Origin of the sequence: Aromatoleum toluvorans (genome assembly GCF_012910905.1) — a bacterium.
Taxonomy (GTDB): domain Bacteria; phylum Pseudomonadota; class Gammaproteobacteria; order Burkholderiales; family Rhodocyclaceae; genus Aromatoleum; species Aromatoleum toluvorans.
The window spans coordinates 113,046-164,115 of sequence record NZ_WTVN01000005.1; the positions used below are offsets into that span (position 1 = coordinate 113,046).

Genomic DNA, 51,070 nt, shown 5'->3' on the forward strand with positions numbered 1-51,070 from the left:
CCGACACCGAGCGGCTCCAGCCACGCGGCGAGCTTCTTCCAGTGCTGCTCGGCGAGGATCTCGGTCGGCGCCATCAGCACCGACTGGAAGCCGTTTTCGGCCGCCTGCAGCATCGCGAGCGCGGCGACGATGGTCTTGCCGCTGCCGACGTCGCCCTGCAGCAGGCGCTGCATCGGGTGCGGCGCCGCGAGGTCGCCGCCGATCTGCGCGACCGCGCGCGCCTGCGCGCCGGTGAGGTCGAACGGCAGTTGCGCGCGCAGCGCGCCGGTGAGCGTGCCGTCATCGCGCAGGAGGGGTGCGCGGCGCGTGCGGCGGGCGTTGTAGGCGCGGCGCAGCGACAGCTGCTGGACCAGCAGCTCCTCGAACTTGATGCGCTGCCACGCGGGATGCGCGCGGTCTTCCAGCGCGTACGGATCGATGTCGGGCGGCGGCTGATGCAGCGTGCGCAGCGCGTCGGCGAAAGGGGGCAGTTGCAGACCGCCGGGCAGGGGCGCGGGCAGCAGTTCGGCCGGCGGCGGGCGCTGCAGTTCGCGCCCGATGAGCTTGCGCAGCGCCGACTGCGCGAGCCCCGCGGTGGTCGGGTAGACGGGCGTGAGCGCCTGCGGCAGCGGCTCGCCAGCCTCGATCGGGTGCACGCGCGGGTGCACCATCTCGTTGCCGAAGAAGCCGCCGCGCACTTCGCCGAACACGCGTACGCGGCGGCCCGGCGCGAGCTGTTTCTGCTGCGACGGGTAGAAATTGAGCCAGCGCGCGGTGAGTGTGCCGCTCGCGTCGCGGATCTGCGCGACCAGCTGGCGGCGCGGGCGCAGCACGACTTCGCAGGACACGATGTCGCCTTCGACCTGAACCGGCGCGCCGGCCCGCGCCGCGGCGATCGGCGTCAGGCGGGTTTCGTCCTCGTAGCGCAGCGGCAGGTGCAGGACGAGGTCCTGCGGCCGGCGGATGTCGAGCTTCGCCAGCCGGCCTGCGAGTTGCGGGCCGATCCCGGCCCAGCCTGGCGTGTCCTTAGCCAAGCACCAGGATGGCGTCGGCCTCGACCACGCCGCCCTTGGGCAGTTCCTTCACGCCGACGGCGGCGCGCGCCGGGAAGGGCTCGGCGAAGTAACGCGCCATCACTTCATTCACCTTCGCGAAGTTCGCGAGATCGGTGAGGTAGATCGTCACGCGCACGGCGTCGGCGAGCGAGCCGCCGGCCGCTTCGGCAACCGCCTTGAGGTTCTCGAACACGCGCACGGTCTGCGCCTCGAAGCCTTCGACCATCTGCATCGTCGCGGGGTCGAGGCCGATCTGGCCGGAGATGTAGACGGTGTCGCCGACCTTAACGGCCTGCGAGTAGGTGCCGATGGCGGCGGGAGCGTTGGGGGTCGAGATGATGCTTCGGCTCATTGTGAAACTCCTTTTCTTTTGATTACGGAAAGGCCCGGGCCGCAGGCCGAATGAAACGGGGCGCCGACAGAACGGGCGGGTTCAGCCTTCCGCGCGCAGCGTGACGTCGCAGCCCAGGCGGGTGATGATCTTCTGCAGGCCGCGGCGCTCGGCAACGTTGATCACCAGCGGCGCCATGAAGTTCGCGCGCATGCCCGCGGTCACGGGACTGCCGGCCGCACCTTCCTCCTTGCGCACGATCACGGCGACGAAGGCATCGGCGGGGTTGGCGAGCTTGAGTTGCGCGGTTTCCGCGTCGCTGAGGCTGAACTCGTAGCTGACGCCCAGGCTGTCCGGCGCGGTGATCGAGAACACCGCTTCAGGGTTGTCCAGGCTCTGCAGCAGGAACAGCGACGAAGTCGAGTCCTGTTCGTGCACCAGCGCGAAGTTCTTGCACGCTTCGAAGCCGGGCAGGCCGGCCGGGAACTCGATCACCTTCTCATCGGGGATATCGATGCTGCCGAACACCTGACTTTCGATCTTCATGGAGCTCTCCTGTGATTGATCGGCCTGCGCGCCCGGCGGGTCGCGCGCGAGGCCGGCCGGCCGCGGTTCAGCCATTCGTCCACCGCAAGGGCTACTTGCGCGGAGGCAAGATCATGCCATCCAGCTTGCGTTCGCGGCGAACTTTTTCCTGTGCGGCGATTGCCGACTGCCGGTCCGGATAGGGGCCGAGCACCACGCGCGCCTGCAGGTGGGCAGGATAGCCCTTGCGTTCGAGTTCGCGACGCATGCCCTCGGCGTTGCCGGTGTCGAGGAACACGCCGAGCTGGATCAGGTAGCCGGGCCCGGGTGGCGGTTCGGTGTGCAGATGCGGGGCGGGCGCGGCGGTAGGCGGTGGGGCTTCTGCTCTGTGGGCCGGCTGCGTCTCGGCTGCGGGCGGGCCGGCCTGCGCCTCGACGGGCGGAGCCGGTGCGACGGCGGGTGATGCGGCTGCCGGAGCGGGCGCAGGCGCCGCGGCGGCTTCGGCGCTGCCGGGCGCGGGCTCCACCGGGGCGGCCGGCGCCGTGTCTACAGGTGATCCTTGCCCCGCTGTGCCGGATGCGGATTCCGCCGGCGCTGCGGCGACGTCCACCGGTGGCTCGGCGGTGCGCGTCTCCGTCACGGCGGGGAGGGCAACCGGAGCCGGCGGAGCGGCGGGCGGCTCGGGCACGGCATCGTCCTCGTCGACGAGCGCCAGCGACGCGGTCAGCACGAGGGCGGCAACGGCGGCGAGCAAGGCCCGCTGCAGCCTCGCCTTGCGCGGGGCATCGACGCCGGGCGCCGCCCGGTCGCCTGCTGCGAGCGACGCGCTCACGCTGCCGTCCCGGCGTCGCCGGCCTGGCTGCGAGCGAGCGACTGGACGAGTTCGGCCTCGGCGACGGTGATGCCGCAACGCTCGGCGATGGTTTCCGCATCCAGCCCGCGGCGTGCGAACACGAGCGCCTCGTCGTATTCGGGCGAAGCGCCGCGCGGCGCGACACTGGCATCGGCCTGTTCCTCAGGCGCCCGGATCTGCTCGCGCAACTCGTCGAGCGCGCGGCGCAGGTCCGCCAGCTCGGTGCGTTGCTGCTCGAGTTCGCGCCGCAACTGGCGGACTTCGAGCTCGTGCTGGAAGGCATCGGGCACGGGGCTCGCGCTTGCCACGGCGGGCGGCGGAAGGTCGAAGCGGTACAGCTCGCCCGCCTCGCCGGCCTCGTCTTCGTCGACCTTGCCCTCGGCGGTCCCAGGCTCGGCAATCGTCTCGCCCGGCTCCCCGCTCGCTGCGGATGCCGGAGCCCGCGGCACGCGCGAGACGCGGTAGAGCTGGTAGCCGATGTAGACCGCAAGCAGTGCGATTGCGGCGAGGATGATTTCACGCAGTCCCATTCGGCCTCGCGCGCGGGACAGGACAAGGATGATCGTGCATGACGGAAAGCAGCCCCGGACGGGCGCGGCGACGGAATAGTCGGGGATAATACTGGCGCCCCACTATCCCGACAATGCACATGGCCTTCGACTCCACCCTCGCCCTGTTCTGGCTCAAAAAGGCGATCTCCATCGCCGTGCAGCCGCCGGTCGCTCCCCTGCTGCTGATCGCCGCCGGCCTTGTCCTGGCGGCGCAGCGGCGCCGCGTCGGTTTCGCGCTGGCATGGGCGGGCGTCGCGGCCACGCTGCTGCTGTCGACACCGATGAGCGTCGGCTGGCTGCTGGCCGGCCTGGAGACGGCGCCGGTCGTCGACGTGGCCGGACTGCACCAGGCACAGGCCATCGTCGTGCTCGGGGCCGGCAAGCGGCGCAACGCGCCGGAATACGGCGGCGAGACGGTCAATCGCCTGGCGCTGGAGCGCTTGCGCTACGCGGCCCGCCTGGCGCGCACGACCGGGCTGCCGGTGCTCGTCAGCGGCGGTGCGCCGACCGGCAACGTGCCGGAGGCGATGCTCATGCAGGCTTCGCTGGAAGAGGATTTCCGCGTGCCGGTGCGCTGGGTCGAGAAGGCCTCGCTCGATACGCAGCAGAATGCCCAGTTCTCGGCCGTGCTGCTGGGTGCCGCAGGCGTGCATCGCATCGTGCTCGTGACCCACGCGGCGCACATGCCGCGGGCGCAGGCGGCGTTCGAGGACTCGGGACTGCAGGTCATCCCGGCGCCGACCGCCTGGCTGGGCGGCACGGGGGCGGGCGACCAGGCGCTGGGCGAGTTGCCCGGCCCGACCTCCGCCTACGCCGGCTGGTACGCGGTGCACGAATGGCTGGGGCTGCTGGCTTACCGCCTGACGCGGTGAGCGGGAACTGGCCGCCGGGAGCGGGATCACATCTTTCACGTTTGCGTTTCGATACCCGCCTGCCTATAGAAAGAAACTCAGGCGCCAAAAAAAGCGCGGCGGGCCTCACCGGAGGATGCAATGACGACCGACCGCATGTCCGCAGCACTGCCCACAGTCGAAACGATTGTCGTTCCGCGCGCGAGTGACCTCGGCGGCGGTTTCAAGGTCCTGCGCGCGCTCCCCTCCGCACAGCAGCGCATGGTCGGCCCCTTCGTGTTCCTCGACCAGATGGGGCCGGTGCAGCTCGATGCCGGCAGCGGTCTCGACGTGCGCCCGCACCCGCACATCGGGCTCGCGACCGTGACCTACCTGTTCGACGGCGAGATCCTGCACCGCGACAGCCTCGGCAGCGTGCAGCCGATCCGCCCCGGCGAGCTCAACTGGATGACGGCGGGCAGCGGCATCGTGCATTCCGAGCGCACGCCGCCCGCACTGCGCGCGGCCGGTCCCCGCATCTTCGGCCTGCAGGCATGGGTCGGACTGCCGGAGCGCGACGAGGGGATGGCCCCCGCGTTCGCGCACCACGGCGCGGCCGAGCTACCCGTCATCGCCGAACCGGGCATGCGCATCCGCGTGATCGCCGGCGAGATCTTCGGCGTGCGCTCGCCGGCCGAAACCCGCTCGCCGCTGTTCTACGCCGACGTCACGCTGGTGGCGCAGCAGCGCCTGCACGTCCCGCCTGAACATGAGGAACGGGCAGCCTACGTCGTCGAGGGCGCGGTGCGCATCGACGGGCAGGCCTACCCGCCCGGCCAGCTGCTGGTGTTCGCCCGCGGCGCCGACGTGACGCTTTCTGCGCTGGGGCCGACGCGCCTGATGCTGCTCGGCGGCGAGCCGCTCGACGGCCCGCGCTTCGTCTGGTGGAATTTCGTCGCCAGCACGCGCGAACGCATCGAAGAGGCCAAGGAGGACTGGCGCGCCGAACGCTTCACGCCGGTGCCGGGCGAAACCGAACGCATCCCGCTGCCCTGACAATCACAGCCCCACTCACGAGGAAACCACGATGAGCTCGATCCTGAACGAAGAAGGCCGCGACCTGCTGTTCCGCAATGCCCGCACCCACAACGCCTGGCTCGACAAGCCCGTCAGCGACGCGACGCTGCGCGAACTGTACGACCTGCTGAAATGGGGCCCGACCAGCGTCAATTGCTGCCCCGCGCGCATCGTCTTCCTGCGCACCCCCGAAGCGAAGGCGAGGCTGCTGCCCGCGATGGCGCCGGGCAACCTCGAGAAGACGCGCAGCGCGCCGGTCACCGCGATCATCGGCTACGACGGGCGCTTCTACGACATGCTGCCGAAGCTCTTCCCGCATACCGACGCCCGCGCGTGGTTCGTCGATACGCCCGAGCTCGCCGAAGTCACGGCGCGGCGCAACAGCTCGCTGCAGGGCGCCTACTTCATCATGGCCGCGCGTGCGGTCGGCCTGGATTGCGGTCCGATGTCCGGCTTCGACCAGGCGAAGGTCGACCACGAGTTCTTCCCCGCCGCGCCGAAGGACGGCAGCGAATTCAACCAGGAGTACTTCCCGGACAGCCACGTGAAGACCAACTTCATCTGCAACCTCGGCTACGGCGACGCGACGAAGCTCTACCCGCGCAGCCCGCGGCTCGACTTCGACGAGGCCTGCAAGCTGCTCTGAGGACGCCCGCGCTCGTCAGGCGCCGCGGAATCCCGGTTTGCGCTTCTCCAGGAAGGCCGTGATGCCTTCGACGAAATCGCCGGTCGCGCTGCAGCGCGCGAAGGCTTCGGCCTCGTTCTGCAGCTGCGATTCGAGCTTGTCGTCGAGCGAGCCGGCGAGCAGGCGCTTGATTTCGGTGTAGGCGTAGCGCGGGCCGTTTTGCAGGCGCGCGACGAGGGCGGTGGTTTCGTCATCGAGTTCGGCGGCCGGCACGACGCGATTGACCAGGCCGAGGCGCTGCGCCTCGGCCGCGTCGAAGCGCTCGCCCAGCAGCAGCAGCTCGGCCGCCTTGCGGCGTCCCACGATGCGCGGCAGGAAGTAGGACATGCCGCCATCGGCGGGCAGGCCGATCGAGGAATAGGCGGTCGTGAACTTCACGTTGTCGGCGCAGATCGCAAGGTCGCAGCCCAGCATCAGCGACAGCCCGAAGCCGGCGCAGGCACCGCGCACCTTGGCGATCACCGGCTGGCGCAGCGATTGCAGGATCTCCACGGACGGATTCACGTGCTTCTCGACGATCGCGCGGAAGGCCACCTTGCGGGCTTCCGGCCCCAGGTGGAATTGCGTCGCGAAGTCCTTCAAGTCGCCGCCGGCCATGAAATGGTCGCCAGCGCCGGTGATCACGACGAGATCGACATCCTGCAGATCACGCAGCTTGCGCACCGTGGCGAACAGGTCTTCCATCATCTCCACCGACAGCGCGTTGAGCTGCGCCGGACGGTTCAGCGTGAGCGTGGCGACGCGGTTGTCTACGTCGAGCAGTACGGTGTTGGCCATTCCATATCCCCCTGGTTCTGATTATTCGCCGGGCCGGTGGGACGCACACGGCGCAGCGGCCTTCGATGTTGGCTTTACTTTTTTAGTATGCCTGCGTGGCGACGGGGATGTGACATCTGCGTTCGCTGTGATCCGGCCGGAGCGGGGGCAGAGTGCAGGCCTGAAGGTCGTGGCCTGCGGCTGCCCTCGGTCGGCGTGCCCGCCGGGGCGGCGACGCAAACTCGGCCGCTGCGCGGCCTCAAACAGGCATCGCCTTGTTTCCCCGTCGGGCACTCCGCCCTCGGCACGACCCGACAGGCCCGCACTCCGCCCCCGCTCCGGCCTCGCGTCGGGGTTTTTCGAGGGCCGTAAATTCCCGGGTCAGAATCTTTACACGCGCTCGAACACTCCCGCCGCCCCCATGCCGGTGCCGATGCACATCGAGATCATGCCGTAGCGCAGGTTCGCGTCACGGCGCATCGCGCTCATCAACGTCGCGGTGCGGATCGCGCCGGTGGCGCCGAGCGGATGGCCCAGCGCGATCGCGCCGCCGAGCGGGTTGACCTTCGCGGGGTCGAGCCCGAGCTGCCCGATCACCGCGAGCGCCTGTGCGGCGAAGGCTTCGTTGAGCTCGATCCAGTCGAGCTCGTCCTGCGCGACACCGCCCGCAGCGAGCGCGCGCGGGATGGCCTCGACCGGGCCGATGCCCATCACCTGTGGCGGCACGCCGGCGACCGCGTAGCTGACGAAGCGCGCGATCGGCGTCACGCCGTGACGCTTGACTGCCGCCTCGCTCATCAGCAGCACCGCACCGGCGCCGTCCGACATCTGCGAGCTGTTGCCGGCGGTGACCGAGCCGCGCGCGGCGAACACCGGCTTGAGCTTCGCGAGCGCTTCCAGCGAGGCGTCCGCGCGCGGCCCCTCGTCGGTGTCGGCGACGTGCTCGATGACGCGCACCACACCGCCCTCGCCGGGCACATGGGTGCGCACGTGGTACGGCGTGATCTCGTCGCGGAAGAGGCCCGCCGCGATCGCGGCGCTGGCACGCTGGTTCGAGTGCAGCGCGAAGAGGTCCTGATCCTCGCGTCCCACCTTCCACTGCTGCGCGACCATCTCGGCGGTGAGGCCCATGCCGTAGGCGATGCCGATGTTCTCGTGCCTGGCGAACACGGCCGGGTTGAGGCTCACCTTGTTGCCCATGATCTGCGGCATCGCGCTCATCGACTCGGTGCCCGCCGCGATCATCACGTCGGCCTCGCCGAGCCGGATGCGCGCCGCGGCGTCCGCGACCGCCTGCAGGCCGGAGGCGCAGAAGCGGTTGATCGTGATCCCCGGCACGGTGTCCGGCAGGCCCGCCAGCAGCAGGCCGATGCGCGCGACGTTCATGCCCTGCTCGGCTTCCGGCATCGCGCAGCCGACGATGACGTCGCCGATCTCCCTCGCGTCGAGCCCCGGCACCTTCGCGACCACCGCCGCCAGCACGTGCGCGAGCATGTCGTCCGGGCGCACGCTGCGGAACATGCCGTTCCTCTTGGCGACCGGCGTGCGCGTCGCGGCGACGATGTAGGCTTCCTGAATCTGTCTGCTCATGTCGTTTTCCCCATCCGTTTCCGAGGGTTAGTTCCTGAGGGGCTTGCCGGTTTCGAGCGTGTGCGCGATGCGCTGCTGCGTCTTCTCCTGCTTCAACAGGTCGACGAAGAGCGCGCGCTCGACGTCGAGGATCCACTGCTCGGAGACGCGCGCATTGGTCTCGACCTCGCCACCGCACAAGGCGGTCGCCGCGGCCTTCGCGACCTTGTAGTCGTAGGGCGAGATGAAGCCGCCTTCGGCCATGTTCACGAGCATCAGCTCGCAGGTCGCGATGCCATTGCGGCCCGCGACGGTCACAGCGCGCTGCACCTGCGGCGGCCGGTAGCCGGATTCCGCCAGCGCGCGCGCGCGGCGGATGCCGACGTAGAGCAGCTCCTGCGGGTGGAAGACGACATCGTCCGTCGGCTTCGCGAAGCCGAGCTGCACCGCCTCCAGCGCACTCTTCGCGACGGTCGCCATCGCGATCGTCTGGAAGCTGTTCTGGATGTACGGGAAGACGTCGCCGCCCGCGGCCTTCTGCGCTGCGTAGTGAGCCTGCAGCGCGAACTCCTTGCTGCCGCCGCCCGCCGGGATCAGGCCGACGCCCGCCTCGACGAGGCCGACGTAGCTCTCCAGCGCCAGCACGCGGTGCGCCGAATGCATCGCGAACTCGCAGCCGCCGCCCAGCGCCATGCCCTGGATCGCCGCGACCACGGGCACCTGCGCGTGCTTGAGCGTCATCGACGCGCGCAGGAACTTCGCGACGGTGCGCTCCAGCGCGTCGAAGTGCCCGGCCTTGCAGGCCGCGACGACCTGATGCAGGTTCGCGCCGACCGCGAACGGCGCGGGATGCCACAGCACCACGCCGTCGAGATCGCGTTCGGCACGCGCCATCGCCTCGAGCAGGCCGTCCAGCACCTCGTCGCCGATCGCATGCTGCTTCGACCTGAAGGACAGGATGCCGATGCGCGCGTCCTGATCCGGGCGCGTCCATAGGCGCACGCCCTCGTTCTCCCATACGGTCTCGCCGCGCTCGGCAGGCGCCTCGCCCAGCACCTGCTCGGGGTAGAGCTGGCGCCGGTACACCGCCAGCGTCGAGCGCGGCTTCAGCGCCTTCGTCGTCGCCGAATACGAACCGCCCGCCTCGTGCACGCCCTTGCGCTCGAACACCCACGCCGGCAGCGGCACTTTCGCCATCGCCCGGCCGTGATCGATGTCGAGCTGGATCGCCTTGGCGATCTCGCCCCAGTCCGCCGCCTGCCAGGTCTCGAACGGCCCCTGCGACCAGCCGAAGCCCCAGCGCATCGCGAGGTCGATGTCGCGCGCGTTGTCCGCGATGTCCCCGAGATGCACGGCGCAGTAGTGGAACACGTCGCGGAACACGGCCCACAGGAATTGCGCCTCCAGCAGCTCGCTCGCCGCCAGCAGCGCGAAGCGCTCGACCGGGTCCTTCGTCTTCAGCATCGTCTCGACCGCGGGGATCACGTCGCCCGCGCTCGGGCGGTAACCCTGCGTCTTCAGGTCCAGCACCTGGATCTGCTTGCCTTCCTTGCGATAGATGCCGGCGCGCGTCTTCTGCCCCAGCGCGCCCTGCGCGATCAACGCCTGCAGCCACTCCGGCGACTTGAAGTGCGCATGCCACGGGTCGTCGGGCAGCGTCGCCTGCATCGTGCCGATCACGTGGGCGAGCGTGTCGAGGCCGACGACGTCGGCGGTGCGGTAGGTCGCGCTCTTGGGCCGGCCGATCAGCGGCCCGGTGAGGCCGTCGACCTCGTCGAAGCCCAGCCCGAGGCGCGCCGTGTGGTGCATCACCGCGAGGATCGAGAACACGCCGACACGGTTGGCGACGAAGTTGGGCGTGTCCTTCGCGCGCACGATGGATTTCCCGAGCCGCGTCGTCAGCCAGCTCTCGAGCGCATCGAGCATCGCCGCGTCGGTGTCGCGCGTCGCGATCAGTTCGACGAGCGACATGTAACGCGGCGGGTTGAAGAAGTGGATGCCGCAGAAGCGCCCGCGCAGGGCCGCCGGCATGCCTTCGGCGAGCGCGTTGATCGACAGGCCGGAAGTGTTCGACGCGAAGATCGCATCGGGACGGATGAAAGGCGCGACCTTCGCGTAAAGGTCCACCTTCCACTCCATCTTCTCGGCGATTGCCTCGATGATGAGGTCGCACTCGCGCAGTTTTTCGAGGTCGGCGCCGTAGTTCGCGGCGTCGATGAAGGCCGCGCGGTCCTTCGTCGCGAGCGGCGCCGGGTCCAGCTTTTTCAGCCCGGCGAGCGCCTTGTCGACGATCGCGTTCGGCTTGCCGTCCTTCGCCGGCAGGTCGAACAGCAGCACCGGCACGTCGGCGTTCGCGCAGTGGGCGGCGATCTGCGCCCCCATCACGCCCGCGCCGAGCACCGCGACCTTGCGGATGATGAAATTGCTCATGCCAAATCTCCGGTCAATGCCCATGACATACCGCCGGCGCGATCGCGGCCGACGGCGAATGCTGCCTTCTTCTTTTTAGCGGATGATTGCGGCGGATGCCGCGCGAAACGGGCGGCGACCGCATGCCGCCGCCGTCCGCCGGTCAGGCGCTCAGAACGCCATCGAATACTGCGCGCCGAGGAGCCACACGCTGGAGTCGTATTCGCCGGTCACGCGGCCGCGGCCGTCCGCGGTCTGGTCGTTGTCGATCCTGGTCTTGGGCACGATCAGATAGGCCACGCCGAGGTCGAGCGCGTTGGTCTTGCTGAGCTTCCACTGCGCGCCGGCGCTCAGCCAGGTGCGGTTGTTGTCCGGCAGCGACACGAGGCGGCGCTCCTTGTCCTTCACCGGTGACTGGTCGTAGGCGACGCCGAACTTCAGCTTCCACGCGTCGTTGAGCAGGTAGTTCGCCCCGAGCGCGACGCGCCACGTGTCCTTGAACTCGGTGTGCAGGGTCTGGGCGGTCGAACCGCTCAGCACGCCGGAAGTCCGCACGATGTCGACCTGCTTGACGCTGCTCCAGCCGGTCCACGACAGGTCGCCGAGCATTTCCCAGCGGTTGTCGAGCTTCTGCGCGACGCTGACGATGAAGGTGTCGGGCAGTTCGACATCCGCTTCGGCCTTGACCGAACGCAGGGTCGGCGCAAGTCCCGCCGCCGGCCCCGCGATCTTGAGGTCGCCTTTCAGCGTGTGATCGATCTTCGAGCGGTACGACATGCCGACCTTCATCGACGGCGACAGGGTGAACAGCGCGCCGACGTTCCAGCCCCACGCGTCCGAATCGGCCTCCAGGGTCGCGGTTGTCGCGTTCAGGCCGGGCACGCGCGAGATGCTAGTCGGCAACACGGTGGCGACGCGCTTGTATTCGGCCTCGAAGCGCTGCCAGTTCAGGCCGGCGCCGATCGACACCTTGTCGTTCACGCGCCAGGCAACGGACGGGTTGATGTTGATCGACTTCAGATCGAACTTGACCGCCTGCGCGCGACCGACCCAGTCGTCGTCATACTCGGTGACGAGGCCGAAGGGGGCGCCGATCCCCACGCCGAGATACAGATCCTTGTTCAGCGCCCATGACAGGTAGGCGTTGGGAATCGCCGCCCACGAGCCCGCGTCACCTCCGCCACCGGAAGTCGGAATGCGCGGCGCGTTCAGGACGACGGAGCCCTTGTTCTCGAAGTCGAAACTCGGCCGCACCGCCGCGACACCCACCGACACTTCGCGCGCCTGCAACTGCGTCATGCCGGCCGGATTGAAGAAGATCGTGCTCGCGTTCTCGGCGACCGCAGCCGAGCCCGCATAGGCGTTGCCGATGCCGCTAGCGTTCTGTTCGAGCAGCTGGAAGCCGCCCGCCGACGCGGCGCCGGAGCCGAGCGCGAGCAGCGCGGCGGGAAGCAGGCGGGCAATCGTCGTTTTCTGCATATGTCTCATCTCCTCGGATATTGTCTGTGCAACTTCGGCGCTGCCATTTCCGGACCCGCAGCGCGGTCTTCCCGGCCATCTGCGCGGGCCCCGGCGCCGACGGGGTCGCGCGAAAATCGATCGAATGCCGCTCAGGCGGGTGGAACCGGCCGCTTGTGTCCCTGCTCGTCGAGCGCGACGTAGGTCAGCGTCGCCTCGGTGACCTTCACGACCACCGGGTTCACGACGTCGCGCTCGGCATACACCTCGACATCCACGGTGATCGAGGTGCGGCCGACGCCGACGACCTCGGCATAGAAACTCACCAGGTCACCGACCGATACGGGCTGCCTGAAGGCGAAGGAATTCACCGCAACCGTCGCGACCCGGCTGCGCGCGCGACGGTGGGCGGGGATTGCGCCGGCGATGTCGACCATCGACATGATCCAGCCGCCGAACACCTCGCCGGCGGGATTGAGATCGGCCGGCATCGGCATCACGCGCAGGGCCGGCTGCTTGTGCCCGGGCAGACGCACCGGCTCGGCTACGGCTTCGCTCATCGGAGTTTCCTCATGCTCATCCTGCGTGGACAACAGCGCCAGGCCGCCCGGCCGGAACCTCGCCGGACGACGTTCCCCCCACTTCCGGGGCATGATACAGCGGCCCGCCGGTGAAGGGGGCGAAGCCGGTCCCGAATATCACACCGGCATCGGCGAGATCCGCATCCGCGACCACGCTGGCGTCCACGCAGCGCCGCGCCGCCGCGACGAGCGGGGCGACGATGCGTCCGGCGAGCTCCGGCGGGACGGCCCCGGCCGCGCCCTTCTGAACCTTGCCGTCCGCCCAGCGGTAGTAGCCCTGCCCGCTCTTCCTGCCCAGATGGCCGGCCGCGACCAGCTCCAGCAACCTGCGCGGCGGCTCCGCGCCCTCGTCGGCGAGCGCCTTGCCGGCGGCGACGGCGATGTCGAGGCCGACCGTGTCGACGAGCTCGACCGGCCCCATCGGCATGCCGAACGCGACGAGCGCCGCATCGACCGTCTCCGGCGCGACGCCTTCCTCGACGCAGCGCAGCGCCTCCAGCATGTAGGGACCGAGCACCGCATTCACGAGGAAGCCCGGCGCGCTCTTCACCGGCAGCGGCAGCTTGTCGAGGCGCCGCACGAAGGCCGCGGCGCGGCGCAGCGCCTCGTCGTCCGATTGTTCGCCGCGCACCACTTCCACGAGCGGCATCAGCGCGACCGGGTTGAAGAAGTGGATGCCGACGAGCCGGCGCGGGTCCGTCAGTGCGCTGGCGATGTCCTCGATGCGCAGGCTCGACGTGTTCGTCGCAAGCACCGCGTCGGGTTTGGCGCGCCGCTCGATGTCGGCGAACAGCGCGCGCTTCGCGCCGAGGTTCTCGAAGATCGCCTCGATCACGAGGTCCGCACGCGCGGCGCCATGCCCTTGCGGATCGGGAATCAGGCGGTCGAGCGCAAAGCGCACCTGGCGCTTGTCGCCGCGGAACTTGCGCTCGAAGAACTTCGCCGCACGCGCGATGGCCGGCGCGATGCGCTCGACCGACTGATCCTGCAGCGTCACCGTCATGCCGGCGAAGGCGCACAGCGCGGCGATGTCGCCGCCCATCACGCCCGCGCCGACGACATGCACGTGGCGCGGCAAGAAGTCGCCGCCTTTGCCATCTTGCTTGCCGAAACCCTTCAGGCGCTCCTGCAGGAAGAACACGCGGATGAGGTTCCTCGCGGTCGGCGAGCGGAAGATCGCCTCCAGCGAGGCCGGGTCGTCCGCGGGCACCGCGAGCGCGTTGCCGCCATGTTTCTGCCAGATGTCGAGGATCGCGTACGGCGCCGGGTAATGTTCGCGCGGCGCCTTCGCGGCGACCTGCGCGCGCGCCTTGTTCGCGACGACGGCCTTCAGCGGGCCGTTGAGGAGCTTCTGCACGAGCGGCAGCGTGCGTGCGGGCTGGCCCGACAGCACCAGCAGGCGCGCGGCGTTCTCCATCACGCGCGGCGGCACGCATTCGTCCGCGAGGCCCAGCGTCTTCGCGCGGCGCGCGTCGACGCTCTTGCCGGTGAGCATCAGGTCGAGGGCCGCCGCCGGGCCGACGACTTCGGGCAGGCGCTTCATGCCGCCCCAGCCGGGCACGATGCCGAGCATCACTTCGGGCAGCGCCAGCTTCGTCGCGGGCTCGTCGACGACGACGCGGTAGCGGCACGCGAGCGCGAGCTCCAGCCCACCGCCGAGGCAGTGGCCGCGGACCAGCGCGAGCGTCGGGAACTTCAGGCGCGCGAGCCAGTTGAAGAGCTCCCAGCCGCGCTGCACCAAGTCGCGCGCGCCCTGCGCCGAGTCGATGTGCGTGAATTCCTCGATGTCGGCGCCGGCGACAAAACCGGCCGGCTTGGCCGATGCGATGACGAGGCCCTTGGGCGGATCGGCTTCGAGTTGCGCGAAAGCGGCGGCCAACTCGTCGAGCAGTTCGCGCGACAAGGTGTTCGTGCTCGCCCCGGCGCGGTCGAGATACAGCCACACGAGGCCATCTTCATCGCCCTTGCGGGCGAGGACGAGGTGCTTGAAATCGCTCATCACAGCGCCTCCACCAGCATCGCGCCGCCCTGCCCGCCGCCGATGCAGATGCTGGCGACGCCGCGTTTCAGCCCTTGGCGGCGCAACACATTCAGCAGATGCAGCACGATGCGCGCACCGCTCGCGCCGACCGGGTGCCCCTGCGCGATCGCGCCGCCATCGATGTTGAGCTTCGCTTCGTCGAGGCGCCCGAAGGCATCCGGCAGCCCCAGTTCGTCGCGACAGTAGTCGGCGTCGTCCCACGCGCGCAGGCAGGCGATCACCTGCGCGGCGAAGGCCTCGTTGATCTCCCACGCGTCGATGTCGGCCAGCCCCAGGCTGTGGCGCTGCAGGATGGGAGTGACCGCATGCACGGGGCCGAGGCCCATCTGCGCCGGATCGAGGCCCGCCCACTGGCTGTCGGCGATGCGCCCGAGCGGCACGAGACCATGACGCGCGACTGCGGCTGCCGACGCCAGCACCAGCCACGCGGCGCCGTCGGTTATCTGCGAGCTGTTGCCGGCGGTCACGCGGCCGTACTTGCGGTCGAAGAAGGGTTTCAGCTTCGCGAGGTTCTCGGGCGTCGAATCCGCGCGCACGCCGTCGTCGTCCGCATACACGGCGCCGTTGCGACCGATCAGCGGCACGAGCTCCCCCGCGCCGAAATGCCCGGCCTCGCGCGCCGCCAGCACGCGGGCGTGGCTGCGCGCGGCGAAGGCGTCCATCTCGGCGCGCGAGATGCCGAAGCGGTGGGCGAGGTTTTCCGCGGTCTGGCCCATCAGCAGGCCGACCACGGGGTCGGTGAGGCCCTTCATGATGCCGATCACCGGCGCGAGATAGCCCGGCCGGAAGCGGCGCAGCGCGGCGACCTTGTCGGCGACGGTCCTGGTCGCATACCAGTCCGACAGCCAGCGCACCATTGCGTCCGAGAGCAGCAACGGCGCACGCGACAGCGCATCGACGCCGCCCGCGAGCACCAGCTCCGAGCGCCCCGCGCGGATGTTCATGATCGCCGAATCCAGCGCCTGCATGCCGGAAGCGCAGTTCCTCATCACGGTCCAGCCCGGCACCTTCTGCCCGCAGCCCATGCGCAGCGCGACGACGCGGCCGATGTTGACTTCGTCGGGCGACGGGCTCGCGCAGCCGAGGATCACCTCGTCGAGCGCGTCCGGCGCGAAGCGCTGGCGCACGAGCAGCGCCGCACCCGCGGCGGTCGCGAGGTCGGCGGCCGCGAACGGCCCCGGCGTGTTGCGCGACTTGAGGAAGGGCGTGCGCGCGCCGTCGATGATGTAGACGTCTCTCGTCATGCCACTGCCTTGACCGCTGCGGCCGCCTGCGGCTCGATCTGCGCGAGCGCAGCGCGCAGGCCGAAGTCGTAGGGGAAGTCGTCGACGCGGATCACCTTGTCGCGCAGTTCGCCGCGGCGCCGGAGCACGGCGAACTCGTCCGCGGTGATCACGCCGGCCTCCAGCGCGCGCTGCCAGACCGCATCGACGCCGCCGCCGACCAGCAGGCCCGGGTCGAAACGGCCTTCCTTCTGCGCACGGCGCACCTTGGCCTCGACCGGCTCGGCCGCGAGCGTCGCCGCCAGGGCGGCTTCGAGCGCACCGGCCGGTTCCTCGAGATCCGTCGGCAGATACACGTCCGAGGTGAGCCGGTCGCGCGTCGCCGACGGTTCGATCAGCAGCTTCGCGACCTCGTGCCCGAGCTGGTCGGACGGCACGACATAGGGCCGGCCGAGCGGGAACACGACGATGCGGCGCAGGAGCGTCGCGAAGAGCTTGTTCGGGAAGTTCGCGATCACGCCCTCGAACGCGTTCTGCGCCTTGAACATGCAGTCCCAGATCGCCCAGTGCATCAGCGGCGCATCCGCGGCCTGCCGCCCTTCGGCCTCGTAGCGGCGCAGCACCGCCGAGGCGAGATACATCAGCGACAGGATGTCGCCGAGGCGGGCGGAGAGCTTTTCCTTGCGCTTCAAGGCCCCGCCCATCGTGCCCATCGAGATGTCCGCGAGGAAGGCGAAGGCGGCCGAGAAGCGCGTGAGCTGCTGGTAGTAGCGCCGCGTTTCCGGCGCGACGTTCGCGGGCACGCCGACGAAATGCGAGCCGGTGATGCCCATCACCAGCGCACGCGCGGCGTTCGACACCGTGTAGCCGATGTGGCCCCAGAACGCCTTGTCGAAGGCACCGAGCACGTTGGCCTGCGCCGCGTGCATCTCGTCGAGCACGTAGGGATGGCAGCGGATCGCGCCCTGTCCGAACAGGATCAGGCTGCGCGTGAGGATGTTCGCGCCCTCGACCGTGATGCCCACCGGGATCTGCTGGTAGGCGCGCCCGAGCATGTTCTGCGGGCCGAGGCAGATGCCCTTGCCGCCGATCACGTCCATGCCGTCATTGACGGTCTGGCGCGCGCGCTCGGTGACGTGGTACTTGACGATTGCCGACACGACCGACGGTTTCTCGCCGAGGTCGATCGCGCCGGCCGTCATCACGCGCGCCGCGTCACTGAGATAGGTGTTCGCGCCGATGCGCGTGAGCGCCTCCTCGACGCCCTCGAAACGGCCGATCGCGGTCTTGAACTGGTAACGCACGCGGGCATAGGCGCCGACCGCGCGCGCGGTCATCTTCTGCATGCCGGTGTTGGAGCCCGGCAGCGAGATCGAGCGGCCCGCCGCGAGGCTCTCCATCAGCATGCGCCAGCCCTGCCCGGCCATCTTCGGCCCGCCGATGATGAAATCGAGCGGCATGAAGACATCCGTTCCGCGCACCGGTCCGTTCATCCAGATGCCGCTGAGCGGGGAGTGGCGGCGGCCGGTGTCGACGCCAGGATGCGCGGCCGGCACCAGCGCGCAGGTGATACCCAGGTCCGGCTCGGTGCCGAGCAGGCCGTCCGGGTCGTACAGGCGGAACGCCAGCCCGAACACCGTGCACACCGGCGCGAGCGTGATGTAGCGCTTGTCGAAGGACACGCGCATGCCCAGCACCTCGCGCCCCTGCCACTGCCCCTTGCACACCACGCCCGCGTCGGGGATCGACGCCGCGTCCGATCCTGCCCACGGACTGGTCAGCGCGAAGGCCGGGATCTCCTGCCCCTTCGCGAGGCGCGGCAGGTAGTGCGACTTCTGCTCCGGCGTGCCGTAGTGCAGCAGCAGTTCCGCCGGCCCGAGCGAATTCGGCACCATCACCGTGATCGCCGGGGCGGAGGCGCGCGTCGACAGCTTGGTCACGACCTGCGAGTGCGCGTAGGCGGAGAAGCCCTTCCCGCCATACTCCTTCGGGATGATCATGCCGAGGAAGCCCTTGTCCTTGATGTACTGCCACACCTCGGGCGACAGGTCCTGGCGCAGGTTGTCCTGCCAGTCGTTCGTCAGACGGCACAGCTCGCTCGTCTCGTTGTCGAGGAAGGCGCGCTCCTCGGCCGTGAGTTTCGGCCACGGATAGGCGAGCAGCTTCGACCACGCCGGCGCGCCGCGAAAGAGCTCGCCTTCCCACCACACGGTGCCGGCTTCCAGCGCGTCGCGCTCGGTCTGCGACATCGACGGCAGCGCCGCGCGGAAGGCGCGGAAGATGGGCGCCGTGACGAGCCCACGGCGCACCGGCTGCAGCAGGAAGATCGCCATCACGCCCGCATACACCGCCAGCACGGCCGCGACCGCCATCAGCCCCCAGCCGCCCGCCCAGCCGGCCGCCGCCAGCCACGCGAAGCCGGCGCCCGCCCAGGCAAAAAGAGGCGCTCGCCCGTAGGCGAGTGCGATTGCCAAGGGAGGGAGCAAAGCGATGAACCACCAGATCATTGTCGTCTCCTCGATCGTCTTGCCGATCTTCATCCAGGCCCGGCCGCCTCCGCTGGCGTCGCCGCGCTCTGCGGCGCGCTCGTCCGCCGGGCCGGACCGATCAATCCTTGCGCGCCGCCGTCCTCGCGCCGCGCTTCGCCGGCCCCGCCGGCTCCTCGCCGTTGTTCTCCGCCCCCGGCAGCGGCGCGCGCAAGCCGCCGAGCAGGAAGGACATCAGCCGCGGCATCAGGCGCTCCGGGTCCGCGTCGTCGAACTGGCCGGCAAAGAGCTGCAGCGCGTCCGTGCCGGCGATCGCGTACGACATCGCCCCCATCATGAAGTGGAAGCGCCACAGGATCTCGTCCCGCGGCACGTCCGGCAGCGCGCGGTACAGCGCCGCGAGGAAGCGCTCGACCGCCTCCGCGTACTCCTCGGCGAGGAACTGGCGCACGAAGCCGTTCGGCTCGGTATAGGTTCGACCGAGCAGGCGCATGAAAGTGTGCCCGCCGTTCGTCGTGTCGGCCGCCATCTCCAGCGCCGTGCCGAAGAAGGCCTGCACGATGCGGCTCGGCTTCAGCGGCGCACCGCCCGCTTCGGCCTCCAGCCGGTCGAGCGCCGCCAGCCGCCGGCGGTTGAGCTCGGTCAGCCGTCGCCGGAACACCTCCTGGATCAGCGCGTCCTTCGTGCCGAAGTGGTAATTCACCGCGGCGATGTTGGCGCCGGCCTGCCCGGTGATCATGCGCATCGAGGTCGCCTCGAAACCGTGCTCGACGAACAGCGCCTCGGCCGCATCGAGGATGCGGTCACGGGTTTCGGGGGCAGGTTGGCGATCGGTGGGTGCTCGCATGACAGACCATGAATCAAACGATTGTTTTAATCATACGTTTCATTGATGGGAAGTCAAGAAATTCTGATCCGGCCTTGTGGCACGCCTCACCCGTGTCAGGAGCGCGAATCGGGCGCCCGTGCCGCAATTGCCGTTCAGCCCGATTGCGAGGGCATGCCACGGCGCTCGCTCCATTCGCGGGCGGTGCGTTCGAGGTGCTGCAGGAAGACCGCCGCGACCGGCGAGAGGCGCTTGCCGCGCGGATGCAGCGTGAACCAGCTCGACTGGAGCGGGAAACCGGCGACGTCGAGGATCGACAGCTGGTCGTCCGCGGGCCGGGCCGCCAGGGCGTGACGCGAGATCACGGCGAGGCCGAGACCGCCGGCGACCGCCTGCTTGATCGCCTCGTTGCTGCCGAGTTCGAGGCGCAGCGCAGGGGCGAAGGCGTTGCGCGCGAAGTGCGCGTCGCACGCGAGGCGCGTGCCGGAGCCGCGTTCGCGCAGGATGAAGCGCTCGGCGGCGAGGTCGCCGAGTTCGAGCGGCCGGCCCGCCAGCCGGTGCTCCTCCGGGGCGATCACGACGAGCGGGTTGGGCAGGAAGGCATGCCGTTCGAGGTCGAGGTTCTCGGGCGGCATCGACATGATGTACAGGTCGTCGCGGTTTTCGCGCAGGCGGGCGGCAACGCCGTCGCGGTTGAGCACTTCGAGCGAGATGTCGATGTTCGGATGGTCCGCGCAGAATCTGCCCAGCAGGCGCGGCACGAAGTACTTCGCCGTGCTCACGAGCGCCACCCGCAGCCGCCCCCGCTCCAGCCCCTTCATCGCGTCGATCGTCTGCTCGAGCGCGAGCCACTCGTCGAGCATCGCCCGCGCGGTTTCGGCGAGCGCCTCGCCGGCCGCCGTCAGATGGAGGCGCTTGCCAACCTGTTCGTAGAGCGGCAGGCCGACGGCCTCGGCGAGCTCGCGCAACTGCATCGACACGGTGGGCTGCGTGACGTGGCAGGCCGCGGCGGCGGCGGTGACGCTGCCGTGCTCGGCGAGCGCCAGGAAGAGGCGCAGCTGGCGGAAGGTGGCATTCATAGAGTTTTATCTATGCACATCATCACGAGTATCGATTATTTATTATTTTTACCTCTCGGTAACATCACGGCTAACGTCAATTGTCAGCAGCCGAGCTGCGCCCCTCCATGAAAACCCATACGTCCGAAACCCAGGCCACCGTCACCCCCGCGCTTGCGCTGCAGTTCCTCAGGGAGGGCAACGCACGCTTCGTGAACAACCTGCGCATGAGCCGCGACCTGTTGCAGCAAGCCAACGCGACACGCGACGGCCAGTGGCCGTTCGCCACCATCGTCAGCTGCATCGACAGCCGCACTTCGGCCGAGCTCATCTTCGACCAGGGCCTGGGCGACATCTTCTCCGTGCGCATCGCCGGCAACGTGATCAACACCGACATCATCGGCAGCCTCGAATTCGCGTGCCACGTGGCCGGGTCGAAGCTCATCGTGGTGCTCGGCCACACCTCGTGCGGCGCCATCAAGGGCGCGTGCGACCACGTGGAGCTGGGCAGCCTGACCGAGCTGCTGTCGAAGATCCAGCCGGCCGTGTACGAGGAGAGCCGGACCCCGGATCCGGCGCAGCGCAACTCGAAGAACATCGCGTTCGTCGAGAACGTGGCCGACCTGAACGTGCGCCGCTCGGTGCGCTCGATCGTGAACCGCAGCTACATCCTCGAGCACATGATCGGCGCCGGCAAGGTGGGCATCATCGGCGGCAAACACGACCTGGCCAGTGGCGAGGTGACGTTCTTCGACGACACCTGGTTGCACGACAACACGTCGCTGCAGTTCATCGCCGGCTAGCGCCGCCGCCGGGCTGGCCGAACGCGAGCCGTGCCGTGACCGGAAAGTGGTCGGAGGGATAAAGCCGGCCCGCGCACCACGTGTCGGCACCGGCCGCATCGGTGCGAAAGTGCGGCGAGGCAAGGATCCAGTCGACGGCCTCGCGCACCGGGGCGCGGCCGTAGTCGTGATAGGTGCCGACGGCCGTTCCCGCCTCCTCCAGCACTTCCCGCAGCGCGCCGGCGGCGGTCAGCTCGCGGAACGGGACCGAATCGCGTTCGGCGTTGAAGTCACCGGTGACGATCAGGCCCTCGTCCGGCGGCAGCGCCTGTGCCCAGTCGCGCAGCTGCCGCGCCGACTCCTCGCGCGCCGTGCCCTGGTAGTCGAAGTGCGTGTTGAGGAAGGTGAAGGGACACCCGCTGCCGTCGCGCGGTGCGAGCCGCACCCAGCTCGCGGTGCGCGGATAGGCCGCCCCCCAGGATTGGCGTCCCGGCGTTTCGGGCTCGTCGGCAAGCCAGAAGTGGCCGCGCGCGCGTTCCGCGAAGGCGGAGCGACGGTACAGCAACGGCGCCATTTCGATCGCGGAATCGCCGTCGCCCTGCCGCTGCACGCCGACGAACTCATAGTCCGGCAGCGCCGCGCGCACGTAGGCAGCCTGCTCGTCGTCGCGGCACTCCTGCAGGCCCAGCAGATCAGGGTCGAAGGCGCGGATGCGCTCGATCACGAGCGCCTTGCGCCGCGCCCACGCGTGCTCTCCGTCCGGCGCCGAGGCGCAGCGGATATTGAAGGACATCACCCTGAGTTGCATGGCCACCTCCGCGACGGTCCCGCGATGCGCATCCGGCCGGGGCCGCTTCGGGCACCTGCTGCCTGGATCACGCCTCATCGGGGTCCGATTGCGATAGTCTAGGCGCTGTCACACCACTTTCACGCGATCGAGGCGGCCAGATGATCGATGCAGCGATGCTTGCCGGCGAGGCGGCCGGGCAGCGCCCGCGCGCGGCCCCCTGTCCGCACGGCGGCGGCACGCCGATCCCGCCCGGCGCGGACCCGGCGGAAGACGACTGATGCTGCCCGCCGAACTGCCGCCGGAATCCCGGCCCGCGTCGCCGAGCCACGCGGTGCGGCAGTTCGCCCGCCTTGCGCTGCCTTACTGGAAGTCCGAGCGGCGCTGGCGCATCGGGGGCATGACCTTGCTGTTCCTGCTGCTCACGATCGGGCAGGTCGTGCTGGTGATGTGGACGAGCTACTGGAACCGCGCCTTCTTCGACGCGCTCGAAGCCCGCTCGCTCGACGCGCTGCTGCAGCAGATCCTCACCTTCACGCTGATCCTCGCGCTGACGATGGCCGTCACCGCGTGGCACATGCACGTGAAGCGCTGGCTGCAGCTCGACTGGCGGCGCTGGCTCACCGCAAACCTCGTCGACCAGTGGATGACACGCTCGCACCACTATCGCCTGCAGTTCATCAAGGGCGAACACGACAACCCCGACCAGCGCATCGCCGAGGACATCCGCATCGCCACCGAGGCGGCGGTCAGCCTTGCGCATTCGCTGACCTACTCGCTGCTCGTCGGCTGGGGCTTCATCGCGATCCTCGCGGAAGTCTCGGGCAGCGCACCGATCCCCGGCAGCGAGCTGGAGGTTCCCGGCTACATGGTGTTGCTGGCCTTCGCCTACGCGGGCGGCGGCGCGACGATCGGCTACCTGCTGGGGCGCCCGCTGGTGCGCGCGACGAACCGGCTGCAGAGCCTGGAGGCGAACCTGCGCTTCAGCCTCGCGCGGGCGCGCGAGAACGCCGAGGCGATCGCGCTGACGCACGGCGAGCGCATGGAACGGCGCGGCGCCGTGCAGCGCTTCGGCGACGTCGCACGCGGCTGGAACCGCCAGACGCTGGCCTACCTCGGCATCGTCTCGTTCTCGACCGCCTACGGCAACCTGATGCCGATCTTCCCCATCCTCGTCGCCGCACCGCAGTTCATCGCCGGCGCGCTGACGCTGGGCGGCCTGATGCAGTCGGCGCAGGCCTTCGAGCGGCTGGCCTCGGCGCTGTCGTGGCCGATCGACAAGCTGGGCGAGATCGCGATGTGGCGCACGTCCGCGGGCCGCGTCGTGAACCTGCACGAAGACATGCTGCGCCTGGACGTCATCGACGGCGCGAGCGAAACGGCGCAGGTCAGGATCGGGTATACGACGCGGCCGGAACTGCACCTGCAGGGCCTGACGCTGGTCACGCCGGGCGGCGAGCCGCTGATCCGCAACCTGGACCTGCGCGTGCGGCGCGGCGAGCGCATCCTGATCGTGGGCGACGCGCACGTGACGCTCGCGCTGTTCAAGGCGGTGGCGGGACTGTGGCCATGGGGCAGCGGCAAAATCAACCTGCCCGAAGGCCAGGAGGTGGCATTCCTGCCGCAGCGCCCCTTCCTGCCGGCCAGCACGCTGCGCACGGTGCTGTGCTACCCGCACCCGCCCGAACGCTATGCGACGCCGGATCTGTACCGCGCGCTCGAATGCGCGGGCATCGACTGGCTCGCCCCCCGGCTCGACGAGGCCGACGACTGGAACCACGTGCTGCCACTGCGCGCGCAGCAACGCCTGAGCACCGCCCGACTGTTCCTGCAGCGTCCCGCCTGGGTATTCCTCGAAGACACGACCGACGCCTTCGACCCCAAGGGCGAAGCGCGCATCATGGAAATGCTGCACCACGAGATGCCCGACATGAGCCTGCTGTCGGTGATGCGGCACAGCGGGCTGGCACATTTCTTCCACCGGCGCATCGAGCTGCACCGCGGCAGCACGGATGGCGCGGCAGAAGCGTCCCCGGTGCTCGCCCCGGCCGCCCCCTCAGCCGAACTCGGACGCTAGCCAGCCGTACTGCGACGGCAGCCAGCCGCGTTCGACACAATCGCGGAAGCACCACGCCGGCGTGGTCTCCGTCTTGTAGCTCCAGAAAAACCAGCCGAGGTACTTCTCGAAGGTCAGCAGCTGCGCCGCCGCGTAGCCGCGGTTCGCGACGTCCTGCTCGAACGCGTCCATGTGCTCCAGGGCGTGATTGAACGGCCCCTCGGCCCACAGCGACACGACGCGCAGGTCCAGCCCCAGGCTCCATTCGCCGCAGATCGCCGGCAGGCCCAGCCCGGTGATGATCGCATCGGCCTCGTCGCGCCATTCGCCGCCGGCCTTCGCCATGTGGGCGAAGATGTCCGAATCGATGTCCCGGCGGTCGAAGCACTGGTAGCGGTGCAGGTCGAACATCACGTTGCGGAACACCGGCGCCTGCAGGAAGCCGACGTACTCGCGGAAGGAGCGGAAGCCGTCGTGAACCACCACGGCGACGCGCTCGGCCGGGCAGTGCCGGCGGATGCGCGCGTAGGCCTCCGTGTAGAAGTCCTTGAGGTAATCGGTCGGCACGTCCCAGCGCGGCTCGTTGAGGCATTCGATCGCGTACAGCGCGGGATGATCGCGGTAGCGCCGCGCCATGCGTTCGAGCACCGACAGCGTGTGCTCGCGGTATTCCGCCTGCGTGTGCCACTCGCACACGTTGAGGATGCCGCCGTTGTCGAAGCCGTTCTGGCAGCCGGGCGCCGCGTGCAGGTCCAGCATCACGCGCAGCCCGAACTCGGCGGCCCAGTCCATCGCGCGGTCGAGCACGTCGATGCCGCCGTCGACGAACGGATGCGGGTTCGCGCCGTAAGCGCGGTGGTAGGGGTAATCCGGGCCGAAGATCCAGTGCCCGAACGGAATGCGCACCGCGTTGAGGCCGCGCTCGGCGATCCACGCGAAGTCCTCGCGCGTGATCCAGCGCTCCCAGTGCGCGCGCAGCCGTTCGGCGGCGGCCGGCCCCAGTTCTGCGCAGAAGCTCGTCTCGTCGGTCGCGGCCAGCCCCTCGAAGAGGCTGGGCACCATCCACCGCTCCAGCAACAACCAGCTGCCGAGATTGACGCCACGCAGTTCCGGACTCACCAGATCCATGTCTTCGCCTCCCTTCCCGGTTGTCGCGCCCCATCGCGCTGGACGTGGCGCGGGACGAGATCCCACCCTGAAACTCTAGCGCGGCCGCCCCACACCGTCCCTGCAGGATCGCACGCACTGGCGCCAACCGGCAGGTCTGGCGCACACTCCCATCATCCCATGCAGCATGGATGCCGGGGGAGCCGCGCGATGGACAGCAGGTGGTGGCAGCACGCAGTCGTCTACCAAATCTATCCGCGCAGCTTCATGGACGCGGACGGCGACGGCATCGGCGACCTGCCGGGCATCCTCGCGCGCCTCGACTACCTCGCATGGCTGGGCGTGGACGTGCTGTGGCTGTGCCCGATCTACCGCTCGCCCAACGACGACAACGGCTACGACATCTCGGACTACTGCGCGATCATGGACGAGTTCGGCACGATGGCCGACTTCGACCGCCTGCTCGCCGCAGCCCACCACCGCGGTATGCGCGTGATCCTCGACCTCGTCATCAACCATACCAGCGACGAACATCCCTGGTTCGCCGAATCGCGCAGCTCGCGCGACAACCCGAAGCGCGACTGGTACCTCTGGCGCGACGGCCGCAACGGCGGGCCGCCCAACAACTGGGAAAGCATCTTCCGCGGTCCGGCGTGGGAACACGACGCCGCGACGGAGCAGTGGTACCTGCACCTCTTCACCCGCCGCCAGCCCGACCTCGACTGGGACAACCCCGCCGTGCGTGCGGCAATCCACGCGATGATGCGCTGGTGGCTGGACAAGGGCGTCGACGGCTTCCGCATCGACGCGATCACGCACATTCGCAAGGCCCCGGGGCTGCCCGACATGCCCAACCCGCAGGGCCTCGCGCAGGTCGCCGCCTACCCGTACCACATGAACGTCGCCGGCATCCTCGACCACCTCGACGAGCTGTGCCGCGAAACGCTCGCCGGCCGCGACGCGATGACCGTCGGCGAGGCCAACGGCATCGGCCCCTTTGAGGCCGAGGAATGGGTCGGCGCGACGCGCGGCCGGCTGTCGATGATCCTGCAGTTCGAGCACTGGCACCTGTGGTCCGACGCCCCGCGCGCCGCGCTCGACGTGCGCGCCCTGAAACGCATCCTCGGCCGCTGGCAGACCGCGCTGCACGGGCGCGGCTGGAACGCGCTGTACCTCGAGAACCACGACCTGCCGCGCGTCGTCTCGCGCTGGGGCGACCCGCAGCAGCACGCGCGCGAGAGCGCGACCGCGCTCGCGACGATGTACTTCCTGATGGAAGGCACGCCCTTCCTCTACCAGGGCCAGGAACTGGGCCTCGCGAACGCCTCGTTCGCCCATCTCGACGACTTCCGCGACCGCTTCGCACACAACCGCATCGCCGAGATGCGCACCGCGGGCATCGACGACGACGCGATCCTCGACGAGCTGCGCCGCACCGGCCGCGACACCTCGCGCACGCCGATGCCCTGGGACGACGGCCCGCAGGGCGGCTTCACGACGGGCACGCCGTGGCTCGCCGTGCACCAGGACTACGCACAACTGAACGTCGCCCGCCAGCAGTCCGACCCGCATTCGGTGCTGCACCACTACCGCGCCCTGATCGCGCTGCGCCGCCGCGAGCCGGCGCTGCTCGAGGGCCGCTACGCCGCGCTCGCGCCGCGCAGCACGCGCCTCTACGCCTACACCCGCGGCGAGGGCAATGAACGCATCGCCGTGATCTGCAACCTCAGCGGCCGCCCCGCGACCTTCCGCCACGTGGGCTTCGCGCTCGACTCGCGCGGCCTGCTGCTCGCGAACCGCCCGGTCGCGCCGCACGGCCCGCGCCACACGCTGCGCCTCGCGCCGTGGGAGGCGCGCGTCTACCGCGTGGCAAACGCGCAGAGCGGCCAGGTGACGCGTCGCTGAAAACCCGAGTCGACGACATGTCCTCGAATCGTGTCGCCGCCGGCGACACGTCGCAAAAACGTGTCGCCAAAATGCGAAAACAGCGACACGTTCTCACGACGTGTTTACACTGACGACACGAGAAGGCGCACCCTAAACGGTCCACCTTCTCGTGCCAACGCGCACCGCAACAGGACCGCCTTCATGACCACACCCCTTCCCCGCTGGCAGGCGGACGTCCCGTACAACGCCCTTCCGCCGATCCCGCCGGGGGTCGAACTCGAAACGAAGGCCGTGCTCAAGCGCTGCATCGACGCACGCAGCGCGCTTGCCGAACTCAAGCAGGCAGCCGAGTTGATCCCGAACCAGACCGTGCTCATCAACACCATCCCGCTGCTCGAAGCCAAGGACAGCTCCGAGATCGAAAGCATCGTCACCACCACCGACCTGCTTTTCCGGCACGCCCAGGATGGCGACAACCAGGCCGACCCTGCGACGAAGGAGGCTTTGCGCTACCGCACGGCCCTCCATCGCGGTTTTCACTCCCTGAGCGAACGCCCCTTGTGCACCGGCACGGCAGTCGAAATCTGCCGAACGCTCAAAGGCGTCGACATGGACATTCGCCGCACCCCGGGCACCCAACTCGCAAACGACCGAAGCGGCGAGGTCATCTACACCCCGCCGGAAGGCGAAACCTGCCTGCGCGAACTCCTCGCCAACTGGGAGCGCTTCCTGCACAACGAAACCGGCCTCGACCCCCTCGTCCGCATGGCTGTCGGACACTACCAGTTCGAAGCGATCCACCCGTTTTCCGACGGCAACGGCCGCACCGGACGCGTGATCAACATCCTCTACCTGATCCACGAAGGTCTGCTCACGCTTCCCATCCTGTATCTCAGCCGCTACATCATCGCCCACAAAGCCGATTACTACCGCCTCCTGCTGGACGTGACGCGCAAACAGGCGTGGGAGCCCTGGCTGCTGTACATGCTGACAGCCGTCGAAGAGACGGCCCGCTGGACGGGTGGGAAAATCGCCGCCATCCGCGCGCTCGCCGAACACACCACGGGATTCGTGCGCGAGCGACTGCCCAAGACCTACTCGCGCGAACTGGTGGATGTGATCTTCGAGCAACCCTATTGCCGCATCGCCAACGTCGTCGACAAGCAGATCGCCCAGCGCCAGGCGGCCTCACGCTATCTCAAGGAACTCGTCGCCGTCGGCGTACTGCGCGAAGTCCAGGTCGGCAAGGAAAAACTTTTCATCCACCCCAAGCTGATGCAGTTGCTCGTCCGTGACAGCAACGATTTCAAGCCCTACGCCTGAACACCCACGGCTTGGGGCCGTTCGTCCCCTGCCGCCTCCACGATCCCCGCCGGCAACTCCTTCGCCGGCTTCACGCCCAGCTGCTTCAGCATCTCCGCCTGCCGGATGACGTTGCCGCGTCCGCTCGCGAGCTTGTTGTGCGCGGTGTGATAGGCCTTCTGCGCCTGCTCGAGGCGATTGCCGAGCGACTCCAGGTCCTCGACGAAACCGACCAGCTTGTCGTACAGCTCGGCGCCGCGCTTCGCGATGTCCTGAGCGTTGCGGTTCTGCGCCTCCTGGCGCCACAGGTGCGCGACCGTGCGCACGACGAAGAGCAGCGTCGACGGGCTCACGAGCAGCACGTTCTTCTGCCACGCATCCATGAAGAGCTCGCGGTCGTGCGTCACCGCGAGCATGAAGGCGGGCTCCACCGGCACGAACATCAGCACGAAGTCGAGCGACTTCAGGCCGTACAGGTGCTGGTAGTTGCGCTCCGACAGGCCCTTGATGTGTGCGCGCACCGAATCGAGGTGGCGCTTCGCCGCCGCGTTGCGCTCGCCTTCGTCCTCGGTGCTCACGTAGTCCTCGTAGGCCGTCAGCGACACCTTCGCGTCGACGACGAGATGGCGGTCTTCCGGCAGATGGATCACGACGTCCGGCTGCGCGCGCGAGCCGTCGTCGCGCGTGTGGCTCTCCTGCACGTCGTATTCCTCGCCCTTGCGCAGCCCCGAGGCCTCCAGCACGCGCTCGAGGATCAGCTCGCCCCAGTTGCCCTGCGCCTTGCTCGACCCCTTCAGCGCGCGCGTGAGGTTCTTCGCGTCCTGGCTCAGCGAGTGGTTGAGCTCCATCAGCTGGCGCACCTGCTCGGCGAGCGCGCTGCGGTCCTTGCCTTCCTGCACGTAGACCTGCTCGACCTTGCCCTGGAACTCCTGCAGCTTCACGCGCAGCGGATCGAGGAGCTGGCCGAGGTTGGTCTGATTCTGCTCGGTAAAACGCTTCGCCTTCTCCTCGAGAATATCGTTGGCGAGGCTCTTGAACTGGTCCGTGAGGCTCTCGCGCGCCGCCATCAGCAGCGCGAGCTTGTCGTCGGCGGCGCGCCGCTCGGCCTCGAAGCGCGTGTTCAGTTCCGCGAGTTCCGCGGTGAGGCGGTTCGCCAGCGTCTCCGCCTGCTCGCGCAACGTCCGCTCGGCCTGCAGGTCGCCGCGCAGCGCCGCGAGCACCTCGCGCTCGGCCTTCAGCTCGGCGCCCTGCTGCGAGTTGAGGCGCCCGGCGCTTTCGCGCAGGTCGGCGAACTGGCTGCGCGCCTCGCTCAGATGCCCGGCGGTCTCGGCGAGCTTCTGCTCCAGCCCGGCGACGCGCGACGCGCGCTCGGCAAGCTGCGCCCGTTCGTCGCGCGCGGCATCGAGCGCGTCGCGCCACGCGCCGGCCTCGCGCCGCAACGCCTCGAACTGCGCCAGCGTCTGCGAGCGCTCCTGCTCCAGCGCCCGCGCCCGCTCGAGCGCCGCCGCGAGCTCGACGCGCACCTCCGCGCGCCCCTGCTCGATCGCCGCCCCCGCGGCCTCGCCCGCGCGCCCGCGCAGCAGCAGCCACACCAGCAGCGCCCCGGCGAGCACCCCGCCCAGCACTGCGACCACCCACAACAACATGCCTGCCGATCCGCTTCCCATCGATTCCTGACCTTGTGGTGACGTCCGCGTCGACGACGGCGGAACGAAAGGCGAAATGGTACCGCCCGCACGTTAGAATTGCCTGATGAGACGCGCACCCGCCACCGCCCTGCCCGGCCCCGAACCCACCGAACGCCACGACTGGCAGACGATCAAGAGCCTGTTCCCCTACATCTGGGCCTACAAGGTGCGCGTGCTGTTCGCGCTGTCCTGCCTCGTCGCCGCGAAGGGCGCGAACGTCACGGTGCCGCTCGTCTTCAAGCAGCTCATCGACCGGCTGTCGCTGACGACCGAGCAGGCCTTCATCGTCGTCCCCGCCGCGCTGCTGCTCGCCTATGGCGTGCTGCGCTTCTCCACGTCCCTCTTCACCGAGCTGCGCGAGATCGTCTTCGCGCGCGTCACGCAGCAGGCCGTGCGCGAGATCGCGCTGCGCCTGTTCCGCCACCTGCACGCGCTGTCGCTGCGCTTCCACCTCGAACGCCAGACCGGCGGACTCACGCGCGACATCGAACGCGGCACACGCTCGATCGGCTCGCTGATCAGCTACACGCTGTACTCGATCCTGCCGACGCTGATCGAGATCGGGCTGGTGATCGGCATCCTGCTGGCGAAGTACGACGCGGTGTTCGCGCTGATCACGCTCGCGACGCTCACGCTCTACATCTTCTTCACGATCCGCGTCACCAACTGGCGCACGGTCCTGCGCCGCCAGGCCAACGAGCTCGACTCGGCCGCGAACGCGCGCGCGATCGACAGCCTGCTCAACTTCGAGACGGTGAAGTATTTCAACAACGAGGAGTACGAGGCCCGCCGCTACGACGAGCAGATGCGCAAATGGACCGACGCGCAGGTCACCAACCAGATGTCGCTGTCGGCGCTCAACACCGGCCAGGCGGCGATCATCGCCGTCGGCGTCACCGCGATGATGTGGCAGGCCGCGAGCCGCGTCGCCGCCGGCGCGATGACGATCGGCGACATCGTGCTGGTCAACGCCTTCCTGATCCAGCTCTACATCCCGCTCAACTTCCTCGGCGTGCTGTACCGCGAACTGCGCCAGGCGCTCACCGACATCGAGCGCATGTTCGGCCTGATGGAGGAGCATCGCGAAGTCGCCGACGCCCCCGGCGCGCTCGCGCTGCCTGCCGGGCCCGCGAACCTGCGCTTCGAGCATGTCGGCTTCGCCTACGACCCGAAGCGCGTGATCCTGCACGACGTCGACTTCGAGATCCCCGCCGGCCGCACCGTCGCCGTGGTCGGCCACTCGGGCTCGGGCAAGTCGACCCTCGCGCGCCTGCTGTTCCGCTTCTACGACGTGCAGGGCGGCGCGATCCGCGTGAACGGCCACGACCTGCGCGCGCTCACGCAGGCGAGCCTGCGCCAGGCGATCGGCATCGTGCCGCAGGATACCGTGCTCTTCAACGACACGCTCTACTACAACATCCAGTACGGCCGCCCCGACGCGGGCCGCGCGGAAGTCGAGGCCGCCGCGCGCGCCGCGCAGCTCACCGACTTCATCGCGCGCCTGCCCGAAGGCTGGGAGACGCGCGTCGGCGAGCGCGGGCTGAAGCTCTCGGGCGGCGAGAAGCAGCGCGTCGCGATCGCGCGGGCGCTGCTCAAGAACCCCGCGATCCTGATCTTCGACGAGGCCACCTCGGCGCTCGACTCCAAGACCGAGAAGGCGATCCAGGCCCAGCTCGACCTGGCCGCCGAAGGACGTACCGCGCTCGTGATCGCACACCGGCTGTCGACGATCATGAACGCCGACGAGATCATCGTGCTCGACCAGGGCCACATCGTCGAGCGCGGCACGCATGCCGAACTGCTCGCGCGCGACGGCGACTACGCACGCATGTGGGCGCTGCAGCAGCAGGAAGGCGAGGAAGCGCAGCTGGCCGACTGAAACCGGACCGGACTTCCGCCGCGGCGCGACCGGGCGCCGCGCGATCCGGTACACTGACGGCATACGCCAAACAAGATCCCTCGATGGACGCGCACGACGCTCCCGCCTTCCTCCACGAAGTCATCCTCTTCCTCGCACTCGCCGGCGTGCTGATCCCGCTGCTGCAGCGGCGCAGCATCAACCCGGTGCTCGGCTTTCTCGCCGTGGGCATGATCGTCGGCCCCTTCGGCCTCGGCCAGCACACCGACAGCGTCCCGTGGCTGAGCTATCTGACCTTCTCCCGCCAGGAGGACGTCGCGGTCTTTGCCGAGTTCGGCGTCATCTTCCTGATGTTCATGATCGGTCTGGAGATGTCCGTCGACCGCCTGTGGGCGATGCGCCGCCTCGTGTTCGGCCTCGGGGCCCTGCAGGTCGGCCTGTCGGCGCTCGTGATCGGCGGCATCGCCTACGCGTTCGGCAACACCTTCGAATCGTCCGTCGTGCTGGGTTTCGTCCTGTCCTTTTCCTCGACCGCCGTCGTGATGCAGCTCCTCACGCAGCGGCGCGAAGTCGGCACCCCGCTTGGCCAGGCGACCTTCTCGGTGCTGCTGTTCCAGGATCTCGCGGTCGTCCCGCTGCTCGTCGTCGTCAGCGTACTCGGGCAGAAATCCGGCGAAAGCGTCACCACGCTGATGGGCGTGGCGGCGCTCAAAGGCATCGCCACGGTCGCCCTGATCTACTTCATCGGCAGCCGCATCGTGCGCCCGCTCTTCCACCAGATCGCGGTGATCCGCCAGTCCGAATCCTTCATGGCCGTGACCTTGCTCACGACGCTGGGCGTCGCGGCGCTCACGCAGGCGGCGGGCCTGTCGATGGAAATGGGCGCACTCCTCGCGGGCCTCCTGATCGCCGAGACCGAGTTCCGCCACGAGGTCGAGGTCACGATCGAGCCCTTCAAGGGCCTGCTGATGGGCCTCTTCTTCATGTCGGTGGGCATGGGCATCGACGTCAGCGCGATCCTCGCCGAACCCCTGCTGCTGCCGCTCTCGGTGATCGGCGTGCTCGCGATCAAGGGGCTGATCCTGATCGTGCTGTTCCGCCTCTTCGGCCTGTCGTGGGGACGCGCCGCCGAAGGCGGCATCATGCTCGGCCAGGGCGGCGAGTTTGCCTTCATCGTCATCGGCATGGCACTGGGCCTCGGCCTGATCAGCCCGACCGTCGGCCACTTCATGCTGCTCGTCGTGGGCCTGTCGATGCTCATCACGCCGCCGCTCACGCTCCTCGGCCGCAAGCTCGGCGACGGCATCGACGCGAGGCTCGGCCGCCCGGCCACCGCGGAGGCGAGCGCCCCGCTCGACCAGATCAGCGGCCACGTGATCGTTGCCGGCTACGGCCGCGTCGGCCAGCTTATCGGCGAGCTGCTGTCCGAACAGGGCATCCCCCACCTCGCCGTCGAAACGGACGCCAAGCGGGTCAAGAAACTGCGCGCGCGCGGTGCGCCGGTGCATTTCGGCGACGCCAGCCGCCCGGAACTGCTGCGCAAGCTGCATCTCGAACGGGCGGTCGCCGTCGTGCTGACGATGGACCACACCGCCGCCGCCGTGCACGCCGTGAAAGGCATCCGCGCGAGCTCGCCCGGCGTGCGCATCGCCGCCCGCGCGCGCGACGAAGCGCACGCCCAGGCGCTGCGCGACGCCGGCGCGACGGTCGTGATCCCCGAGACGCTGGAATCCGGCCTGCAGCTCGCCGGTTCGGTATTCGATACCCTGGGCGTCCCGGGCGACGTCGCGACCCGGCTGCTCGAACAGGAACGCGCACGCCGCATCGCCGTGTTCCGCCCGGGCTGAACCAGGAACGGAGGACGCCGCCATGCCCACCCTCGCCCTCATCGCCACCGGCGGCACCATCGCCGGCGCCGCCGCGTCCGCGACCGACACCAGCGGCTACACCGCCGGCGCGCTGGGCGCCGATGCCCTGCTCGCGGCCGTGCCGCAGCTCGCCGACGTCGCGCAGATGCGCGCCGAGCAGCCCTTCAGCCTCGACAGCAAGGACATGGGGCCGGCCCACTGGCTCACCCTCGGCCGGCGCGCACAGGCGCTCCTCGACGACGCCAGCATCGACGGCATCGTCGTCACGCACGGCACCGACACGCTGGAAGAGACGGCCGCCTTCCTGCAGCTCACGCTCGCCGGCGCCAAGCCCGTCGTCCTCACCGCCGCGATGCGCCCCGCGACCGCGCTCTCCGCCGACGGCCCGATGAACCTCTACGCCGCCACCTGCGTCGCCGCCCACCCCGACAGCGCCGGCCGCGGCACGCTCGTAAGCTTCGGCGACGCGATCTTTCCCGCGCTCGGCGTGCGCAAGGGCGCGACCCACCGCCTCGACGCCTTCGCCGGCGCCACCGCCGGCGCGATCGGCCGCAACGACCCGGTGCGCTACTTCGTTCCGCCCCCGGCCACGCCCGGCCCGCTCGTCACGCTCGCCGCGGATCTCGCCGAACTGCCGCGCGTGGACGTCCTCTACGTCGGCGCCGGCACCCCGCCCGAACTCATCGACCTGCTGCGCGCAAACGGCGCGCGCGGCCTCGTCCTCGCGCTGCCCGGCAACGGCAGCCTGCCGGCCGCCTGGGAAGCGCCGGTCGCACGCGCCGTCGCTACCGGCATCCCCGTCGTCCGCGCGAGCCGCGTCGGACTCGGCGCCGTGAACCGCAAGGCGCTCGACGACCAGCTCGGCACCCTCCCCGCCGGCGAACTCCCCGCGTCGCAGGCGCGCGTCGCGCTGACGCTGGCCCTCGCCGCCGGCACTACCGCGACGCTCGACCGGCTGTTCGACGGCCGCTGACGGGCACGTCCCGGAACGTCGGCGCGGCGCGTCCCCGTCCGGGGGCCAGGGACGCCTCGAAGCCGCCAGCGAACGACCGCCGCTACATCCCGTAATCCTCGCCCCCGCCCGCCAGCGACACATCGATCATCCGCCGCGTCAGGTGCGGCGCGAACAGCTCGATGAACGCATACACATAACCGCGCAGGTAGGCGTTGCGCCGCAGCCCCACGCGCGTCGTGCTCGACTCGAAGAGGTGCGCGGCATCGGCCATCCCCAGCCCCTTGTCGCTCGCCGCATCGTAGGCCATGCGCGCGACGATGCCGATGCCGAGGTCCATCGCGACATAGGTCTTGATCACGTCGGAGTCGAGTGCCGTCAGCACCACGTTCGGCCGCAGCCCACGCCCGAGGAAAGCCTTGTTGATCAGGCTGCGCCCGGTGAAGGCGTCGTCGTAGGTGATCACCGGATAGCGCGCGATCGCCTCCAGCGTCAGCGGATGCTCCTTCAGGATCGGATGGCGCGGCGCCGCGACGACGCAGCGGTTCCACTGGTAGCAGGGCAGCATCACCATCTCGTCGTACTCGGCGATCGCCTCGGTCGCGATCGCGATGTCCGCCTCGCCCGACATCACCATGTCGCACACCTGGCGCGGACTGCCCTGATGCAGCGACAGCTTCACCTGCGGAAAGCGCTGCATGAAGCTGCGGATCACGCGCGGCAGCACGTAGCGCGCCTGCGTGTGCGTCGTCGCGATCGAGAAGTCCCCTGCGACCTCGTTCGTGAACTCGTCCCCGACCTGCCGCAGGTTGTCCGCATCGCGCAGCATGCGCTCGGCGATTGCCAGCACCTGCCGGCCCGGCTGCGTCACATCGACCAGGCGCTTGCCGTGGCGCACGAAGATATCGACCCCCAGCTCCGCCTCGAACTGCCGGATCTGCTTCGACACCCCCGGCTGCGACGTGAACAGCGCCTCCGCCGCCTCGGACACGTTCAGCCCGCGACGCGCGACTTCGTGGATGTAGCGCAGCTGCTGGAGGTTCATGGCCACCCCTTATATAACCAAAACTTCTTAAAGTTTAACGCAAACCATCTTTCTGATCCCGAACCTCCCACATACGATGCACCGCACCATACAAGGGGAACGTATTCATGGACTTTGCCTACACAGTCGCCGGGTTCGCGGTCGGCGCCGTCGTCGGATTGACCGGCGTCGGCGGCGGATCGCTGATGACGCCTCTGCTCGTGCTGCTGTTCGGCATCCATCCCTCGGTCGCGGTCGGCACCGACCTGCTCTACGCCGCGATCACCAAAGCCGGCGGCACGCTCGCCCACGGCAGGAAGGGCACGGTCGACTGGGCCGTGACAAGACGCCTCGCCACCGGTAGCATCCCCGCCGCTGCGCTGACGCTGGTGCTGGTCGGCAAGTTCGCCCCCGGCGGCATCGGCGGCGCCACCAGCCTCATCAAGGTGGCGCTGGGGATCGCGCTGTTGCTGACGGCGGTCGCACTCATCTTCCGCAAGCAGATCCAGGCCTATGCCGCAAGACGCTTCGGCGGCCAGCCGAACCCGGTGCGCACGGCCCGCCTCACGGTCCTGACCGGTGCGATCCTGGGCGTGCTGGTGTCGATCTCCTCGGTCGGCGCCGGCGCACTCGGCGTGACCGCGCTGTTCCTGCTGTACCCCGGGATGTCGGCCCTGCGCATCGTCGGCTCGGATATCGCCCACGCGGTGCCGCTGACGCTGGTCGCCGGCATCGGCCACTGGATGCTGGGCAGCGTCGACTGGCTGCTGCTCGGCAGCCTGATCGTCGGCTCGCTGCCGGGCATCTGGATCGGCAGCCACATTTCGACGAAGGTGCCCGAACGGGTGCTGCGCCCGATGCTCGCGACGATGCTGGTGCTCGTCGGCGCGAAGATGATCGGACACTGAAACGGCAGGATTTGAAGGACTCAACGAGAGAGTACGCAATGTACCAATACGACGAATACGACCAGCAGCTTCTCGACGAACGCGTCGCGCAGTTCCGCGACCAGATGCGGCGTCACCTCGCCGGCGAGCTGACCGACGACGAGTTCCGTCCGGTGCGTCTGCAGAACGGCCTGTACATCCAGCGCCACGCGCCGATGTTCCGCATCTCCGTGCCCTACGGCCATCTCGCCAGCCGCCAGCTGCGCAAGCTCGCGCACCTCGCGCGCACCTACGACCGCGGCTATGCGCACTTCACGACGCGCACCAACGTCCAGTTCAACTGGTCGCCGCTGGAAGTGATCCCCGACATGCTCGCCGAGCTCGCGACCGTGCAGATGCACGCGAACCAGACCTCGGGCAACGACATCCGCAACATCACCGCCGACCCCTTCGCCGGCGTCGCAGCCGACGAGATCGTCGATCCGCGTCCGTGGGCCGAGCTCCTGCGCCAGTGGGCGACCTACAACCCCGAATTCGCCTACCTGCCGCGCAAGTTCAAGATCGCCGTGAATGGCGCCATCGAAGACCGCGTCGTGCTGCGCGTCTACGACATCGGCCTCGACTTCAAGCGCGATGCCGCAGGCAACATCGGTTTCCGCGTGCTGGTCGGCGGCGGCCTGGGCCGCACGCCGATCCTCGGCGAGGAGATCGAGAGCTTCGTGCCGTGGCAGCACCTGATCACCTATTGCGAAGCGATCCTGCGCGTCTATAACCGCTACGGCCGGCGCGACAACATCTGGAAGGCGCGCATCAAGATCCTCGTCAAGGCGCTCGGCGTCGAGGAGTTCCGCTGGCAGGTGCGCGAGGAATGGGCGCATGCGAAGGACGGCCCGAACACCCTCACGGAAGCCGAAGTCGCGCGCGTCGCGGCGCACTTTGTCGATCCGCAGTACGAAGACCTGCCGGCCGACGACAAGCCGCACCATCATCACATCGTCGAAAACCTCGCCTTCGCCGCGTGGGTCAAGCGCAACGTGCGCGCCCACAAGAAGCCGGGCTACGCCTCCGTGACGCTGTCGCTGAAGAAGACCGGCATCGCGCCGGGCGACATCAGCGCCGATCAGATGGACCTCGTCGCCGACTGGGCGGACCGTTTCAGCTTCGGCGAGGCGCGCATGACCCACGAGCAGAACGTCGTGCTGGCCGACGTGAAGCTGTCGGACCTGTATACGCTGTGGCAGCTTGCCAGCAAGGCGGGCCTCGCGACGCCGAACATCGGCCTGCTGACCGACATCATCTGCTGCCCCGGCGGCGACTTCTGCAGCCTCGCGAACGCGAAGTCGATCCCGATCGCGCAGGCGATCCAGGAGCGCTTCGACGATCTCGACTACCTGTACGACATCGGCGACATCGACATCAACATCTCGGGCTGCATGAACTCCTGCGGCCACCACCACGTCGGCCACATCGGCATCCTCGGTGTCGATAAGAACGGCGAGGAGTGGTACCAGGTCACGATCGGCGGCACGCAGGGCAACGACACCGCGCTCGGCAAGGTCATCGGCCCGTCGTTTGCGCGCGCGCAGATGGCCGACGTCGTCGAGAAGCTGATCGAAACCTATATCGAACACCGGCACCCCGACGAGCGCTTCGTCGACACGGTGCACCGCCTCGGCATCGAACCGTTCAAGCAGCGGGTCTATGGCGGCGAACAACACACGCAAAGGAAGGTGGCGAATGCCTAAGCTGATCAAGAACGGCCGGGTCGTCGCGGACGACTGGCAGCTCGTCCTGCTCGCCGAGGGCGAAGCCCCCGCGGACGTCGCGGTGCCCGCCGGGCGCACGCTCGTGCCGCTCGCCGTGTGGCAGGCCCGCCGCGACGAACTCGCGGCCCGCGCCGAGAGCGGCGAACTGGGCGTGTGGCTCGACGCCGGCGAAGGCCCCGAGGACATCGCCGACGACGTCAAGCGCCTTGCCGTCATCGCGGTGAACTTCCCCAAGTTCACCGACGGACGCGGCTACTCGACCGCCACGCTGCTGCGCACGCGCTACGGCTACACCGGCGAGCTGCGCGCGATCGGCGACGTGCTGCGCGACCAGTTCAACTACATGACGCGCAGCGGCTTCGATGCGCTGCAGCCGCGAGCGGACCGCTACACCGACGAGCAGCTCGCAGCGGCCGTCGCGAACGTCAGCGACTTCACGCAGCCCTACCAGGCCTCGGCCACCCACCCGCAGCCGCTGTTCCGCCGCGTCGCCCGTCCGACCCAGGCGCAGGTGAAGTCGTGAACAGCGCCGTGACGCTGCTGCGCCCGGCCGCCACCAACCCCGCCACGCGCCCCGAGCTCACGCCGGCGCTGGTCGACGCCGTCGGCGCCAAGACCGACGCCGCCCTCGAACTGCTGCGCGCGGCGGTCGCCGAGTTCGGCAGTGCCGGCGAAATCACCTTCGCGAACAGCTTCGGCGCCGAGGACATGGTCCTCACCGACCTGATCCTGCGCGAAGGGCAGCCGATCGAGATCTTCTCGCTCGACACCGGGCGCCTGCCGGCCGAGACCTACACGCTGATGGGCGAGGTCGAGCAGCGCTACGGCACGAAGCTGAAGGTCTTCTTCCCGAAGTCCGATGCAGTCGAAACCTACGTCCGCAGCCACGGCATCAACGCCTTCTACGAATCCGTCGAGCTGCGCAAGGCTTGCTGCCACATGCGCAAGGTCGAGCCGCTGCAGCGTGCGCTGGCCGGCAAGAAGGCGTGGATCACCGGCCTGCGCGCCGCCCAATCGACGACGCGCAGCGGCCTGCCGACGCGCGAATTCGATCAGGGCAACGGCCTCGTGAAGCTCAATCCGCTGTCGGACTGGTCCGAGACCGAAGTGTGGGCCTACATCCGCATGCACGAGGTGCCCTACAACGCCCTGCACGAGCAGTTCTACCCCAGCATCGGCTGTGCCCCCTGCACGCGCGCGATCGCCGTCGGCGAGGACGTCCGCGCCGGCCGCTGGTGGTGGGAGGACCCGCAGAGCAAGGAATGCGGCCTGCACGTCAAGAAAGGCTGACATTCGCCCGAACACGCACCGAGAACACAAGTAACCGAGAACCAAGATGTCCACGCTGACTCGTCAAACCCTGACCCACCTCGACTGGCTCGAAGCCGAGGCGATCCACATCATGCGCGAGGTCGCCGGCCAGTGCTCGAACCCCGTGCTGCTGTTCTCCGGCGGCAAGGATTCGATCTGCATGCTGCGCATCGCCGAGAAGGCATTCCGCCCGGGCAAGTTCCCCTTCCCCCTGATGCACATCGACACCGGCCACAACTACAAGGAAGTGGTCGAGTTCCGCGACAAGCGCGCAGCCGAACTGGGCGAGCGGCTGATCGTCCGCTCGGTGGAAGACTCCATGAAGCGCGGCACCGTCGTGCTGAAGCACGAGAACGAGTCGCGCAACAAGCACCAGTCGGTGACGCTGCTCGAGGCGATCGAGGAGTTCGGTTTCGACGCCTGCATCGGCGGGGCCCGCCGCGATGAGGAGAAGGCGCGCGCGAAGGAGCGGATCATGAGCTTCCGCGACGAGTTCGGCCAGTGGGACCCGAAGAACCAGCGCCCCGAGCTGTGGAACCTGTACAACGCGCGCAGCCACAAGGGCGAGAACATTCGCGCCTTCCCCATCAGCAACTGGACTGAAATGGACGTGTGGCAGTACATCGAGCGCGAGAAGCTCGAACTGCCGTCGATCTACTTCGCCCATCAGCGTTCGGTGGTCATCCGCCAGGGCGCCATCGTTCCGGTCAACGTGCCGCTGATGAGCGGCGAACTGACCAACCTGCCCAAGGCCGGGGAGGAAATCGTCGAACTGCAGGTGCGTTTCCGTACCGTCGGCGACATCTCCTGCACGGCGCCGGTGGAGTCGGACGCCGACACCGTGGAGAAGATCGTGATTGAAACTGCCACAACCACCATCACCGAGCGCGGCGCCACCCGTCTGGACGACCAGACCTCTGAAGCGTCGATGGAGCAGCGGAAGAAGGAAGGGTATTTCTAAGAGCGTTGTCGGGGTAACCGGAGGTGCGGGGCGCTAAGCGAGCCGGGCGGGGAATTTGCTCCGTCGGCTGCGGAACTCGCAGTACAGCGCGCTTCCGCGCTGTCTGCTCAGACAGTCCTCGCCGCTCCGCAAACACCCCGCCCGGCTCTTGCTGTGTGCAGATGGAACGTTAAAGGCAAAGGCGTCTTGAACCCGGCCCTTCGCCCACCCCGAACGTAGCCGGGGACGTGCGGGGTGTTCGCGGCGCGGCGAGGACTGTCTGAGCGCAGGCGCGGAAGCGCGCCGCTGCGCGAGTTCCGCAGCCGCAGAGCGAATACCCCGCGCGGCGCCGGCGAATTAGCAGCACGGCAACCCAAACGAACAGCAGCAACCAGAATTCTCGAAAGATCTGAAGGAAACAAAACCATGTCCGCCATCGAAAACCTGCCCGACACCGACCACGGCCTCCTGCGCTTCCTCACCTGCGGCAGCGTCGACGACGGCAAGAGCACGCTGATCGGCCGCCTGCTGTTCGACACCAAGACCATCCTCGCCGACACCCTCAACGCCATCGAGAAGACCTCGGCCAAGCGCGGCATGAGCGCGGTCGACCTGTCGCTGCTCACCGACGGCCTGCAGGCCGAGCGCGAACAGGGCATCACGATCGACGTCGCCTATCGCTACTTCTCCACCGGCACGCGCAAATACATCATCGCCGACGCCCCGGGCCACGAGCAGTACACCCGCAACATGGTCACGGCCGCCTCGACCGCCAACCTCGCGATCATCCTCGTCGATGCGCGCAAGGGCGTCCTCACGCAGACCCGCCGCCACTCCTACCTCGCGAGCCTGGTCGGCATCCCGCATCTTCTCGTCGCGGTGAACAAGATGGACCTCGTCGACTACGACCAGGCCACCTTCGAACGCATCAAGGCCGACTACCTCGCCTTCGCCGACAAGGTCGGCATCAAGGACGTGCGCTTCATTCCGCTGTCCGCGCTCAACGGCGACATGATCGTCGACCGCGGCGACCGCCTCGGCTGGTACGACGGCCCCACGCTGCTCGACATCCTCGAAACGGCCCCCGCCGCCCACACCGAACAGGCCGAGAACTTCCGCTTCCCGGTGCAGTTCGTCTGCCGTCCGCAGGACTCGGCGAACCCCGAACTGCACGACTTCCGCGGCTTCATGGGGCGCGTCGAATCCGGCGAGGTTGCCGTCGGCGACGCCGTCACCGTGCTGCCGTCGGGACGCACCAGCACCGTCAAGGACATCCAGATCGGCGGCGCCAGCATCGAACGCGCGATCCACGAACAGTCGGTCACGCTGCTGCTCGCGGACGAGATCGACATCTCGCGCGGCGACATGATCGTCAAGAGCAGCGAACAGCCCGAACAACTGAAGCAGATCGATGCGACCCTGTGCTGGCTGTCCGAGACGCCGCTGTCGCCCGCCCGCACCTACGTGCTGCGCCACACCACGCGCGAAGTGAAGGCCAAGGTCGCGAAGATCGAGTGCCTGCTGAACGTGAACACGCTGGAACGCGAACCCGCCAGCGCGCTGGCGATGAACGATATCGCGCGCCTGACGCTCAAACTCGCGCAACCGATCTTTGCCGACCCTTACGTGGAGAACCGCGCCACCGGCGCCTTCATCATCATCGACGAAAGCACCAACAACACCGTCGGTGCCGGCATGATCGGCTGACCGGCGCGCCCGCTGAAGCGAGATTCGGCCCCGGCCGCCGCCCCGGCGCCCGGGGCGCGATGTTTTCCCCTGAAGGCCCGGGTGTGGGAGAATCGCGCCTTGCCGATTTGTCTGCTGGCCGGCACAGCAACGCAATATAGAAGACACACATGAAATGTCTCGATGATTTCCGCCTGCGGTTCGGGAGCAGGGAATACGTACCGATCATGATTGGCGGGATGGGCGTAGACATCTCGACGTCCGACCTGTCGCTCGAAGCAGCGCGCCTCGGCGGCATTGGCCACATCTCCGACGCGATGATCCCGACGGTGAGCGACCGCCGCTACGACACCAAGTACGTGCGCGACAAGCTCAAGCAGTACAAGTACAACGTCGCCAACGCCAACAAGTCGGAAGTGCAGTTCGACCTCGGCCTGCTCGAGGAAGCCCAGAAGACGCACGTCACGCGCACCATGGAACGCAAGCGCGGCGACGGGCTGATCTTCATGAACTGCATGGAAAAACTCACGATGAACGGCCCCAAGGAGACGCTGCGTGTGCGCCTGCGTGCCGCGATGGATGCCGGCATCGACGGCATCACACTCGCTGCCGGCCTGCACCTGGGCTCGTTCGGCCTGATCGAGGACCACCCGCGCTTCCGCGACGTGAAGCTCGGCATCATCGTCTCCTCCCTGCGCGCGCTCGTGCTGTTCCTGCGCAAGTCCGCGCGCACCAACCGCCTGCCCGACTACGTCGTCGTCGAGGGTCCGCTCGCCGGCGGCCACCTCGGTTTCGGCATGGACTGGGCACAGTACGACCTGCACACCATCGTCGCCGAAATCCGCGAGTATCTCGCCGCGGAGAAGCTCGACATCCCGCTGATCCCGGCCGGCGGCATCTTCACCGGCAGCGACGGCGTGTCCTTCCTCGAAGCCGGCGCCGCCGCGATCCAGGTCGCCACGCGCTTCACCGTGTCGCACGAATGCGGCCTGCCGCCGGACGTGCAGCAGCACTACTTCGGCGCCAACGAAAACGACATCGAGGTCAACAACACCTCGCCCACCGGCTACCCGATGCGCATGCTCAAGAGCAGCCCGTCGATCGGCGCCGGCATTCGCCCGAATTGCGAAGCCTACGGCTACCTGCTCGACGGCAACGGCAACTGCGCCTACATCACCGCCTACAACCGCGAACTCGCACTGCACCCCGACGCAAAGCGGCTGTCGGTGATGGACAAGACCTGCCTGTGCACGCACATGCGCAACTTCGACTGCTGGACCTGCGGCCACTACACCTACCGGCTCAAGGACACCACGCACCGGCGCGCCGACGGCAGCTACCAGATCCTCAGCGCCGAGCACATCTTCCACGACTACCAGTACAGCAAGGACAACAAGATCGCGCTGCCGCCGGTCGAGACCTGCGAACCGGCCAAGCCGGCCTGATCCCGCCGGCTGACCGGCAAGCACACGAAGGGCGTGCCCGCGACACTCGCGGCCACGCCCTTCTTGCGTCCGCCCCCCCCGATCCGGCTGCCCGACGCTCCGGACGTCGCCGCGGGAACGCTTGCGGCCGCCCGCACTCATACGATCGGATGCTTCATGCATGCCGCAAGCCGGATGCGTTCCGGTGCGAGGAATGCGTATGCGCAGAACGATCTGGGCGCTGCTCGCGCTCGCACTGCTGATCCTCGGTTTCCTCCTGCACAACCGTCCGGCCGCCGCGCCCGCCGGTGGCGAGGTCGTCGTGCTGCGCATCGACGGCGTGATCGGACCGGCGACCTCGGATTTCTTCGCGCGCGAGCTCGCCCGGGCGCACAAGCGGCAGGCGGGTCTCGTGGTGCTGGCGATGGACACCCCGGGCGGCCTCGACACCTCGATGCGCGCCATCATCAAGGACATCCTCGCCGCACCGCTCCCCATCGCCACCTGGGTCGGCCCGGAGGGCGCGCGCGCCGCGAGCGCCGGCACCTACATCCTGTACGCCAGCCACATCGCCGCGATGGCCCCCGCCACCAACCTCGGCGCGGCGACGCCGGTGGCGATCGGCATGCCGGGCGGCAAACCCGACGGCGTCACGCCGCGCAAGGACAAGAAGGACGACAAGTCGGCCGAAAGCCCCGCAGCGGTCGGCGATGCGATGATGGAAAAGGTGCGCAACGACGCCGCGGCCTACCTGCGCAGCCTGGCGCAGTTGCGCGGGCGCAGCGGTGACTTCGCCGAACGCGCGGTGCGCGAGGCCGCCAGCCTGTCGGCCGACGAAGCGCTCGCCGCGGGCGTCATCGACGTGATCGCCGCCGATCTGCCCGAACTGATGGCGAAGCTCGACGGCCGCGAGGTGAAACTCAACGGCGGACGCATGCAACGCCTCGCGACCGCCGCCGCGGCCATCACCGAAATCGCACCCGACTGGCGCATGCGCGTGCTCGCCATCGTGTCCAACCCGCAGCTCGCGCTGATGCTGATGATGATCGGCATCTACGCGCTGTTCTTCGAATTCACCAACCCGGGCTTCGGCGTGCCGGGCGTCGCGGGCGCGATCTGCCTGCTGGTGGCGCTGTACGCCTTCCACCTCCTGCCCGTAAACTGGGCCGGCGTCGCGCTGGTCGCGCTCGGCGCGATCCTGATGCTCGCCGAAGCCTTCCTGCCGAGCTTCGGCGCGCTCGGCGTCGGCGGCATCGTCGCCTTCGTCGTCGGCGGCCTCTTCCTCATGGACACCGAAGCGCCCGGCTTCGGCATCCCGCTGCCCTTCCTGGTCGGCCTCGCGGTCACCAGCGCGCTCCTGATCGGAGCCGTCGGCAGCTTCGCCGCCCGCACCCGGAGCCGGCCCGTCGTCAGCGGCCGCGAGCAGCTGAGCGGCGCGATCGCGACGGTCAGCACCGTGACCGCGGACGGCGCATGGGCCCTCGTCCAGGGCGAATCCTGGCGCGTGGCGAGCGACTCGCCGCTCGCGCCGGGCGACCGCGTGCGTGTTACCCGACTCGACGGCCTCACCCTGCACGTCGAGCCACTGCCCCCCGAACCGCCCCATCGCCCCGGAGGAAGCCCGCCATGATCTTCGACCTCAATCTCGGGCTGGGCACGGTCCTGATCATCCTCGTCGCGCTGGTCGCATCCGCGCTGCGGATCCTGCGCGAATACGAACGCGGCGTCGTCTTCATGCTCGGCCGCTTCTGGCGGGTCAAGGGACCGGGCCTCGTCATCGTGATTCCCGGCATCCAGCAGATGGTCAAGGTCGACCTGCGCGTCGTCACCCTCGACGTGCCGAGCCAGGACGTGATCTCGCGCGACAACGTGTCGGTGAAGGTGAACGCGATCGTGTTCTTCCGCGTCATCGACCCGCAGAAGGCCATCATCCAGGTCGAGAACTACCTCGTCGCCACCAGCCAGCTCGCGCAGACCACGCTGCGCGCGGTGCTGGGCAAGCACGAGCTCGACGAGATGCTCGCCGAACGCGAGAAGCTCAATCTCGACGTGCAGCAGATCCTCGACGCCCAGACCGATGCGTGGGGCATCAAGGTCGCCAATGTCGAGATCAAGCACATCGACCTCAACGAAAGCATGATCCGCGCGATCGCCCGCCAGGCCGAGGCCGAGCGCGAGCGGCGCGCCAAGGTGATCCATGCCGAAGGCGAGAAACAGGCGGCGGAGAGCCTGATGGCCGCGGCCGCGACGCTCGCGCGCGAACCCGCCGCGATGCAGCTGCGCTACCTCCAGACCCTCACCCAGATCGCCGGCGACAAGGCCGCGACGATCGTGTTCCCGGTGCCGGTCGACCTGTTGAAGGGGCTCGTCGCCGAGGCATCGCGGAAAATACCCTCCGAATGAGGGAGAAAGCGTGGCGCCGGCGCGGAACCGGGCGCCATCACCTTACAGGACGTAGCGTGCCAGATCCTCGCGCTGGGCCAGCACGTCGAGCCGGGCATCGACATAGGCCGCGTCGATCAGCACCTTGTCGAGGCCGCTCTTGCCGGCATCGAAGGACACCTCCTCGAGCAGCCGCTCCATCACCGTGTACAGGCGGCGCGCACCGATGTTCTCGGTCTTCTCGTTCACCTGGAAGGCGATCTCGGCGAGGCGGCGGATGCCCGCATCGACGAACTCCAGCGCCACGCCATCGGTCGCAAGCAGCGCCTGGTACTGGCGCACGAGGCACGCGTCGGTCTGCGTCAGGATGCGCTCGAAGTCGTCCACCGACAGGCTTTCCAGTTCGACGCGGATCGGGAAGCGCCCCTGCAGCTCGGGGATCAGGTCGCTCGGCTTGGACAGGTGAAAGGCGCCACTGGCGATGAACAGGATGTGATCGGTCTTGATCATGCCGTATTTGGTCGACACCGTCGTGCCCTCGACCAGCGGCAGCAGGTCGCGCTGCACGCCCTGGCGCGACACGTCGGCGCCGTGCACGTCCGAGCGCGCGGCGATCTTGTCGATCTCGTCGAGGAACACGATGCCGTTCTGCTCGACCGCGCGGATCGCCTCCCCCTTCACTTCCTCGTCGTTGATCAGGCGCACCGCCTCCTCGTCCGCGAGCGCCTTCAGCGCTTCGGCGATCTTCATCTTGCGCAGCTTCTTCTTGCCGCCGCCGAGGTTCTGGAACATGCCCTGGATCTGCTGCGTCAGCTCCTCCATGCCGGGCGGCGCGAAGATTTCGGCCGTCATCGCGTGCGTGGCGACCTCGATCTCGATCTCCTTGTCGTCGAGCTCGCCCTCGCGCAGCTTCTTGCGGAATTTCTGCCGCGTCGCCGTATCCTGCGCTTCCGGCTCGGCCGCGAAACCGACCGGCCGCGCCGCCGGCAGCAGCGCATCGAGCACGCGGTCCTCGGCGGCATCCATCGCCCGGTCGCGCACCGTCTTCATTGCGCGCTCGCGCCCGTCCTTGATCGCGATCTCCGCCAAGTCGCGGATGATCGTCTCGACATCGCGACCCACATAGCCGACTTCGGTGAACTTCGTCGCCTCGATCTTGATGAACGGTGCATTCGCCAGGCGCGCCAGGCGCCGCGCGATCTCGGTCTTGCCGACGCCGGTCGGCCCGATCATCAGGATGTTCTTGGGGGTGATCTCGCTGCGCAGCGGCTCCTCGACCTGCGCACGCCGCCAGCGGTTGCGCAAGGCAATCGCCACGGCCTTCTTCGCCTTGCTCTGGCCGACAATGTGCTTGTCGAGTTCGGAGACGATCTCCGGCGGGGTCATCTGGGTCATCCCTCGAGCACCTCGATCACGTGACTCTGGTTCGTGTAAATGCACAGGTCGCCCGCGATCTGCAGCGATTTGCGCACGATGTCCTCGGGCGGCAGGTCGGTATTCTCCAGCAGCGCACGCGCCGCCGACTGTGCGTACGCGCCGCCGCTGCCGATCGCGACGATGCCCTGCTCGGGCTCCAGCACGTCGCCGTTGCCGGTGATCACGAGCGAATTGTCGCGGTCCGCAACCGCCAGCATCGCCTCCAGCCGGCGCAGGATGCGGTCGGTGCGCCAGTCCTTCGCCAGCTCCACCGCGCTGCGCAGCAGGTTGCCCTGATGCTTCTCCAGTTTCGCCTCGAAGCGCTCGATCAGCGTGAACGCGTCGGCCGTACCCCCGGCAAAACCCGCGAGGATCTTGCCCTGGTAGATCGGCCGCACCTTGCGCGCGGTCGCCTTGATCACGATATTGCCCAGCGTGACCTGGCCGTCCCCGCCCAGCGCGACGCGGTTACCGCGGCGCACCGAGAGGATCGTGGTGCCGTGATACTGTTCCATGTGGATATTCCTTGTGTCCGAGGGGCGGACGCGGGGCGGCCTCAGCTGCGCAACAGCACCACCGCAACCTGATCGACACCCATCATCCGCAGCAGTGCCGCAACCATCGCATTGACGTTGCGCAGCACGACCTTCTTACCCTGCGCCTGCAGGGTGGCGAGAATATTGAATAGCGTCCCGGCGCTGACGAAGTCGATGCGCCGCAACTGGCCGCAATCGACTTCGACGTTCTGCAGACTGCTCGCATGCGCGGCCAGCTTGCGGATCTTCTCGACCGCCGTACTGGTGATTTCCCCGTCGAGGACGAAATCGCTGCTCGGCGGCGCGTCCAGATCGAGCGCCACCTCCTGCACCGAAGTCGACGACGCCGCCTGTTCGACGCGCGGCTCCCACGAGGGCGGGGACTCCTCGAAGGTGATCGCATAATCGACCGCCAGGTCCTCGAAGCGCTCCTGCTCGCCGGTGTGCTGAAGCATCTCCAGCAGCAGCAGCCAGATGTCGCGGCCGCTCGGCTCGCCGGCACGCACCTGGCCCGCGAGCATCTCGGCGAGCTGCCCGCAATTCAGCAGCGACACTTTCACCCGCTCGGCAGCAAACTCGCGCAACACCCCGCGGAACAGCGTGCAGCCGGTTTCATCGACCGAGCGCAGGCGCCCCAGATCGATGCGGATCGCGCCGCTCTTCTTGCCGATGATCCCCATCTGCTGGAACTGCGCCGCCACCTGGCCCGACAGGCCGCCCGACATGTTCACCATCGGCGCCACATTGGAGCGGACGTGCTCCGGCGCACTCGACAGATCCGACCACGGCGGCGGCGACCGCTCGAAGCGCGTCGCATAGTCCAGCACCCGCTGCTCGAAGCGCTGGCGCTGTCCCGTCAGCCGGTACAAATCGAGCAGCATCATCCACAGCCCCTCGCCCGCGTGGCTGGCCTGGGCATCCAGCACCCCGTTGAGCGCCGCCTCGGCCTCCGCCGTATTGCCGTTGGCGTACAGCACGGCCGCCTCCTCGTAGGCGGGGCCGATGCCGGCCGCCATCTCCTGCACTTCGACCTGGCCGGCACAGTGCGCGAGCGCGTGCGTCGGATCGCCGACCGAAAAATCCAGCTTGGACAGTTCGGGCGGCTCTGCCGAAGGCGCCGCGGCCGTCGGCGTGGCGGGCGATGGCGTTCCGGGAGCGGGCTTCTTGCCGAAGAATGGAAGAACCACGTTGCGACCTGTGCGAACGGAATGGCTGTGGGGATTGCGGAAGGATAGCACTTTCGAACCCGGCTCTTGCGCTTCTCGCGCCGCATCCGCGCCGGCACGGGGAAAACCGCGGGGTCACCGACACCTTACCTTTTGCAATACAGTCCGGGCGGCACAGATGTAACAGAAGGCGTACCGTCGGCTAGAATGTTGCGATGCACACACCCCGTCCGCCGTCGAGCCCCGTGGAAGAAAGCGTGTTTTCGCTGCCGATTCGCGTCTATTACGAGGATACCGACGCAGCCGGCGTGATCTACTACGCCAACTACCTGCGCTACTGCGAGCGTGCGCGCACCGAATGGCTGCGCGCGGCAGGCTTCGAGCAGCAGGCCCTGCTGACCGAACAGCGCATGGGTTTCGTCGTTCGTTCCGTGAATGGCGATTATCTGTCACCCGGAATGCTCGATGATGCGTTACATGTCACGACGGGGGTCGAAACGCTCCGCGGAGCAAGCCTGGTGTTCGTGCAGAAGGTGATGCGCGGCGACGAGATCCTGTTCCGCGGCCGTTTCGTCATCGCGTGCGTCGACCTCGACCGGAAACGCCCCACCCCCCTCCCCGCAGACATGCGCACAAAACTGGAAAAAATCGTACAAGCATGACCGTCACCAACGATCTCTCGATCATCAGCCTCATCAGCCAGGCCAGCGTGCTGGCCCAGCTCGTCATGGCCCTGCTCGCGGGCCTGTCGCTCGTGTCCTGGTACTGGATCTTCCGCAAGTCCTTCCAGATCCGCTCCGCCCGCAACAAGACCAACGGCTTCGAGCGCGACTTCTGGAGCGGCGGCGACCTCAACGCGCTGTTCCAGTCGGCCGCCGCCGCACGCCACGACACGGGCGGCATGGAGCGCATCTTCGAGTCCGGCTACCGCGAGTTCACCAAGCTGCGCAGCAAGAACCACGACCAGGCTTCGATCATCGACGGCGCGCGCCGCGCGATGCGGGCAACCTACCAGCGCGAAGTCGACGACCTCGAAGCCCATCTCGCCTTCCTCGCCTCGGTCGGTTCGGTGTCGCCCTACATCGGCCTCTTCGGCACCGTGTGGGGGATCATGAACGCCTTCCGCGGCCTGTCGAACGTCCACTCGGCGACACTCGCCAACGTCGCGCCGGGCATCGCCGAGGCGCTGGTCGCCACCGCGATCGGCCTCTTTGCCGCGATCCCCGCCGTGGTCGCCTACAACCGCTTCGCGCACGACATCGACCGCATCAGCATCCGCTTCGAGAGCTTCATGGAAGAGTTCTCGAACATCCTGCAGCGCCAGCTGCGCTGAGCGGGAGGACGCACCGATGCGCCAGCGCCGCCTGATGAACCAGATCAACGTCGTCCCCTACATCGACGTGATGCTGGTGCTGCTCGTGATCTTCATGGTCACGGCGCCGATGATCCAGACCGGCAGCGTCGACCTCCCGACCGTGGGCGGGGTGCCGCAGCCGCCAGCCGAAGCGATGGTCGTCTCCGTGAAGAAGGATGGCTCCCTGACCTTCAAGCTCACGGGCGGCTCGACCGAACAGAAGATGAGCAGCACCGAACTGCTGCGCGAGCTCCATGGCGTCATTCAGCGCAACCCGCAGCAACCAATCCTGGTCGCCGCGGACAAACAGGTGTCGTACGAGCGCGTGATGGACACCCTCGACAGCATCCGCAAGGCGGGCTTCCAGAAAGTCGGCCTGCAGACGAACACCAGCAGCACCCGATGAAAGACACGCATCTTGACCTGCAGCGCGATCAGCCCGGCAAGTGGGCATCGGCAGCGCTGACGGTCGTCGTCCACCTCGGCCTCATCGCCTTCCTCGTGTTCGGCATCCGCTGGCAGAGCAGTCCGCCCGCGTCGCTCGAGGTCGAGCTCGTCGCCGCACCGTCGGCCCACCCCGCGCCGGAGCCCCCGCCAC

Annotated in this window: 44 protein-coding genes and 1 pseudogene (1 of these 45 running past the window's edge); 23 read left to right on the plus strand and 22 right to left on the minus strand. The window is 68.5% G+C overall.

The features are described from left to right. The 5 genes from recG to GPA22_RS05385 all read right to left on the minus strand — a co-directional run. Positions 1-1,013 carry the 5' end (the start) of an ATP-dependent DNA helicase RecG gene (gene recG, locus GPA22_RS05365; protein WP_169255063.1) on the minus strand. The gene continues 1,036 nt to the left of window position 1, outside the view, so the window shows 1,013 of its 2,049 coding nt (coding positions 1-1,013); the start codon lies at positions 1,011-1,013; the stop codon falls past the left edge of the window. Next, positions 1,006-1,386 (minus strand): RidA family protein, encoded by a 381-nt coding sequence (locus GPA22_RS05370; protein WP_121430331.1) that lies wholly within the window; start codon positions 1,384-1,386, stop codon positions 1,006-1,008. The genes recG and GPA22_RS05370 overlap by 8 nt, the downstream gene beginning before the upstream one ends. Positions 1,387-1,467: 81 nt before the next feature. Further along, on the minus strand, positions 1,468-1,911 hold the full coding sequence (fliW, locus tag GPA22_RS05375) for a flagellar assembly protein FliW (protein WP_169255064.1): 444 nt from the start codon (positions 1,909-1,911) through the stop codon (positions 1,468-1,470). Positions 1,912-2,002: 91 nt separating this feature from the next. Then, a complete protein-coding gene (locus GPA22_RS22895; protein WP_169255065.1) occupies positions 2,003-2,722 on the minus strand; it encodes an SPOR domain-containing protein in 720 nt (239 codons plus the stop codon). Then, positions 2,719-3,273, minus strand: a complete 555-nt coding sequence (locus GPA22_RS05385) for a DUF2802 domain-containing protein (RefSeq protein WP_169255066.1) — start codon at positions 3,271-3,273, stop codon at positions 2,719-2,721. The genes GPA22_RS22895 and GPA22_RS05385 overlap by 4 nt, the downstream gene beginning before the upstream one ends. A gap of 119 nt (positions 3,274-3,392) precedes the next feature. Between GPA22_RS05385 and GPA22_RS05390 the strand changes: the two genes are divergently transcribed. The 3 genes from GPA22_RS05390 to GPA22_RS05400 all read left to right on the plus strand — a co-directional run bounded on the left by GPA22_RS05390 (position 3,393) and on the right by GPA22_RS05400 (position 5,847). Next, on the plus strand, positions 3,393-4,166 hold the full coding sequence (locus tag GPA22_RS05390) for a YdcF family protein (RefSeq protein WP_169255067.1): 774 nt from the start codon (positions 3,393-3,395) through the stop codon (positions 4,164-4,166). Between the two features lie 120 nt (positions 4,167-4,286). Further along, positions 4,287-5,180 (plus strand): pirin family protein, encoded by an 894-nt coding sequence (locus GPA22_RS05395; protein WP_169255068.1) that lies wholly within the window; start codon positions 4,287-4,289, stop codon positions 5,178-5,180. 31 nt (positions 5,181-5,211) lie between these two features. Continuing rightward, the gene (locus GPA22_RS05400) at positions 5,212-5,847 is read left to right on the plus strand and encodes a malonic semialdehyde reductase (RefSeq protein WP_169255069.1); all 636 of its coding nucleotides are present in this window, start codon (positions 5,212-5,214) and stop codon (positions 5,845-5,847) included. Positions 5,848-5,862: 15 nt separating this feature from the next. Here the strand turns inward: GPA22_RS05400 and GPA22_RS05405 are convergent, their stop codons facing one another. From GPA22_RS05405 to GPA22_RS05450, 10 genes are all read right to left on the minus strand, one after another. Then, complete coding sequence (locus GPA22_RS05405; RefSeq protein ID WP_169255070.1) at positions 5,863-6,663, minus strand: enoyl-CoA hydratase/isomerase family protein; 801 nt, start codon at positions 6,661-6,663, stop codon at positions 5,863-5,865. A 369-nt stretch (positions 6,664-7,032) separates the two neighbouring features. Continuing rightward, positions 7,033-8,232: an acetyl-CoA C-acyltransferase gene (locus GPA22_RS05410; protein WP_169255071.1), complete on the minus strand. Its 1,200-nt coding sequence runs from the start codon at positions 8,230-8,232 to the stop codon at positions 7,033-7,035. A gap of 27 nt (positions 8,233-8,259) precedes the next feature. Further along, positions 8,260-10,641 (minus strand): 3-hydroxyacyl-CoA dehydrogenase/enoyl-CoA hydratase family protein, encoded by a 2,382-nt coding sequence (locus GPA22_RS05415; RefSeq protein WP_169255072.1) that lies wholly within the window; start codon positions 10,639-10,641, stop codon positions 8,260-8,262. A gap of 150 nt (positions 10,642-10,791) precedes the next feature. Then, positions 10,792-12,099 carry an OmpP1/FadL family transporter gene (locus GPA22_RS05420; protein WP_169255073.1) on the minus strand — a complete coding sequence of 436 codons (1,308 nt, stop codon included), beginning with the start codon at positions 12,097-12,099 and terminating at the stop codon, positions 10,792-10,794. Positions 12,100-12,230: 131 nt separating this feature from the next. Next, on the minus strand, positions 12,231-12,638 hold the full coding sequence (locus GPA22_RS05425; RefSeq protein WP_169255074.1) for an acyl-CoA thioesterase: 408 nt from the start codon (positions 12,636-12,638) through the stop codon (positions 12,231-12,233). Positions 12,639-12,654: 16 nt separating this feature from the next. After that, positions 12,655-14,658, minus strand: a complete 2,004-nt coding sequence (locus GPA22_RS05430) for a 3-hydroxyacyl-CoA dehydrogenase NAD-binding domain-containing protein (RefSeq protein ID WP_169255075.1) — start codon at positions 14,656-14,658, stop codon at positions 12,655-12,657. After that, positions 14,658-15,944, minus strand: a complete 1,287-nt coding sequence (locus GPA22_RS05435) for an acetyl-CoA C-acetyltransferase (protein ID WP_169255076.1) — start codon at positions 15,942-15,944, stop codon at positions 14,658-14,660. Before GPA22_RS05435 ends, GPA22_RS05430 begins: the two co-directional genes overlap by 1 nt. Continuing rightward, positions 15,941-18,430, minus strand: coding sequence for an acyl-CoA dehydrogenase (locus GPA22_RS05440; protein WP_169255112.1), 2,490 nt, complete (start codon positions 18,428-18,430; stop codon positions 15,941-15,943). The genes GPA22_RS05435 and GPA22_RS05440 overlap by 4 nt, the downstream gene beginning before the upstream one ends. A gap of 100 nt (positions 18,431-18,530) precedes the next feature. Then, positions 18,531-19,256, minus strand: a complete 726-nt coding sequence (locus tag GPA22_RS05445; RefSeq protein WP_169255077.1) for a TetR/AcrR family transcriptional regulator — start codon at positions 19,254-19,256, stop codon at positions 18,531-18,533. Positions 19,257-19,390: 134 nt separating this feature from the next. Further along, positions 19,391-20,314: a LysR family transcriptional regulator gene (locus tag GPA22_RS05450; protein WP_169255078.1), complete on the minus strand. Its 924-nt coding sequence runs from the start codon at positions 20,312-20,314 to the stop codon at positions 19,391-19,393. 107 nt (positions 20,315-20,421) lie between these two features. On the opposite strand from GPA22_RS05450, the gene GPA22_RS05455 reads away from it, so the two are divergent. Continuing rightward, positions 20,422-21,096: a carbonic anhydrase family protein gene (locus GPA22_RS05455; protein ID WP_169255079.1), complete on the plus strand. Its 675-nt coding sequence runs from the start codon at positions 20,422-20,424 to the stop codon at positions 21,094-21,096. Here the strand turns inward: GPA22_RS05455 and GPA22_RS05460 are convergent. Next, positions 21,083-21,883 carry an endonuclease/exonuclease/phosphatase family protein gene (locus GPA22_RS05460; RefSeq protein WP_169255080.1) on the minus strand — a complete coding sequence of 267 codons (801 nt, stop codon included), beginning with the start codon at positions 21,881-21,883 and terminating at the stop codon, positions 21,083-21,085. The genes GPA22_RS05455 and GPA22_RS05460 overlap by 14 nt on opposite strands. Positions 21,884-22,142: 259 nt before the next feature. Between GPA22_RS05460 and GPA22_RS05465 the strand changes: the two genes are divergently transcribed. After that, the gene (locus GPA22_RS05465; RefSeq protein ID WP_169255081.1) at positions 22,143-23,939 is read left to right on the plus strand and encodes an ABC transporter ATP-binding protein/permease; all 1,797 of its coding nucleotides are present in this window, start codon (positions 22,143-22,145) and stop codon (positions 23,937-23,939) included. Here GPA22_RS05465 and GPA22_RS05470 read toward each other — a convergent pair. Further along, the gene (locus GPA22_RS05470) at positions 23,919-25,046 is read right to left on the minus strand and encodes a glycoside hydrolase family 5 protein (protein ID WP_169255082.1); all 1,128 of its coding nucleotides are present in this window, start codon (positions 25,044-25,046) and stop codon (positions 23,919-23,921) included. The genes GPA22_RS05465 and GPA22_RS05470 overlap by 21 nt on opposite strands. Before the next feature lie 189 nt (positions 25,047-25,235). Here GPA22_RS05470 and GPA22_RS05475 point away from each other — a divergent pair, with 189 nt between their 5' ends. Together GPA22_RS05475 and fic are read left to right on the plus strand one after the other, a co-directional pair. Next, positions 25,236-26,930 carry an alpha-glucosidase gene (locus GPA22_RS05475; protein ID WP_211168948.1) on the plus strand — a complete coding sequence of 565 codons (1,695 nt, stop codon included), beginning with the start codon at positions 25,236-25,238 and terminating at the stop codon, positions 26,928-26,930. A gap of 183 nt (positions 26,931-27,113) precedes the next feature. Further along, entirely contained in the window at positions 27,114-28,235 is a 1,122-nt protein-coding gene (gene fic, locus GPA22_RS05480; RefSeq protein ID WP_169255083.1) for a protein adenylyltransferase Fic, read from the plus strand. Here fic and GPA22_RS05485 read toward each other — a convergent pair. Further along, on the minus strand, positions 28,226-29,860 hold the full coding sequence (locus GPA22_RS05485; RefSeq protein ID WP_211168949.1) for a DNA recombination protein RmuC: 1,635 nt from the start codon (positions 29,858-29,860) through the stop codon (positions 28,226-28,228). The two genes, fic and GPA22_RS05485, sit on opposite strands and share 10 nt — an antisense overlap. 106 nt (positions 29,861-29,966) lie before the next feature. Here GPA22_RS05485 and GPA22_RS05490 point away from each other — a divergent pair, with 106 nt between their 5' ends. The 3 genes from GPA22_RS05490 to GPA22_RS05500 all read left to right on the plus strand — a co-directional run bounded on the left by GPA22_RS05490 (position 29,967) and on the right by GPA22_RS05500 (position 34,601). Next, a complete protein-coding gene (locus GPA22_RS05490; RefSeq protein WP_169255084.1) occupies positions 29,967-31,781 on the plus strand; it encodes an ABCB family ABC transporter ATP-binding protein/permease in 1,815 nt (604 codons plus the stop codon). An 83-nt stretch (positions 31,782-31,864) separates the two neighbouring features. Next, positions 31,865-33,607: a cation:proton antiporter domain-containing protein gene (locus GPA22_RS05495; RefSeq protein ID WP_169255085.1), complete on the plus strand. Its 1,743-nt coding sequence runs from the start codon at positions 31,865-31,867 to the stop codon at positions 33,605-33,607. A 22-nt stretch (positions 33,608-33,629) separates the two neighbouring features. Continuing rightward, positions 33,630-34,601, plus strand: a complete 972-nt coding sequence (locus GPA22_RS05500) for an asparaginase (protein ID WP_169255086.1) — start codon at positions 33,630-33,632, stop codon at positions 34,599-34,601. Positions 34,602-34,683: 82 nt separating this feature from the next. Here GPA22_RS05500 and cysB read toward each other — a convergent pair whose 3' ends face one another. Then, complete coding sequence (cysB, locus tag GPA22_RS05505) at positions 34,684-35,625, minus strand: HTH-type transcriptional regulator CysB (protein ID WP_169255087.1); 942 nt, start codon at positions 35,623-35,625, stop codon at positions 34,684-34,686. Between the two features lie 107 nt (positions 35,626-35,732). Between cysB and GPA22_RS05510 the strand changes: the two genes are divergently transcribed. From GPA22_RS05510 to GPA22_RS05550, 9 genes are all read left to right on the plus strand, one after another. Continuing rightward, positions 35,733-36,512: a sulfite exporter TauE/SafE family protein gene (locus GPA22_RS05510; protein ID WP_169255088.1), complete on the plus strand. Its 780-nt coding sequence runs from the start codon at positions 35,733-35,735 to the stop codon at positions 36,510-36,512. A gap of 38 nt (positions 36,513-36,550) precedes the next feature. Beyond that, the gene (locus tag GPA22_RS05515; protein ID WP_169255089.1) at positions 36,551-38,236 is read left to right on the plus strand and encodes a nitrite/sulfite reductase; all 1,686 of its coding nucleotides are present in this window, start codon (positions 36,551-36,553) and stop codon (positions 38,234-38,236) included. Further along, positions 38,229-38,780 carry a DUF934 domain-containing protein gene (locus GPA22_RS05520; protein WP_169255090.1) on the plus strand — a complete coding sequence of 184 codons (552 nt, stop codon included), beginning with the start codon at positions 38,229-38,231 and terminating at the stop codon, positions 38,778-38,780. Before GPA22_RS05515 ends, GPA22_RS05520 begins: the two co-directional genes overlap by 8 nt. Further along, positions 38,777-39,547, plus strand: a complete 771-nt coding sequence (locus GPA22_RS05525) for a phosphoadenylyl-sulfate reductase (RefSeq protein WP_169255091.1) — start codon at positions 38,777-38,779, stop codon at positions 39,545-39,547. The genes GPA22_RS05520 and GPA22_RS05525 overlap by 4 nt, the downstream gene beginning before the upstream one ends. Positions 39,548-39,593: 46 nt before the next feature. Continuing rightward, positions 39,594-40,529: a sulfate adenylyltransferase subunit CysD gene (cysD, locus tag GPA22_RS05530; RefSeq protein WP_169255092.1), complete on the plus strand. Its 936-nt coding sequence runs from the start codon at positions 39,594-39,596 to the stop codon at positions 40,527-40,529. Positions 40,530-40,934: 405 nt separating this feature from the next. Then, positions 40,935-42,215, plus strand: coding sequence for a sulfate adenylyltransferase subunit CysN (gene cysN / locus GPA22_RS05535; RefSeq protein ID WP_169255093.1), 1,281 nt, complete (start codon positions 40,935-40,937; stop codon positions 42,213-42,215). A gap of 149 nt (positions 42,216-42,364) precedes the next feature. After that, the gene (locus tag GPA22_RS05540; protein WP_169255094.1) at positions 42,365-43,639 is read left to right on the plus strand and encodes a nitronate monooxygenase; all 1,275 of its coding nucleotides are present in this window, start codon (positions 42,365-42,367) and stop codon (positions 43,637-43,639) included. A gap of 199 nt (positions 43,640-43,838) precedes the next feature. Then, positions 43,839-45,248, plus strand: a complete 1,410-nt coding sequence (locus tag GPA22_RS05545) for an NfeD family protein (protein WP_169255095.1) — start codon at positions 43,839-43,841, stop codon at positions 45,246-45,248. Further along, positions 45,245-46,021: a slipin family protein gene (locus GPA22_RS05550; protein ID WP_169255096.1), complete on the plus strand. Its 777-nt coding sequence runs from the start codon at positions 45,245-45,247 to the stop codon at positions 46,019-46,021. The genes GPA22_RS05545 and GPA22_RS05550 overlap by 4 nt, the downstream gene beginning before the upstream one ends. 42 nt (positions 46,022-46,063) lie before the next feature. Here GPA22_RS05550 and hslU read toward each other — a convergent pair whose 3' ends face one another. From hslU to GPA22_RS05565, 3 genes are read right to left on the minus strand one after another with little or no spacing between them, the layout of a single operon-like run. Beyond that, positions 46,064-47,395 (minus strand): ATP-dependent protease ATPase subunit HslU, encoded by a 1,332-nt coding sequence (hslU, locus tag GPA22_RS05555; RefSeq protein WP_169255097.1) that lies wholly within the window; start codon positions 47,393-47,395, stop codon positions 46,064-46,066. Then, on the minus strand, positions 47,392-47,931 hold the full coding sequence (gene hslV / locus GPA22_RS05560; RefSeq protein WP_121430367.1) for an ATP-dependent protease subunit HslV: 540 nt from the start codon (positions 47,929-47,931) through the stop codon (positions 47,392-47,394). The genes hslU and hslV overlap by 4 nt, the downstream gene beginning before the upstream one ends. A 41-nt stretch (positions 47,932-47,972) precedes the next feature. Then, entirely contained in the window at positions 47,973-49,139 is a 1,167-nt protein-coding gene (locus tag GPA22_RS05565; RefSeq protein WP_169255098.1) for an STAS domain-containing protein, read from the minus strand. 194 nt (positions 49,140-49,333) lie between these two features. Between GPA22_RS05565 and ybgC the strand changes: the two genes are divergently transcribed. The 4 genes and pseudogenes from ybgC to GPA22_RS05585 form a co-directional block, all read left to right on the plus strand. Next, the gene (gene ybgC, locus GPA22_RS05570) at positions 49,334-49,780 is read left to right on the plus strand and encodes a tol-pal system-associated acyl-CoA thioesterase (protein WP_281374100.1); all 447 of its coding nucleotides are present in this window, start codon (positions 49,334-49,336) and stop codon (positions 49,778-49,780) included. Continuing rightward, positions 49,777-50,451 carry a protein TolQ gene (gene tolQ, locus GPA22_RS05575; RefSeq protein ID WP_169255099.1) on the plus strand — a complete coding sequence of 225 codons (675 nt, stop codon included), beginning with the start codon at positions 49,777-49,779 and terminating at the stop codon, positions 50,449-50,451. The genes ybgC and tolQ overlap by 4 nt, the downstream gene beginning before the upstream one ends. A 16-nt stretch (positions 50,452-50,467) precedes the next feature. Then, complete coding sequence (gene tolR, locus GPA22_RS05580) at positions 50,468-50,878, plus strand: protein TolR (protein ID WP_169255100.1); 411 nt, start codon at positions 50,468-50,470, stop codon at positions 50,876-50,878. Continuing rightward, positions 50,875-51,070: pseudogene (locus GPA22_RS05585) on the plus strand (energy transducer TonB); the annotation flags it as partial. The gene tolR and the pseudogene GPA22_RS05585, both read left to right, overlap by 4 nt.

Bases quoted from the DNA above. Each gene is read 5' to 3' on its own strand.
- GPA22_RS05370 (WP_121430331.1), bottom strand. From the start codon at position 1,386: ATGAGCCGAAGCATCATCTCGACCCCCAACGCTCCCGCCGCCATCGGC.
- fliW (WP_169255064.1), bottom strand. From the start codon at position 1,911: ATGAAGATCGAAAGTCAGGTGTTCGGCAGCATCGATATCCCCGATGAG.
- GPA22_RS05385 (WP_169255066.1), bottom strand. From the start codon at position 3,273: ATGGGACTGCGTGAAATCATCCTCGCCGCAATCGCACTGCTTGCGGTC.
- GPA22_RS05390 (WP_169255067.1), top strand. From the start codon at position 3,393: ATGGCCTTCGACTCCACCCTCGCCCTGTTCTGGCTCAAAAAGGCGATC.
- GPA22_RS05395 (WP_169255068.1), top strand. From the start codon at position 4,287: ATGACGACCGACCGCATGTCCGCAGCACTGCCCACAGTCGAAACGATT.
- GPA22_RS05400 (WP_169255069.1), top strand. From the start codon at position 5,212: ATGAGCTCGATCCTGAACGAAGAAGGCCGCGACCTGCTGTTCCGCAAT.
- GPA22_RS05405 (WP_169255070.1), bottom strand. From the start codon at position 6,663: ATGGCCAACACCGTACTGCTCGACGTAGACAACCGCGTCGCCACGCTC.
- GPA22_RS05410 (WP_169255071.1), bottom strand. From the start codon at position 8,232: ATGAGCAGACAGATTCAGGAAGCCTACATCGTCGCCGCGACGCGCACG.
- GPA22_RS05415 (WP_169255072.1), bottom strand. From the start codon at position 10,641: ATGAGCAATTTCATCATCCGCAAGGTCGCGGTGCTCGGCGCGGGCGTG.
- GPA22_RS05420 (WP_169255073.1), bottom strand. From the start codon at position 12,099: ATGCAGAAAACGACGATTGCCCGCCTGCTTCCCGCCGCGCTGCTCGCG.
- GPA22_RS05425 (WP_169255074.1), bottom strand. From the start codon at position 12,638: ATGAGCGAAGCCGTAGCCGAGCCGGTGCGTCTGCCCGGGCACAAGCAG.
- GPA22_RS05430 (WP_169255075.1), bottom strand. From the start codon at position 14,658: ATGAGCGATTTCAAGCACCTCGTCCTCGCCCGCAAGGGCGATGAAGAT.
- GPA22_RS05435 (WP_169255076.1), bottom strand. From the start codon at position 15,944: ATGACGAGAGACGTCTACATCATCGACGGCGCGCGCACGCCCTTCCTC.
- GPA22_RS05440 (WP_169255112.1), bottom strand. From the start codon at position 18,430: ATGATCTGGTGGTTCATCGCTTTGCTCCCTCCCTTGGCAATCGCACTC.
- GPA22_RS05445 (WP_169255077.1), bottom strand. From the start codon at position 19,256: ATGCGAGCACCCACCGATCGCCAACCTGCCCCCGAAACCCGTGACCGC.
- GPA22_RS05450 (WP_169255078.1), bottom strand. From the start codon at position 20,314: ATGAATGCCACCTTCCGCCAGCTGCGCCTCTTCCTGGCGCTCGCCGAG.
- GPA22_RS05455 (WP_169255079.1), top strand. From the start codon at position 20,422: ATGAAAACCCATACGTCCGAAACCCAGGCCACCGTCACCCCCGCGCTT.
- GPA22_RS05460 (WP_169255080.1), bottom strand. From the start codon at position 21,883: ATGCAACTCAGGGTGATGTCCTTCAATATCCGCTGCGCCTCGGCGCCG.
- GPA22_RS05465 (WP_169255081.1), top strand. From the start codon at position 22,143: ATGCTGCCCGCCGAACTGCCGCCGGAATCCCGGCCCGCGTCGCCGAGC.
- GPA22_RS05470 (WP_169255082.1), bottom strand. From the start codon at position 25,046: ATGGATCTGGTGAGTCCGGAACTGCGTGGCGTCAATCTCGGCAGCTGG.
- GPA22_RS05475 (WP_211168948.1), top strand. From the start codon at position 25,236: ATGGACAGCAGGTGGTGGCAGCACGCAGTCGTCTACCAAATCTATCCG.
- fic (WP_169255083.1), top strand. From the start codon at position 27,114: ATGACCACACCCCTTCCCCGCTGGCAGGCGGACGTCCCGTACAACGCC.
- GPA22_RS05485 (WP_211168949.1), bottom strand. From the start codon at position 29,860: ATGTTGTTGTGGGTGGTCGCAGTGCTGGGCGGGGTGCTCGCCGGGGCG.
- GPA22_RS05490 (WP_169255084.1), top strand. From the start codon at position 29,967: ATGAGACGCGCACCCGCCACCGCCCTGCCCGGCCCCGAACCCACCGAA.
- GPA22_RS05495 (WP_169255085.1), top strand. From the start codon at position 31,865: ATGGACGCGCACGACGCTCCCGCCTTCCTCCACGAAGTCATCCTCTTC.
- GPA22_RS05500 (WP_169255086.1), top strand. From the start codon at position 33,630: ATGCCCACCCTCGCCCTCATCGCCACCGGCGGCACCATCGCCGGCGCC.
- cysB (WP_169255087.1), bottom strand. From the start codon at position 35,625: ATGAACCTCCAGCAGCTGCGCTACATCCACGAAGTCGCGCGTCGCGGG.
- GPA22_RS05510 (WP_169255088.1), top strand. From the start codon at position 35,733: ATGGACTTTGCCTACACAGTCGCCGGGTTCGCGGTCGGCGCCGTCGTC.
- GPA22_RS05515 (WP_169255089.1), top strand. From the start codon at position 36,551: ATGTACCAATACGACGAATACGACCAGCAGCTTCTCGACGAACGCGTC.
- GPA22_RS05520 (WP_169255090.1), top strand. From the start codon at position 38,229: ATGCCTAAGCTGATCAAGAACGGCCGGGTCGTCGCGGACGACTGGCAG.
- cysD (WP_169255092.1), top strand. From the start codon at position 39,594: ATGTCCACGCTGACTCGTCAAACCCTGACCCACCTCGACTGGCTCGAA.
- cysN (WP_169255093.1), top strand. From the start codon at position 40,935: ATGTCCGCCATCGAAAACCTGCCCGACACCGACCACGGCCTCCTGCGC.
- GPA22_RS05540 (WP_169255094.1), top strand. From the start codon at position 42,365: ATGAAATGTCTCGATGATTTCCGCCTGCGGTTCGGGAGCAGGGAATAC.
- GPA22_RS05545 (WP_169255095.1), top strand. From the start codon at position 43,839: ATGCGCAGAACGATCTGGGCGCTGCTCGCGCTCGCACTGCTGATCCTC.
- GPA22_RS05550 (WP_169255096.1), top strand. From the start codon at position 45,245: ATGATCTTCGACCTCAATCTCGGGCTGGGCACGGTCCTGATCATCCTC.
- hslU (WP_169255097.1), bottom strand. From the start codon at position 47,395: ATGACCCAGATGACCCCGCCGGAGATCGTCTCCGAACTCGACAAGCAC.
- hslV (WP_121430367.1), bottom strand. From the start codon at position 47,931: ATGGAACAGTATCACGGCACCACGATCCTCTCGGTGCGCCGCGGTAAC.
- ybgC (WP_281374100.1), top strand. From the start codon at position 49,334: ATGCACACACCCCGTCCGCCGTCGAGCCCCGTGGAAGAAAGCGTGTTT.
- tolQ (WP_169255099.1), top strand. From the start codon at position 49,777: ATGACCGTCACCAACGATCTCTCGATCATCAGCCTCATCAGCCAGGCC.
- tolR (WP_169255100.1), top strand. From the start codon at position 50,468: ATGCGCCAGCGCCGCCTGATGAACCAGATCAACGTCGTCCCCTACATC.